This window comes from Sphaerisporangium sp. NPDC088356 (assembly GCF_040685555.1).
Taxonomy (GTDB): domain Bacteria; phylum Actinomycetota; class Actinomycetes; order Streptosporangiales; family Streptosporangiaceae; genus Sphaerisporangium.
On the sequence record NZ_JBFBIK010000011.1, the window covers coordinates 1 to 55,533 of the forward strand.

The following is a 55,533-nucleotide window of genomic DNA, read 5'->3' on the forward strand; positions in this document are numbered from 1 at the left end:
ATCTGATCAACGATCACTAATCCGGACAGATCTCATGAACGCCGGGGCCGTGGCCTGGGGGCCGGTCCCGGCCGTCGGCAGCTCGGGCCGCCCGCCACACACCACCAGGACGGAACCAACGCCACAGGCAATCGCGGGGGCCCGCCTACAACGCCCGACCAACGACTGCTGACCTCTTAGCCGTCGGTGTCTTCCCCGCTTTCGGATTTCCCGTCCACCGCCCGGACCAGCCAGCGCAAGAGCAGCGCACCCACGAGCCAGAAAACTGCGGCAACGACAACACGGGCAACGACATGCACCGCCGTGATCTTCTGCGGGCCGTCAACGACAAGGCCCGAAAGCACATCCCACACGCACCAACACGTTAAGAAGAATGTCCAGCCGAGCAGGACCAGGCGAGCCTCACGATTCCACTTCCACTTCCTGCCTGCCATGCGACCCACCTCAGAGACCCCACGCACGACAGAGCGATCGCCGTCATGCGCATACTGTGCCTCCGGCGGGGGCGCTCCGGCTCCGGGATGCCGCCCGGCTGGAGAACGCGGGCCGCAGGTGGCTGATGCAGAGCCCGCGCATCCCTCCTGCCATCGACCCGGGCAAGCCCAGCAGACCAGCTCCTACGGCTCAAGCCCGTCTATGACCCTTGGCGTCCAATTGCCGAGGAACGGCGACCGGCTGACGTACACGCGAAGACGGGCTTGCGCCTCCGTCGCCGGTCTGCTGCTGCTCCGCAGCGGGTCGACGGCGATACGGGATGCGCGGACGGGGGAGGAGCGTGCGAGGCCGCACGAGCTCAAGGGGGCTTGATCGCGCATCGCAGGGACGGAAGCCCTACCCGGGAAGCAGGGTGAACGCGGGCACGTGTACGGGGCGGACCGCGGCGAAGTGGCGTACGTCGAGCGTGAACACCTCGTTGACCTTCAGGCGCTCGGCCACCGGGACGACCGAGGCGTCTACGGCGCCAAGGGGGAAGTCCGCGTAGCGTTCGACCAGCGCGGCGACTCTGGAGAGGTCAGGCTTGGTCAGCTCGACGAGCGTGAACACGTCCGATTCGAGAGCGCGGAGAAACGCGGCCTCCGGTGCGGCACCGCCAAACCTGGAGATCATGTAGCACACTTCGGCCGCGACGAAGCTGGGGATGAGGAGTTCTCGGCGCGCATCGTGGAGGCGCTTAAACTCGCCGACACAGCGCTCATGATCGACGTCGTCGGAAATCGTGGCGGCCACGAGCGGGCCCGTGTCGACGACGATCACTCGCCGTGTCCGAAGCCCTCGGCAAGAATCTCCTCGGTACGGGCAGCCACATCCGAGCGGCCGGCACGGACGGAGCCGAAGAACGCCGGAGGCCACGAGTCGCTCTCGGCGTGCTCGGAGGAGTGGACCAGTCGCAGCGTGTGCGCGCGGATCTCCCGGAGTTGGTCTCCGCTGAGCTGGTCGACCAGCCGATGCATGTCCTCGTACTCTTCAGGGGCAGCAGCCGTCATGGCACCGAGTCTACGTGCTGGAACTGATCGTTTCCGAGCCGTGCAATATTCGTGCAATGATCTTGACGATCGGGGCCGGGCGAGTGGGCTCCGGTGCAGGTCAAGAGCGTCAAGGGACCTGAAATGGTCACGCGCTGTAAAACCGTCGGCTCAGCCTACGCAAGTTCGAGCCTTGCACCTGCCCCACCAGCCTAAGAGGCCCTCGACCAGCATGTACGTGGTCAAGGGCCTCTTTCTGTGTCTCCGGTTGTTCATGGTCGTCAACGGTGTTCTACGGGCGCTCGCCGTCGTATGCGCGTCGGTGTCGGTCGGTCTCTTGAGGCGGATTCAGGGCCTCGCTGATGAGCTCCGGGCGGTGGCGTCCTGACCCACGACGCAGGCGTGCGGCGTGCACAGGCGGATTACCAGGGGGGCGAGCAGGACCATGGCGAACAGTCGCACGCTTTGCACGCTGGAGATGAGGGAGATGTCGGCGTGGGTGGCGACGGCTGTGCTCAGGACGGCGTTGATTCCGCCGGGGGTGGTGGCGAGGTAGGCGTCAGCGAGGGGTATCCGCACCATCGTGGACAGCAGCCAGGCCAGAGCGGCACAGGCGGCGCTGACCGCCACGGTGCAGGCAAGGGCAAGGGGCAGCAGGCGGCGTATGCCTGCCATGACGGGGCGGGTGAAGCGTAGGCCGATGTCAAGGCCGACGATGGTGAACAGCCATGCGCATAGGAGGCCGGTGGGGGCGAAGCCGTCCGAGGCGCCGCTGGCGGTGATGGAGGCGGTCAAGAGCATCGGCCCGAGCAGTGCGGGGCTGGGCAGGCGGATGGCGCGGCCGATGACAGCACCGGTGAGTGCGACGCCGGCCAGTAGCAGCAGCCCGATGCCCTGGTGGTCGCTGGTGACGAGGCGCCAGGCTTCCGTATGGGGCGCGGCTGTGGCCGGCGTGGCCGAGTGCGAGGTGAGTAGCCAGTGCACCACGAGCGGGGCGGTGGCGGCGACCAGTGCGACGCGCAGGCACTGCAAGAAGGCGACGGTGGGGGAGTCGGCCTTGGAGTCCTGGGCGGTGGAGATCACTGCGGCCGAACCGCCGGCGACCATGCCCAGGGTTGCGCTGGCTCGGTCGATACGGCCGGTGCGTGCCATTACTGCGGCGGCGCCAAGGCTGAGCCCGATGGTGGCCGCGGTAACGGCGGTCAGGGGAAGCACGGCGGTGGCAGCCTGTCCCAGGGTCTGCGGATTGAGGTAGCTGCCTATCAACACCCCGAGAGCGGCTTGGCACATCCGGTTGAGGCGGGCCGGGACCTGATCGGCGGTGAGTCCCATGGCAGCGAAGGCCAGCCCTGCCAGTAGCGGAGCGAGCAGGTGGGCTGCGGGCAGGACCGATTCGGCGAGCTCACCGGCGACGTACGCGGTCGCGATGAGGGCCGGCCAACCAGCTCGGCGATGCCGAGGAAGAAAGTTGGACGGAGACAGTGAGTGCTTGAAGCGCGTACCCCGGAAATTTCCGTTCATGCCTACCCTCATTACCTATAGTTACGAATAGCTACTAAGGGTAACAAACGCGGATCTCCCGGGTTCCGCGTGTTGAGCGAAAGGAGAGTCCAGCGAAGCCGCTGACATGGGCGTACTCCAGATCAGCGGTCGTCATCGGCGAGGCCCCTCGCGGCACCGGTTGGGCACACAACGATCAGGCTCGGCCCGCTCCACCAGGGTTCGCGTCGAAGGGGTCAGGGCTGGGCACGCCAGCTGGTGTCGGCGACGGGGAAGGGCCCGCGCCGTGAGCACTCGGGGTCGCCGTCGCGGACCTTCGCGACGCGATTCTTAGGGGCACGCTCTTCGCCCACGCGGATCTGCCCACGCGGATCTGCCCACGCGGACCTCAGTGGCGCGATCCTCGCTGGCGCACTTGGGTTGCCGACCGGAGGACAGTCCGCGGCAAGCTAAGGGGGGCGTTGCGCCTCGTCTCAGTCGGCAACTCCCACGTGATCACCGGATGCTTCGTCGTGGTTCCTTCGCGGATGGCATGCTGGGATCTGGCGATCATAAAGGAGATCAACGATGACCCACCCTCTCGGCACGCAGCCCGCGCACCGGCACACCCCTCTCAGCGCGGAGGAGAAGGCCCGGAGCGAGGCGAACTTCGCCCCCTTCGTCGCCCAGCAGCTCGTCGCCAACGGACGGTTCAGGGTGAGCGCTGACACCCCGGAGATGGTGGAGCTGTTCCAGGCGGTCGCCCGCAGGGTGGGCGAGATGCTCGGTCGGCCTGTGGTCAGCTACGCCAACGGCAGGTACATGGTGATCACCTTCGGCCAGGAGGAGGCTTCGGACTCACCGGCCGAGGCGTCCGCTCAGCACAGGAGTGACCGCCAGGCGTCGTCCATGTAGTCGAGTGCTCCCGAACCGATGGTCGGCTCGGTGAGCAGCACGCCGACGATCCGATTATAACGGGGCGATCAAGACAGCGGCTATGGCACGTCGGTCTGCGGCGCACGTGCGGACCTCAGCGAATACGTTCTGTTCTCCTGGAGGTAGTAGCCGCACGCACGGCACTGTCAGGGGGGTGTTGCGAGGATCGTCGCCATGACTGAGCTCACCTCCGCGATCACCGATTACTGGGATGCCGCTGCGGCGGCGTTCGATGAAGAGCCCGACCATGGCTTGCGGGCCGAGCAGACGCGTGCGGCGTGGGCACGTCTTCTGCGTGCCTGGGTGCCACCGGCCCCGGCTGACGTACTCGATGTCGGCTGCGGCACCGGCTCTCTGTCCGTGCTGCTGGCCACGGCCGGGCACCGGGTGACCGGCGTGGACCTCGCGCCGCAGATGATCGAGCTGGCCCGGGCCAAGCTGGCGGTTTCCGGGCTGGCCGGACGTTTTCTGGTCGGTGACGCCGCTGTTCCGCCCACCGGCGGGGAGCAGTTCGACGTGCTGCTATGTCGGCACTTGGTGTGGACACTGCCTGATCCCCAGGCGGCGCTGCGCGAGTGGGTCGCCCGGCTTCGCCCGAGCGGGCGGCTGGTGCTCATCGAGGGACACTGGCGTGGGGCCGGGCAAGCCGGACTGCCTTATGTGGCGGGAGCCGAATCGCTGCCGTGGAGCGGCGGCGTCAGGGCCGACGATCTGGCTTCCGCTGTGAGGCCGCTCGTCGCCGGCCTGCGTATCGAACCACTCAGCGGCGATGCCGACCTGTGGGGCGGCCCGGTGGACGACGAGCGCTATGCGCTTATCGCTTATATCTAGTGGGCTGAGCTTCTATGTCTAGACGCCCGGGGTGATGACGATGAGGATGTCGGCGTCTTCTCCCGGCACCGGATGGTGGTCGGAGCCTGGCCGATCACTTCGGCCTCTGCGGAGCGTACGACAACGGACTCATTGAAGTTCGGCAGGATCAGCGACATCTGTGTGACTCCTTGTTTGAGGATGATCGGTTCTGTGCGGGGCGGGCTCTGGCTTTCAGATGGCGAAAAGCAGGGCGGCGTTGATGAGGACGACCACGGCGGTGGCGAAGTGGATGCCGAAGGCGGTCGCCTTGGTGCCGCCGTGGCGCAGAACGATGAGGGTGTCGCCGAGGGGGGCGAGGGCGACGACCAGCATGAACCAGGCCTCGGCGTGGGCGCCCGCGAAGGCGAGCAGGGCGAGGCCGAGGATGCCGTAGCTGGAGTCACGCAAGCCCTTGATGGTCAGGTAGGCGGCGTCTCCGTCCTTTTTGGCGGGGACGCCGTAGCCGGCGGCCGCGGCCCGGGGCACCAGGAGAAACCGGACGCCGATGAAGATGATGAAGACGTTGAGCAGGATGGCCAGTCCGTAAGCGGTGGTGGTGAGCATGAGCTTCTCCTTTTGCTAGCAGCGCTAGGTGCGAGAGCGAAACTAGCATAGCCTCGACAGGAACGCTAGCGGTGCTAGAGTGCAGTCATGTCCATCCAGACGCGCCGGGAGCGCGAGCGAGCAGAGCGTGAACGGCTGATCATCACGGCGGCCCGGGAGCTGGCCGAATCGGAAGGCTGGGAGGCGGTGACCACGCGGCGGCTCGCCGAGGAGATCGAGTACAGCCAGCCGGTCCTCTACAGCCACTTCAAGGGGAAGGACGCCATCATGGCCGCGGTCGCGGTGGAAGGCTTCGCTGACCTCGCCGCCGAGCTGCGCGCGGCCCGTACGTCGGCCAGTGACCCGCGGCGGGCCCTGGCCGATGTCGGCGCCGCGTACGCTGCGTTCGCCGAGCAGCGACCCGCGCTGTACGACTCGATGTTCACGCACATCGTCGACCTGCCGTTCGCCACCCCGGAGGCACCGCCCGCCCTGCAGGAGGCCTTCGGCGAGCTACGCGAGGCTGTGCGGCCTCTGGTGCGAGACGACAACCTGGAGACGCTCACCGAGACCTTCTGGAGCGGGCTGCACGGGCTCCTCACCCTCATGCGCAACGGCAGGCTCCGGCGCGAGGACCACGAGCGGCGGCTGGCGCTGCTGCTCAGCCGCTTCTCGAGCTGACCCGCTGATCACACGCCGTATCGGCAACAGTCGGACGCTCATTGGGCGACATCGGGCGGGAGGTGGGCCCGCCACTTTGGATTGCTCACTCGGCGCGCCTGTCCGCCCTTCGAAGGCGCAGACGAGGTTGGATCAAGCAGGAGCCGAACGGAAATGTCACTACCGTCACCGGTTTTACTGTCCTAAGAGATTGGCCCCGCAGTGGCGGAAATAGACACCACGCGGCCCAACGTCGCACGTATGTAAGACTATTATCTGGGCGGCAAAGACAATTACCCCGTGGATCGGGAATAACCCGAGGTACCCCTCGGCGGGCTGTGCGCTCTCGGCCAGAAGCTGTGATCGATCACAACGGCATGGCCAAGCACCACAGCCGGAAGCGATCCGCAGGGAAGCGCCCAAAGCGGTGGATCGAACGAGAGATGCAGAAAATTCAACCCGAATGCCTGTATCTCCGGACAGGTACGTCATGGAATTCAAGGGAGAGGAGCGGAAGCAACGGCAGTCGGACGTCCCAGAACGTGACGCCCCTGTGCATGACCGCGCATCGGTTGGGCTGGTGGACGGCTTATCGTCAGGCGCTTGGGGCGGGTTCGAGGGCCAGCACCTTGCGGAACTCGGCGACGGAGGGGCGGTTTTGCTGGTGCCGGGGTACGGCGCGGAGCACCATCCGACCAGTCGCGGCCACCATATTGTCGTTATAGACCTGCGGCAGAGCATCGATCACGGACGCTGCCTGGCGCATCCCCTGATCGATGCCCCCGTTGACGACCTTGCAAAGAGCTTCGTGCAGGCGAACGCGGGCGGCCGTCTGGTAATCGTGGCTGAAGGTGAGCAGGCGATCTCCGGCGTTGTGGGCTTCAACCTCGTTGCCCACGCCCGCATAGATCATGTTCTCGGCATTGGGCAGTTGGCCGCCGTTCCAGTAGCCGGGCATGATGCTCGCCGATGGTGGGTCGGCGGCGACAAGGTCACGGAAGGTGTTCAATGCCTGCTGGGCCTCGGTATGCCTGCCGAGGAGGGTGAGCGCCTTCGCTTGGGAGCAGATGACCAGAGCCAGGCCCAGGGATGGCCGGCCTCCAGCGATCTGCTGGGCATTTTGCGTAAGCCTCAGAACGGTCCCGGGATCGCGTTGTCCGTAGAGCCCATGCCCGGCCTCGGTGGCGCTGACTCCAAGCCGTAGTTCGAGGTCCCCGGAGGCGTCGGCCGCTTGGCGTGCGGTCCGCCACCAGCGGACGGCGGCGCCGTGATCACCCAGGCGGGTCAGCACGTTGGCGTGGAGGGTCGAGAGCGCCGCCATGATCCGCTGTAGTTCGGTCGCGTCGGCGGGGGCGGCGGTGTCGAGCTGGCGCCGTACCGAGAGCAGGTCGATCAGCAGGTCGGTGGCGACCTGCGCGGGGGGCCGGGTGCGCAGGGCGTGCAGGTGGTCGGCGCAGGCCAGTTCCCACTCTTCGATGGCGAGGTGGGCGTGGCCCAGGGATAGGTCGAGAAGCTGGCGGAGAGGTTCCCCGGAGATACCAAGGTTGCCGAGCGTGCCGAGGGTACCGAGTCCGGCGAGGAACTGGAGGGCGGCCCGGCGTTCCATATCGTCATCTCCATTGCGATATGCGGGGTTTTCCAAACACATACCCGCGCGCAGCCGATCTGATTCGGCAGCGGCGTTGAAGCGCATCAATGTGCCGTACAAGGCGGTCAGAATCCCGCGCGCGCCATACACCTCGTCCAGACGAGAAACCACCTCAGCCGGCGGCGTGCGCTCGCCGCGTTCCCATTTGGCCAGGTTGGAATAGTCGATGTAGAGGTCGGCGGCCGCGCGGCGCAGGGCGATCTTGGGCTCCGCCTCCCGGCAGCGGCGCATGACCGCGCCGAACAGATGCCATGCGGAGGCGTGCGGGTCGATCGGGTCTGCGGCCATGACACCCCTCGTGATCGTGGTCCGGCGCGGCCACTCATGACCACGCCGTTGCCCTTCTACCACCTTTGATCACTGTCCATGATGGCACTGCTACAGGCCGTAGCAAACCCTGAATGTGGAACCCGCAGGCGATCAGAACGCCGTACGGGCCCCTTGATCAGGAAGGTGATCCTGACCCGTGACGCAGCTCAAACGCCGGTGGCGCCTGATCGGGCGCCGTAGCGCCAAGCGGACCGGCCGCCACACCACCGGACACCCCTATGTACGGGTCGAGCATCGTCACCCCGATCCGCGCGCCCGCGCCACCGCCGTACTGCTCGACCGGCTCGAACCGGCCTGGATGATCTTGTACGGGCCGTGGAGCCGCCGCTTCTACGCCCTGGCGCTGTTCGCCACCCCGGGCCCGCTGATCGTTGAGGCCTTCACCGCGCAGGAACTCACCGACCAGATGCGCCAGGCCGAGCAGGACACCCTGATCGCCCCCTGGCCACCCACCGCAGCCGCGCCGGCCGCGTGACCTGCCCGCCCGCGGCCGCCCCGCCGGGTATCACCCGCAGTGGATGCCAGTACCGAAACCACCCTCGGTGACGCCCCAGTCGGCAACCCCGCTGGGCACTGCCGGGCTGGATGCGGATGCCGAAGTCACCCATGGGTGACGCCACGGCCTGCGGCTCCGCTGGGCCGTATGCCATGACCTCGACTTCCCCACACGAAGGACGACCGACCCAATGAGCACCCGTACCCGGCGAACGGAGACCGCCGCCTTCCCCGCCACCGAGGCATCTGTGGGCGAGGCCCGGCGCTGGCTGAGCAAGATCCTCGACGGTCATCCCCGCTGTGACGACGCGGCGTTGCTGCTGTCAGAGGCGGCCACCAACGCCCTCGTGCACACCGATTCCCCGGTGATCGGCGTCACGGTGGCGATCGGCGAGGGCCACGACGTGCGAATCGACGTCGCCGACGAGGGCGCGGAGACCGTACCGAGCATGCCCTCGAACCACGACGGCGACCTGGCCTCTTCCGGACGCGGAATCCGGCTGATCCGCGCGCTGTCCTCCCGCTGGGGGTTCACCGAGGAGAGACCCCAGTGCGTCCTCTGGTTCGTCCTGTCCGCGCCCCGCGAGGCGGAGGGATCTGGCGCGACCTCCTCCACGGCGCCGCCACCGATCACCCGCGCACCATGAATCTCGGACGGTCGTGCGCTCGCTCCCGGCCTACGCCAGGGACGGTCAGGAGAAGCCGAGCCGGGCGAGCGGCTCCACCAGCTCCCGCCCCTCGTACGACAGATGGGGCAGCGGCGAGTCGGTGAGCAGGTCCACGGCGGCCCGGAGCGACTTCAGGGCCGCCAGGACAACACTCGGCCGGTGATGCGTGGTGCCGGGGTCATTACCCCTTCCGCTTGAAGTAGTGCGTGACCATGTAGGCGGTGACCTGTGCGCCGATCTTCGCGCCCTGCACGTCGGCCGTGCGGGTGTGGATGCCGCCCCAGACGCGGGCGTTGATGACCTCGGCGAGGGCCTGTGAAAAGCCGCGGAAGTACCTGGTGGTACCGGAGGCGGCGCTGTACCCGCTGAAGGAGATGTCGTCCCGGCCGAAGAAGTACGCCAACGCCGACATGCTCGCCGCGGTGAAGCAGGTATGTCCGGACGTGAAGTCGGGGTGCGGCGGCGTAACGAGCAACGGCGTCCAGTTGGGGTCGGCCACCGTCTTCGGGTTGCCGTCGGTGTCGGCCAGCTGGATCGCCGTGATCGGCCGCCAGAAGCTCCACGCCGCCTTCTCGTTGTAGCAGGCGGTCGTGGCATCGGCTTCGGCCAGATCGACCATCGCGAACATCCGCGCCGTCTGGAGCGTGTTCAGTCGCTGCGTCGTCGCGAGCTGGCGCTTGATCTCCCATTCGGCCAGATGCCGGTCGTGCCACCAGATCGCGGCTTGCGTCTGGTCGGTCGTCCTGACCGTGCTGGTTGCCGAACCGATCGTCTTGACCTCGTTGAAGTCCCGGGTGTACTTGGAACTGGTGAGCGATGGCGGGCCAGACGTGCGGAACATGGACGCGCTGGGGATGAGGAACGGTTTGAGGTACCCGACCCATGCCCCGTCGAAGGTGAAAGTCGGAGGCGTCGGCCGCCACTGACCAGGCTGGGTGCCGATGGTCCAGGTCTGGCTTCCGAACGCCCCGTCGTTCTGCCGCGCGGCGATCATCGCATCGGCCGCCTGAGTGCCCACGGTGATTCCGCGCTGCTTGGCGGTACTGGCGGGAATCGCGGCCAGCGACTCGTCGTACTGCGTTTGCAACCTCGCCTGCTGATCGGGGAACAGCGCGTTCAGCACACGGAAGCCCGCGGTCGCGACGGCCGCGTTCGTCGACTCGGTTCCATTGGCGGCCGGTGCGCTCAGGTACGGCTGGTAGGGAGTGCCGGCGATCGCGTTCACCGCGTCGTAGATGGCTCCGTGCATCATCGCGAAGCTGCGCGCCTGGACCTGCGGCTGCTGACCAGCGATGTCCCAGATCGCTGTCTGGGCGTTGCTGTCCCAGACAATGACGGCATTGGTGGGCGTGCCCGAATCCGACGCGTACGCGAATGACGAGCCGAGTGCGACCGGCGACCCGGCGGCGATGACTCCGGCGAGGGCTAACCAAACGGCCTTGCGTCGCAGGACAGCTGACCAGCCCGTATCACATGATTTAAGCATTGAAGCAAACTACTATGCTGGCCGCAGCCGATACAGTGGGCCGAACCGTCGAAACGTTGATAATGACGTAGCCGAAAATGAGTGCCCCGCCGATACGAGGACCGGTCGCATCTTCCGGCCTCGTGGATGGCGTTCGACGGTTACCTAAAGGTCATCTCGAATTGGCTCGGACAGACCGGTCACCGGTACGCGGACGCTGCTGGGACACGATCAGGAAAGTTATCCGGCCACCAGCCAGGAACTCGATGGCGGGCAACCCGGAACCGATGTCCATCAGCCTCGACTTTCTGTCCGCTAATCAGGAGCTTTCCATGGCCGCTAGCAAATTAGCCCCGCCCCGATCGGGCGCGATGACACTGGCTTCTTCGTTTTCCGGCCGTGGGTGACCGCGATTCCCCGCTGTTTCCCGTGGGATCTGGCATGCGTGTGGTCCGCGATCAACCCACGTCGGTCGCGTCGCAGAAGGGCGTCGTTGTCCGTCCGTTCGAAGTGGCGCGGGGGAGGAGATCCGCTTCGCGCGTCACCGGACGGGGGCGGTCCGGGGTTCGTTCCGGCCCGCTGTCGGTGGCTAGGTCTACCGTGGGCGGACACAGGAGCCCAGCGTGAGTAAGGGGAGACCATGACCACACTCGAGAACCGGCCGAACACCGCACTCCTGGTCGTCGATGTGCAGAACGGCGCCGTCGAGGGGGCTCACGAGCGCGACACGGTCGTTGCGAACATCGGCAGCCTTGTCGAGAAGGCGCGGGGGGAACGGGTTCCCGTTGTCTGGGTCCAGCACTCCGACGAGCAGCTTGCGAGGGGGAGCGACGACTGGCGGATCGTCCCCGAGCTGACTCCGGGCGACGCCGAGAAGCTCGTCGAGAAGAACTACGGCGACTCTTTCGAGGACACCACCCTCGAGACCGTACTGTCGGGCCTCGGAGTCGGGCGGCTCGTCGTCGTCGGCGCACAGACCGATGTGTGCATCCGCTCGACACTCCACGGCGCGTTCGTCAGGGGGTACGACGCGACCCTTGTCAGCGACGCTCACACGACGGAGGACCAGACGGCATGGGGGGCGCCGTCGCCGGACCAGGTGATCGCACACACGAACCTGTACTGGACCTACCAGACGGCGCCGGGGCGGACTGCCGGGACGGTCGAAACCAAGGATGTCGACTTCGGCGGCACGTCCTGAAGCCTGTGCGACGCGGACGGGAACGCCTCGGGACGGCAGATCGTGCAGCTCCTTAAGTTGCGTGGCAGGGAACCGGCACTCCTGCGGCGCGCATGGATTGGTGGAACCGCACGGCACGCTCCACGACACCGCTGCGCGCGACCGGCTCGCCCAGCATCGCGCCGAAAGATCTCTCGGGTTTGATGACGTTCACCTGCCAGTGCAGAGCGAGAACAGCGGCAGTCCGCGGATCGTAGGTCATAGTCACGATCGTGCCGTTCTTGCTTGGAACCATGCCGAAATATCCGGCCATTTGGGAGAAAGGCGCGGGTTGGCGGGAAACGTCATGTCATGCCCCCGTTGCGTTTCCCGGGTGAAGTTCGCTTAGCGGTGTGGTGGGCAGTGCGATCCACCCTTCGGTGCGCGCGCAGTCGGCATGCTCTCGAGCAGGGACGGTTGCCAGGCCCTGGAACGACGCACGGGCGGTGAGCGCGGCGATAACGGCGTCTGCAGCGTCGTCGCAGACTCGGCAAATCTGCTCGTATGCACCGAGATCGAGCCACGGTGCCGCTGCCCGCAGCTCATCGACCAGATGCCCGAGCCCGTCGAGATTCGAGGAGCGTTTGTAGCTGCGGTAGGGAAGTTTCCACAGTTTGAGCGACGCTGAGGGATAGACCTCCACAACGACGCCCGTTCCACGGCGATCAACTGGCCGGCCTTCCCGTGCAAGTGCGGCCAGTAGGCCCGCGCAGCGCATGGCGGTATGGCCGATGCGATCGGCGGAGACGCTTAGGGGTGTGAGGCCGGTCATGTCGTAGACCACTTGGTCGGTGACCCGGAGCGCGAGATCCCTGCGCCAGCCCCGTCCGGCAATGTCGCTGGGCACGTCGACGTGCCCAGCGCGGTGGGCCGTGACGAAGTCGACGAATTTATCGGGCCAGCCGAAGGGACAGTCGATACCGGCCTTGTCCGCACCCATGACCGCCTCAACGATCAGGTCGTCATCCGCCCGAATCTGGATTTCGCTGACACGGGCACCATCCGTGGACCAGTCGAGCCACGCTACCGCCGTCCTGGCCGCCTCCGCTGCCAGATCGACTCCAACTGCGCGCATCTCCTCACGATACGACGGCGGTTGATCAGCCGCTGGTCGTTGCACGGACCGGGGGCCGTCGGGTCGCAACCTCCCCCATTGAGCTCGTGTAAGGGTTCCCTATCGCTGTCGTAGAACGACCGCTGGCCGCAGCGGCCGTCGGGTTGTCCCAGCAGCGCCGCCGTCGTCCAAGCCTGACAGAGCGGATGCCCGCGTGCTAGGCAGGCCGGGGTACGGAGGCCCAATCGTGGAGTGTGCACCACCGGGGCACGGCGCGGCGTAGCGCTTCGGGACCCCGCACCTCGACCGCGTGGGCGCGCAGCGCGTCCGACCAGCTCAGGTCGCCGCGCCAGACCTCGACCAGGCTGCGCACGTCGGCGGTCACCGTCACGGCCACGGCGTGGCCGGGGTCTGTGTCGCAGACGTCGACCTCGTCACGTGTGATCACGATCCACCGAGTCGATCCTCATCGAGGCGTCCCGGTCGGCCGGCGCGGAACACCGCTTCAACACATCTCCGTTGTGGTTTGATCTCTCGCTGTAACGACGGAGAGAGGAGTCACAGGAGGCGCGGCTGAAGCCGTGCGAGGTCAGTGACGAGTCATGGGTGGTGATCCAGCCGTTGCTGCCCAAGTCCTCCATGGGTGCGTGGGCGTCCATGACTCGGGTACATCAGGCTTACGGACGCCCCGCCTGTCGATCCCGGACCGGTCGGCGGCATACGGCCATGCTTGGGGGAATGCACCATGGCCTTCGTGACCACCCGGGCCCGCGAGTTCCTGAAGTCCAGACGCTGGCCCATCCCGCTACTGTGCGTGTTCCTCGCGGTGGGCCTGTCCTATGCCACCAGCGCGACCGACCGCCACTTCGGCTACACGCTGATCGGCCAGAGCCTCACGGGCACCCCCGCCAGCGTCCAGACGATCCTCAGCACCATCGCCACCGCGATGGTCACACTCGTGGCCATCGTGCTGACCGTGACTCTGGTGGCGATCCAGCTGGCCATGGGCCAGTTCTCCCCGCGTATCGTCAGTGCCCTTCTCCATGACTATCCGAGCAAGTTCGCCAGCGGGGTGTTCGTGGCGACCTTCACGTTCGCGGTGCTCGCGCTGCGCGAGGTACGCAGCCGGAACGGCGACGGCACAGTCCCAGGCCTGACGGTTCTCACCGCCTACGTCCTTGTGCTGGTGAGCTTGATCACCCTGATCCTCTACATCGACCACGCCGGCCGGTCGTTGCGAGCCGCCGGATTGATCAACTTGGTCGGCACGAGGACCCGCGCACAGCTGGACCGGATGTGCCCCGCCTATACGGCCGTCCCGCCCGCGGACCGGCGCGAAGAGTCGTTGATCTTCGCCCCCAGATCGGGGGTGGTCACGAAGTTCGACATCGCGAGCCTCGTGACCCAGGCCAGGCGCGCCGGCTGCCTGCTCGAGATGCTCCCCGCCATGGGGGAGTTCGTCATCAAAGGCACGCCGCTGTTTCGTGTTCACGGGTCTCCGGCCGGGCTGGCGACCTCCAAGATCGTCCGATACGTGATCCTCGCAACCGAGCGCACGCACGAGGACGACCCCGCCTACGGTTTCCGCAAACTCGTCGACATAGCGGAACGGGGCGTCTCCACCACCTTCTACGACCCCACGACCACCGTCCAGGCCATCGACCGCCTCCACGACGTCCTGCGCCAGGTGGCACCGCATGACTTGCCCACCGGCCGCTACCGAGACCGGGACAACGACGTCCGCCTCGTCGTGCCGGTCCTCGGGTGGGACGGTTACGTCCGGCTCGCCTTCGACGAGATCCGTCTCGCGGGCAGCGGCTCACCCCAGGTCACCCGGCGGATGCGCGCCGCCCTCGACGACCTCAAGGCCGTCGCACGGCCTGACCGGCAATCCGCGCTGGACCGCCAGATCAGGCTCCTCGAGGCCGCGGTACGCCGCGCGTTCGAAGACGAGGAGGACGTCATCGCCGCACTCATCCCCGACCGGCAGGGCATCGGCTCGGGGCGGGACGTGGTGGCCCGCACACGCGACGCGGACCTGCGAGCCGACACCACCGGACCCGACGGGCAGCCGGGCTCGCGCCCCACCTAGAACGAGCCATGAGTCTCGGACAGTCGTGCGCTCGCTCCCGGCCTACGCCAGGGACGTCAGGAGAAGCCGAGCCGGGCGAGCGGTTCCACCAGCTCCCGCTCCTCGTACGACAGGTGGGACAACAGTGAGTCGGTGAGCAGGTCCACGGCGGCCCGGAGGGACTTCAGCCCGTCGGGTTCGGTCACCAGGGCGACCAGCGCCTGGTCGACGCCTTCGAGAACGTCATGGATGACGTGATGTTCCTGCTCAAGGCGGTCGACGACCGGCGCCAGCTCGGGCATCGCGTGGCGTAGATGGGGGAAGACGCTGATGTCCTCAAGGGTGTGGTGGGTGGTGACCACCCGGCAGTACTGCTGGCAGTAGACGCCGAGCGTCCAGTTGTTCTGCCGCATGGTCATCTCGTTGATCTGGGATCGCGCGGTGCCGGGGTCCATCGTTCCGGCCGCGACCTGCTCGACGAGCCGGCGGACGGTGTGCAGCTCCTGCCGGAGATGATCGTGTACCTCGATGAGGTGCCCGCCCGCGGCCTGTTCGTGTGCGGTGTAGCGGCGGTTCGGGTCGGGCGCCGGGCCGGTCGGGCGGGTCGTCTCGTCCCAGACCCGCACGTCGCTGAGCCGGGTGCCGTCGTCGGGTGTCGGTACGGCGGACAGCGCCGACGTGCGGATGGCGGGCCGGGCGGACGTGCCAGAAGTCGGCGAGGCGGTGGTCAGCGGGGCACGCTCGCGATCACGGGGAGCGCCGTCCAGCGTGGCGTGCTCGTGATCACCGTGAGCGCTCCCCGGCGGGACATACTCCCGATTGTCATCGGTGACGCTCGGCTGCGGGTCGGTCGACGACGGCGGGTTCGTCCGTCCGTCCCTCTCGATCGCCACCAACTCGTGTACGGCCGGTGCGACCTCCGCCGCGAAGCGACGGATCACGTCCGGGTCGTCGCCCATCACGATGTAGCCGCTCATGCCCTGCGTGAGGGTGAGCTCGGCGAGCTGCTCGGCCCACATGTGCGCCGGCCCGTTGAGGAAGCCGGTGCCGCGGTCGGCGAACGAGCCGGTGATGTTGTACAGCCGCCGCACGTCGGACGGCTGACGCCCGGCCTCCACCGCGGCCTCGTCGATCGCCGCGTTCATCGCGGGCAGCGCGTCGGGGCCGGCGTACGGGCTGCTGGGCAGCCAGCCGTCGGCGAGCCGTCCGGTCAGCGCGAGCATCCGCTTTTTGTACGACCCCACCCAGATGCCGACATCGTGGGAAGGCGCGGGCCCGGGGTGGGCGCCCCACACGCGGTAGTGCGTGCCATCCACCTTGACTGTTCCGCCGTCGGTCGACCACATTGCCCGGATGATCCGGATGGCCTCCTCTAGGGCCTCGACACCCTGTGCCGGTTCGAGCCGCCGTCCGCCCATCGCGGCGACGCCGTCCCAGAACGCTCCGGCGCCGAGGCCGAGCTCGACCCTTCCACCGCTGAGGATGTCGAGTGTGGCGACGCTGCGGGCGAGTACGGCCGGTGGCCGCAACGGCAGGTTGGCCACGTTCGGCGAGACGCGCAGGGTGGAGGTGCTGGCGGCGATGACCGACAGCAGTGTCCAGGTGTCCAGGAACCGGGCCTGGTAGGGATGGTCCTGGACGGTGACCAGGTCCAGACCCACCTGCTCGGTGAGCTGGGCGAGGGCGACGACCCGGTCGGCCTGGTCCGCCTGTGGGGTGATGAACGTTCCGAACAGCAGCTCATGCCCGTAATCGGCCATGTCACGTCCCGCGGTCTCGATCCAAGTGGTTCCGATGCAGAGCAGATAGTATGTCAAACAGAAAGCTAGTCAAACAGAAGGTCTATTCCACACATTGATCGGTTATGCTGGCGTCATGTCCGAGACCCCGTCCGCTGAGCGTGCGCCGTCGCCGGCGGCTGCGCCCGAGCCGCCGGACGCCCTCGACACCGACCTGGGCTGGACCCTCGGGGTGGTCTTCCGGGCGTACGTCAAGTCCGCCAACGCCCTGTTCCGCGACCTGCCGGGTGGCCCGCGGGGCTACCAGGTGCTCGCCGCCGCCGCTCAGGAGCTGCCCGGCGGTCAGGGCGCCCTTGCTCAGCGGCTCGGCATCGACAAGACCGTGATGACGTACCTCGTCGACGACCTCGAAAAAGCGGGGCTGGTCCAGCGCCGCCCCGACCCCGCCGACCGCCGCAACAAGCGCATCGTCGCCACCGACCGCGGCCGTACGGCCTGGCAGGCCACCCAGGTCAGCCTCGATCACGCCGAGGAACACATCTTGGCCCCACTGGACCCCGCCGACCGCGCGATGTTCCGTGAGCTGCTACAACGCCTGGCCGTCCGCGCCCAGACCCTCGACCCGGTCGCTGACACCTGCCAAATCGTCACCGACATCGCACCAGAGGACCCTGCCGCCCACACCGCGCCCCGCCCCCGCCGGGCTGCCCGGCACTGACCATCGGACATCTGCCGTTGGCGTCGAAGACGTGCTAACGGCCGCGGCCCCGCCTGCCACGCAATCGTTGCGGCTTCGCCATCACGCATTGGCCTGTGACCGATGCGACGGATGGGAGGATTGCGATTCCCCGGGAACATGTGGAGTTTCCGGACAGGGCGCTGTCGGAACTGCTAGGAAGTTGCGCGGCCAGGATTCAGAGCAGAGAGGTTCGGCATGGACCGCGACGGCCCCCCGGGATCCCACGAAGAGGATCCTCTCCAGCAGATCGGTCCTTTGGGTATCGAGCGGGACAACGAACCGGATCGCCCTGGCGGCGATGTGCTGTCCGACGGTTGGACGCCGGGAAAGGAACCGGCTCACACCCAGAGAGGCGAGTCATCGGACCTCGTCTGGGCTGACCACCAGCGAGCCGAGGACCACGAACAACCCGAAAGCCTCGACGGGTACGAGCATCTCTATCGCCCCGAGGTGTCCCACGACGACGAGCTGCCCGAGGGCCATGAGCGGCCGGACGACGAGAACTGGGACCCCGAGCATGAGCTCTACCGGGAAGGAGAGCCCGGCTCCCTCGGTTTGGGGTGGACCGACGAGGACGACCAGGAGGAGGAGAAGGGCAGCCAGAACAAGCGGCTCATCTTCGCCATCGTCGGGATCGTCATGCTGGCGGTCGCGGGCGGCTGGATCGTCTCCTCTTCGGTCGGCTCCAAGCAGGAGGCGGCCTGCTCAACTCCCGGCGACTGCGCCTCGGTCGGGGAGCAGAACCCCGCGCTGACGGACGGCCCGACGGCCGGCCCAAGCCTCACCGATCCGGCCACCGAGTCCTCCGCCGGGCCGGACGACACGACGGCGTCACCGAGCGAGACGCCCACACCCGCGCCGACGACCTCCCAGGTACGGGTGACCCACCAGCCCACGTCCCGGCCGTCCCCGACGCGTACCCGCGTCCACTCGCCCAAGCCGTCGCCGACGTCCAGCAGCCGTCCGCAGCAGCCGGACGACCCCGACCCCAAGCCGTCCCCGACGCCCCCGCCCACCACGCAGGCGCCCCAGCTGGCTCCGAGCCCCACGAACACCCAGAACGGCGGCCTGCTCGACTGGCTGTTCTGAGTGATCGGCCGGCTGCCTGAAGGCCGGCATCAGGTGCCGGCCAGCCCGAGGGAGAGGCGCGGCCCTTGGGGGGCGGCTCGCGTCAGCGTGGCAGGTAGCCGAGCTGTACGAGTTGCGGTGGTTGGCGGCGGGTGACGAGTGTGCCGCGGCCGGGGGGTTGGGGGGACGAGGGGACCTGGCCGAGGAGTTGGCCCTCGGAGCGGTCGCCGGATAGGACGACACCTTGGGCGAGTTCGCGTAGGCGCTGGAGTACCGGCTCGTACAGGGATCTGCCGGCTCCGGCCGTTGTGCGGGCGATGACCATTCGCAGGCCAACGTCACGGGCGACCGGGAGGTATTCCATCAGTTCGTCGAGCGGATTGCCGGACGGCGTTGCCACCAGCTCGTAATCGTCGATGACGACCAGCACGTCCGGCCCGGTCCACCAGCTTCGCTCCCGCAATTGCTGGGGTGTCACGTCCGGGCCCGGGAGGCGCTCGGCCAGGACGGCGCCGACGGCCTGGAGGGATCCGGTCAGTTCCACTGCCGAAACCGCATGGCCGATCATGTGCTCCTCGGGCAGCGTTCCGAGGTGCGAGCGGCGGTAGTCGCCCACCAGGATACGGAGCCGGTCCGGCGGATACCGTCGTGCGAAGCGGTCGTTGATCAGCCGTAGCAGGGACGTCTTGCCGGACTCTGACTCGCCGAAGACCAGGAAGAACGGATCCGTGTCGAAGTTCACGAAGACCGGCGCGAGGTTCGCCTCGTCGATTCCGATGGCGATACCGCGGTCAGCGGAGTCGGTGGCGCGGTCACCGATGGTGATACCGCGGGTGGTGCCGCGGTGATCGATAGCGGTACCGCCATCACTGGAATCGGCTCCGTGGTCACCGGAGTCCGCGTCGTGGTCACCGGGGTCGGCAGCGCGGTCGCTGAAGTCCGGTGCGGTTGGAAGGAGGTCGGCGGGAAGCAGGTTGGGAAGGGAGCGTACCTCCGGGGCGGGGGCGCCTGGCCAGGCTTTCTTGACCGCCGCGACCAGGGCTGCTGTGGCTTCGGACAGTCCCTTGAATTCCGAGGATCCGTCGATGCGGGGCAGCGCGGCGAGGAAGTGCAGTTTCCGCGGGGTCAGGCCACGCCCGGGCGAACTGAGGGGGACGTCGTCAGCGGCCCGGCGGTCGATCGCGGAGTCGTAGGGGTCCGTGAGGCGCAGCTCCAGGCGGGCGGGCAGGTGGTCCATGAGCGCGGGGCGCAGTTCGGAGTTGCGGACCGCGGAGACGACCAGGTGCACGCCGTAGTCGGGACCGCGTACGGCGATGTCGGTGACGATCGGTTCGAGCTGTTCGAACTCCTGCCGCAGCACGCTCCAGCTGTGCACGACCAGGAAGACATCGGCCCACGGATCGCCGCCGTCCGGAGCATTCGAGCCCGGGTAGGAGTCCCGGGTGGATGACGAAGCCGCCCGGTCGCTGAGGAGACGGGAGACCTCGGCCACGGTACGGCGTACCAGCTCGGGGTCGTGGCGGCCCGCCACGCCGCCGACGTGTGGAAGGCCTGCCAGCAGGGCCAGCGATCCGCGGTCCAGATCCAGGCAGTAGAACCGCGCTTCGTCAGGTGTGTGCGTGAGCGCGAACGACGTGACGAGGGTTCGCAGCAGCAGCGACTTACCGGACCGGGGAGCACCTACGACAAGCAGGTTCGCGGATGTGCCGGAGAGGTCTTGGAGGAGTGGATCCTGGCGTGCTTCGAAAGGCTTGTCAACGATGCCCAGCGGGACGGTCAACCGGTTGAACGGTGGCACGGCGGCCTGGCGGGCCATCAAGCCGCGCCGCGGATGGACGGACGGTGGGGGAAGCAACTGGTCCAGCGAGGGTGGCGCGCCGAGCGGTGGCAGCCACACCGGTCGCGCGGCCGGTCCCCGGCCCTCCAGCAGCCCGGTGAGGGCCGTCGCGCCGGGTGAGCCGACGGGAGCTGAGGTATACGCGGCACGGAAGCGGACCAGGGCGCCGGCGCCGGAGCGGAGGAGACCGGAGCCCGGTACGGACGGCAGCTGGTAGGCGTCCGGCACGCCCAGCGCGGCCCGGGACTCCGCCGCCGTGAAGGTCCGCAGGGCGACCCGGTATGTCAGATGGGTGTCCAAGCCGCGCAGGTTGCCCTCCTCCAGGCGCTGCGAGGCCAGCAACATGTGCACGCCCAGCGCGCTGCCGACCCGGCCGATCTCGACGAGGATGTCCATGAAGTCCGGTTTGACGGTGAGGAGTTCGCTGAACTCGTCGATCACGATGAGCAGCGAGGGCAGCGGTTCCAGGGAGGCGCCTTCAGCCCGCGCCTTTTCGTATTCGTGGGCGTTCGGATAGTTGCCCGCGGACCGCAGCAGTTCCTGCCGCCGCAGCAGCTCGCCGGCGATCGATTCACGCGTCCGGTCCACGATCGCCGGGGCCGACTCGGGGTTGGTGATCACGGCGGAGACGTGCGGCAGTGCGGACAGGTCGCCAAAGGAGCCTTGGACGTCAAGAAGGACGAAGTTGACCGCCTCTGACGAATGAGTCACCGCAAGAGCCAGCACCAGGGTACGCAGCAGCTCGGACTTGCCCGAGCCGACCGCGCCGACGCACAGGCCGTGCGGGCCCGTACCACCGTGCGTACCTCCCTTGAGATCAAGCAGCACGGAACGACCGTCCGTGCCGACGCCGATCGGGACGCGGAGGTGGTCATGGAAGGTGCGTTCCCGAGGATCGGGCAGTCCGTCGTCGCCCAGCTCCAGCAGATGAGTGAGGCTGACAGGGGTGAGAAGTGGGGAGGCCGCCGCCGTGACACTCTGTTCCGCCCCGGCCCACAGGTCTCGCATCTGGAGGGCGAGCGCGGCCAGCGACTGCTTGGCCGTCGCGGGATCGGAGGACTTCTCGACCTGGGGGACGGCCGAGCGGAAGCGCCTGCGCCGGCACAGGCCCCAGCCGGTCCCGACCGTGGCCGCGAGGGTCGGGTCGATCTGCGATTCCGCCGGATCCTCCATGGCCAGCTCGATGCGGGTGCCCAGCAGCCCGGGGAGTCCGGGGTCGAGGTCGCTCCATCGCCGGGCCGAGACGATCAGGTGGACTCCGTAGTTGAGCCCGGTGTTGGCCAGCCGGTGGATCTCGGCCGCGAACCCTTCCCGCTCCCACTGGAAGTCCAGCCATCCGTCGATCACGAGGAAGACGTCGCTGGCCGCCTCGCCCCGCAGCCCTTCCGCCGCACGGAGCTGGCGGAACTCCTCGACGGAGTCGATGTCGTACTTCCGGAACAGGTCGCGGCGTTCCGAGACGGCGCGCCACACCGCGGAGAGCGTTCCGTTGACGGCGTCCATCTCATGCGGAGCGGCGACCGTCTTCACATGCGGCATGTCGCGCAGCACGCCGAGCCGGTTGACCGCGCCCTCAAGGAGGTGGAACTCCGCCTCGTGCGGCGTGTGCGTCAGGGCGAGTGCCGTGACGAGCGTGCGCAGCAGGGTGGTCTTGCCGCTGCCCACCCGGCCGATGACCGCCGCGTTTCCGTCCCTGCCGGAGAAGTCAGCATGCACGGCGTCACCGCCGGCTCCCGCTTCGAGCCGGCCGATCGGGATCACGAACCGGGACGTGCCTTCCCAGGCGTCGCAGATGAAGCCGCGTTCCGGGGTGTGTACGGGCGGCGGAAGAAGCGACCCGAGGATCAGTTCGTCGACTTCGTTGGCGCGGCCGAACGATCCCCGGTGCGTGGCGTCGGGCCTCGGCGCGTACGCCAGGGGTGTGCTTCCCTCGCACTGCCCCGACTTGGTGGGTGTCTGCTCCGGGCCGCCCTGGCTGGTCACCACCTGGTGAACGTAGGTGTAGAGGTTCTCCGGGGTGATGATCCCGTCACGGTCCTCGTCCGCGAGCCCCGTGCTCAGCCCTTCGATGACGGCGGCGGTGAAGCGCGAGGCGGAGCGGCTGTTGTCGAACGCGAGCTGGTCGCCCTCGTAGGCGTACTCCAGGGCCGTGGACGCGGTGATGATGAATGTGCCCCGCCCGGCCAGCGCCTCCTCCAGATCGACCGGTGCGGCGGACATCGGCGCGCCGCCGCGATGGAAGAGCCCGCTGTAGCAGCAGTCCAGGAGCACGATCTTGGTACGCGCTTCGCACTCGTCGAGCAGGTGGTGAAGGAACGCCGCGGGGATCGCCGTCGTATGCGGACGTCGCAGCTGGGTGCCCATCGTCGCGAAGAAGAGGCGGTCCGCGTCGTTCCGGATTCCGTGGCAGGAGAGGTAGAGCAGCACGAGGTCGTCGGGCGACCGGTCGGACAGGGCCTCCTCGATCGCCTCCTCCAGCTCCTCCTTGGGGCGGTTGGACAGCTCGCGCACGAAGTCGAAGCGTCCGATGGCCGGGTCCTTGAGAAGCTGCGCGAGCTGCGCCGCGCCACGTGCCGGGACCCTGAGCTGATGCAGCCCAGGGTCCACGTAACCGTCAGTCGCGACCAGCAGTGCGATCCGGCGTCCCGCCATCGCCGCCCTCCGGCTCCTGCCCGCCCTTTTCGTCACCGGCCCCAGCGGAGCCGACGGCCCCAGCCTCTTCCAGTACGCCCTTGTCACCGGCCGCGGCGGCGATCCTGGCGGCCACCGCCTCGACGAGAAGGTGCTGGTCATCGCGGGAAAGGGCGGTGAACAATCCCTTGTGGCCGTCGAATTCCCACTCCACCGAGCGCGCCTTGGCCCGGTCGACGTACGCCGTCAGAACCTTGCCGAGTGCCCCCATCGTCGCCGCCGAGAAGATGCCGCTGAGCACCAGCGTGCCGAGCTGGTAGCCGGCTCCCGCCATCGCTCCGGTCGGCGGTGGTACCTGTTCGCGCTTGACGTTGAACAGACCGAGCACCCGAAGGTCTTTGTAGAGGCTCCCTACCGTGCGGTCGAGTTGTTCCGCGGTGCAGCCGGGCCCCGCATCGACCTGTAACCGCATCTCGTCCACCGTGTCTCCCCGGCTGCCCTGTGATTCAACGCGTTTCTCCATCCTGGCAGCACGGGAGCGGGCGCGGTACCGGTTCCGATCAGGTGTGAAGCGCGGTGCGCAGGCCTTCAAGGGCCCGGTCGGGTCAGAGTTCGGAGACCCAGTACGGGGCCACGTCCATCCAGCCGTTGGCGGCGGCGCCGTTGAGGCGGCCGTTGCTGCTGGTGGACAGCGTGTACCACGAGTCGACGTAGTCGGGGTCGTCGGTCCACCAGGAGGTCGGGATGGCGGAAAGGATGGCACTGACCAGTGGGGTGTAGACGCCGCCGTCCACGATCGTGAGCAGCGCGGCGGCGATGGCCTGCGCGAGCTGCTGGTAGTTGGTGTCGCCGTCGTCTTCCATCATCACGACATCGGCCAGGTTGTACTTGTACGCCGAGAAGTGCACGAGCAGTTGGTTCGGGTAATAGGTCGTGCCGTCATAGTCGAGGTAGGGCATCTGGACGATGTTCACGGTCGGTTTGCCGTCGAGCCCGAAGCCGCCGACGATGCTGTAGATCTCCGCGGCGCCCTTGATCCAGGGCTCCTCGTCGTCGTTCAGCCGGATGGCGTTGACCTTGGTCGCCCAGTACCCGCCGGCCGAGGTCGCCGCCAGTGGTTTGGCGGCCACGATGCCACGCGCGGACAGGGTGTCGCGCATCAGCTGCAGGCCCATGGTCAGCGACTTCGCCACATCAACGTCGACCACGAGAACGGGTCGCTGAGGCGCCTTGACCGGGTCCAGAAGGACCTTCCCGCCGAGCGGGTCGTACGCGGTCACCGCGGTGGGTGCGTCGTCGGTGGGCACCGCCGCGACCAAGGGCACCTCGCCGCGCGCCAGAGCCGCGCGCATGCCGGGGTCCGCCAGCCGGACCTGAAGTACTGAGCCGCCGTTCGCGGGTAAGCCCTTGGCCGCGAGCACGGACAGGTTGGCGGCGCGCGCGGCCGGACCGAGGCTCGTGTCGCGCTCGAGCTTCAGCAGGTCCGCGGCCCCGGACGCGGTCGCTGATGCGATGCGGTCACGGACGGTCCGATCGGCCAGGGCGCTGGCGATCTGGGCGGCGAGGCGGTCGGTGATGGCGAACACCTTGCCGAAGTCCCCGGCGCGGGGTTCTGCCGGCGGGGTGGGCCCTGTGAAGGAGTCGGTGGTCGTAGAGGAGTGCGTTGTGGTCGGGGCGGCGTGGGCGGTGCCGGTTGTCAAGGCGAGTGCGGTCACTGTGGCGAGCGTGGCCATGAGGACTCGGGTCACGACCCTTCTCCTTACTTTCCCGGGGGCTCCGGCCAGCGGGATTTCCTGGCCGTGGAGGGGGCGGCGAGATAGTTGGAGAGTGACAATTCTTGACAGATTGAGAAAGGTGGATTCTTGCCTACGTGTCAAGCGGGACTTGGCGGATCTTGCGCCGAATCCCTGGTGGCTGGGGTGACAGTCACTCGGTGGTGTAGTGCCGGGGCACGATGGAGTCGAGCGAGTCCGGTGGTGGCGCACCGGAACAGCAGTTGGGCGCCGGTTCCTGACGCGTAACCCCCCTCGGAGCTCCGGCTCTGTGATCAACCATGCGTACAGGTCCCGTACATCCTGGGAGGCGCCGACATCCAACACCGCGATGCTGTCCATCGTCATCCTCGGGCTCGTTGTCTGCGCGTTCGACGCCATAGAGCGGTGGGCTAGGGGAGGTTTCCGCGCCAGTAGGTGCCGCAGACCTGGAGTTTGGCGGTTCGCTTGAGGACCTGGCGTACCTGGCCCATCCAGATCTCGGTTCCCCAGTACTGGTGGAGGACGGCGGTGACGGTGCTGCCCTTGCCGTTCCAGATCCGGACCGGGATGACGTGGCGGCCACGGTACGAGCCGTCGTACCAGATGTCCGCCACAGGCTGACGGTTCTGTGTGCGCTTCTTCACCTGAAGCGTGTGCCGGCCGTCGCTGCTGGAGAGGGTGATCGGGCTGAGGCCGGGGATGTAGGTCGACTGGCGGCAGGCGGACCCCTCGGCCGGGAGCGTTCCAAAGAGAGGCAGCACGATGATCGCGCCCAAGGTGAGAACTGTGATCGAGGTTGCTAGTCGATGACGCATCGCGGTTCTCCTCGCGTCCACTCGGAATGTCGATCGTGGTGAGTGCAGCGTAGAGCGGTGGGTTCGCGCGGATATCAGCATTCGATGGGTTTCGACACCCCGTCATTACGTCGGCCTGCACGATCGAGGCCGCTCCACGTGCGAGGTAGTCGCGGAACTGGCCGAGGGAGTACATCACCTACACAGTCATCCTCAAGCGCGTCGAGCCCTTGCGCCAGGAAAGCTGAGCACCGCGGCTTGAAGAGGCCCCTGCGCCGGTGGAAGTCCGGGCAGGGGCCTCTTCGATGGGTTATGTCGCCGCGTCAGCCGTTGGCGAGGGCCTGGACGCGGGAGAAGTCGCCGTTGAAGTAGTCCTGGTCGCCGGGGAAGGTGCCGCTGTCGGCGTACTGCCAGATGGTCTGGTAGCCCCAGTTGTACGGCATCGGCCCAGGTGAGCCGTTGTAGTTGGCGATCATCAAGGGGTTGGTGGAGGCGTAGCCGCGGAGGTTGCCGGTGCACTGGCTCCACCAGCTTGTCGCCGTGTAGATGACCGGCCAGCGGCTGGTCCTGGCGTGGTACTGGTTGCTGAACGAGGTGATCCAGTTGACCATGGCGGAGGCCGACAGCCCGTAGCAGGCCGCGCCGTACGGGTTCCACTCCATGTCCAGCAGGCCGGGGAGCGTCTTGCCGTCACGGGACCAGCCGCCGCCGTGGTTGACGAAGTAGTCGGCCTGGGCCGCGCCGGAGGAGGTGTTCGGCGTGGCGAAGTGGTAGGCGCCGCGGATGAGACCCGCGTTGTACGAGCCCGTGTACTGCTGGCTGAAGTAGGGGTTGGTGTAGTTGGTGGACTCCGTCGCCTTGACGTAGGCGAACCTGGCGCCGTTCGCGGCGACGGATGCCCAGTTGACGTTGCCCTGCCAGCTGCTGACGTCAAGGCCGCGAGTCTGGGCGACAAGTGGGGTGATGGTCACGTTGCCGGTGGCGGGTTCGTGCTTGGCCACCTGTGAACCCATCCAGTCCCTTTCGGGGTGGGTGACGGGGCTGGTGGGGTTGGCTGCGCCAGAGACGGGGTCGGTGGGGGCCGCAGGGGCGGGGTCGGCCGAGGCTGCGGATGCGGGGAAGGCGCCCAGGGTGACCGTGACGCAGGTCAGGGCGGCGATGGCGAGTGCTTTGAAGCGCGAGGTGGGGGCGGTCAGGGAAAGTCGGTTGCTGCTTGCCACGTGGTCCTCCGAGTTGGGGGGAATGCTCGAGTACCAGTCGCGAGACCGCGGCGGACGTGCGTGGGTCTGGCCTGCGTGAGCTGCGGTGACGCATGGTCCCGCAGGAGTCGCGTTGCCGGCCAGCCCCGCGGGAGCCGCGGTGCCGGATAGCGCGAAAAGGCTCCTTTCCGTCTAAATAGGACTACTTCCGCAAGTAACTAACCTTCCGTCGATAGAACCTAAAAGGTGTAAAGTTTCCTAACTATGGCTGTCCGGTTGGTCACATCTCTCACACGGCGCTGGTCATCGAGTGCTCACGGGTCGACCACGAGCACGACGGCCAGGTGTGGCTCTACGACCCCAAGTCGGAGACGGTCACCCTCAAGACGATCTTCGGTGTGAACCCGGACCCCTCCAAGGACACCGACTACGACGGGCCCGACAACATCACCGTTTTCCCCTACGGCGGGCCCCCCGGGTACGTCTTCGCCATCACCGGCCCGTGGCGCCGCCCGAGCGACGGCGGCAAGCCCCACCACGGCTGAACAAGCCCGGCCACCACGGCTGACAGTCACGTACGACCGCAAGGCGCCGCTCCCGCTGGGAGCGGCGCCTTGTCGGTGTTGCTCCCTCAAAGCGGACATACCCCCCTGAAGGTTGCCTAGGGCAATGATATATATTTGCCTAAGGCAACTAGATGGAGGCGGTCATGGCATCGGAGAAGAGCTGCGGTGAGCTGCTTGTCCGGCTGAGTGACATGGGCTCGGTGATCAAGGCGGTCAAGCGGGATCTGCCGTTCACCGGCTCCCGTGCCGGTCTCACCCTGCTCGTGGCGCTCAGCCGATGTGGCGAGGTCCGTATGGGCGAGCTGGCCGAGATGTTCGAGGTCGATCAGTCAGTGATCAGCCGGCACGTGGCCGACCTCCAGGAACGCGGCTGGGTCGAGCGCATCCCCAACCCGCGTGACGGCCGCTCCTGGTACGTGCGACTCGCCCCGGAGGGCGAGCACGTCACCGGAGAGCTGCTCGACCACGTTCGCCACCTCCTCGCCGACACCCTCGACGACTGGACCGACGAGGAGATCACCGAGCTTGCCGGCCTTCTCGGCCGGTTCCGTACGAGCTTCGACGCACGCCGGGCCCGCGCCGCGCACCTTCCCCGCGCCGATCAGGCGGTGACCCGCACGGCTCCGGCAGTGAATCAGGCAGTGAATCGCACGGCTGAGTCCGTGAAGACAGTGAAAGGACTTTGATGGCAACCGCAGTACCGGCCGGGGTGCAGGAGGCCGCACCCGAATCGGCCGCGCCGATGTCGCACCGTGAGATTCTGGAAGCGCTATCGGGACTGCTGCTCGGCATGTTCGTGGCGATCCTGTCGTCGACCGTCGTGTCGAACGCCCTGCCCACGATCATCGCCGACCTGCACGCGGATGAGAACACCTACACCTGGGTGATCACATCGACGCTGCTGGCCACCACGATCTCCACGCCCATCTGGGGCAAGCTCGCCGACCTGATGAGCAAGAAGCTCCTGGTGCAGCTCGGCCTGATCATCTTCGTCATCGGCTCGGCCATCGCGGGCGTTTCGCAGAACCCCAGCATGCTCATCGGGGCCCGCGTGATCCAGGGCCTTGGAGCCGGCGGCCTGACCGCTCTGGCCCAGGTCATCATGGCGGCGATCATCTCGCCCCGCGAGCGCGGCCGTTACTCCGGCTACCTCGGCGCCGTCTTCGCCCTCGCGACCATCGGCGGCCCGCTCATCGGCGGCCTCATCGTGGACACCTCCTGGCTCGGCTGGCGGTGGTGCTTCTACGTCGGCGTGCCGTTCGCCGTCATCGCCCTGGTGGTCCTGCAGAAGACGCTCCACGTCCCCGTGTACAAGCGCAAGGTCAACATCGACTGGGCCGGCGCGGTGCTCATCACCGCCGCGGTCTCCCTGCTGCTGGTGTGGGTCTCGTTCGCGGGCCACAAGTACGACTGGCTGTCGTGGCAGACCGCCGCCATGGTCGGCGGCGCGCTGGTGCTGGCGCTGATCTTCCTGTTCGTGGAGTCGAGGGCGAGCGAGCCGATCGTCCCGCTGCACCTGTTCCGCAACAGCGCGATCAGCCTCGCGGTGGTCGCCAGCATGCTGGTCGGTGTCGCGATGTTCGGCGCGACGACGTTCCTGAGCCAGTACTTCCAGCTCGCCCGTGGCGAGACGCCCACCATGGCGGGTGTCATGACCCTGCCGATGATCCTCGGCCTGGCGCTCTCCTCGACCGTCGCCGGTCAGATCATCACGCGCACGGGACGCTGGAAGATCTTCCTCGTCATCGGCGGCGTGCTCCTCACCGCCGGATTCGGGCTCATGGGCTCGATGCGGTTCGACACCGCCTACTGGCTCCTGGCGGTCTACATGTTCGCCATGGGCGTCGGAGTGGGCCTGACCATGCAGAACCTCGTCCTGTCCGTCCAGAACCAGGTCAGGCCGCAGGAGCTCGGAGCTGCCAGCTCGTTGGTCGCGTTCTTCCGCACGCTCGGCGGTGCGGTCGGCGTCGGCGCGCTCGGCGCGGTGCTGGGCCACCGGGTCATCCAGTACCTGGAGGAGGGCCTGGCCAAGATCGGCGTCCACAGCAACCTGAGCAACGGCTCGATTCCCCGCCTGTCGGACCTGCCCGGCCCCGTTCGCACGGTGGTCACGGGCGCGTACGGCCACGGTGTCGGCGACGTGTTCCTTTACGCGGCGCCGAGCGCGCTGCTGGCTCTGATCGCCATCCTCTTCATCAAGGAGATCCCTCTTCGTACTGCCAGCGCCGAGCAGATGCGTACAGGCGCGGACGAGTACGAGCCGGCGCACAACGGCAACGGCAACGGCCCCGGCCGCCATGCCCAGCAGCGGGACGCCCAGGAGCTGGTGTCCGTGGGTGCCGAGGCCCCGGCCGCGTTCAACGGGTTCGCCGCCGCCCGGGCTTCCACGCAGCCCTTCGGTGAGGCGCCGGTCCAGCAGACGGTGTACGCCTCGGCGGGCGCTTCCGAGCCCGAGGGCGGCAGCGGGATCCGCGGGGTGATCCGGCGCTCAGACGGCACACCGGTGTCCCAGGCCACCCTCACCCTGATCGACGTGCGCGGCCACCAGCTCGGCCGCGCGGTCACGCAGGCGGACGGCGGGTACAGCCTGTGGACGCCGAGCAGCGGCACGTACGTCCTGATCGCCTCCGCCAGCGAGCACGACCCGCAGGTGGCGACCCTCGCGGTCGGCGACCAGCCGCTGGACTTCGACCTCGTGCTCGCCGGTTCAGGCAGGCTGGTCGGCACCGTGAGCGACCCGGAAGGCAAGCCGATCGTCCAGGCGATGGTCATCGTGACGGACGTGCGCGGCGAGGTCGTGACCACGGGCGTGACCGCCGCGGACGGCGTCTTCGGATTCGCGGGCGTCGTCGCCGGCAGCTACACCCTGGCCGTCAGCGCGGTGGGACACCGTCCGGCCGCGGTGCCGGTCGAGGTCGGGACCGGCCAGACCCGGCAGGACGTCGAGCTGCTGCCCGGCGTCCGTGTCAGGGGCACGGTCCGCGTCAAGGACGGCGGCCCGCTGGCCGACGCCCGCGTCACACTGCTCGACGGGGCGGGCAACGTCGTCGGCTCCGCCACCACGGGCGAGGACGGCGAGTACGCCTTCGCCGACCTGACGGGCGGCCAGTACACCGTCATCGCCACCGGGTACCCGCCCGTGGCGAGCGCGCTCAACCTGGCAGGCCAGGGCGAGGACGCGTACGACCTGTGGCTGGGGCACCCCGAATGAGCAGCACGCTCGCGGGAAGGTACGGCCTGCACGCCGTCGTGCGCACGAAGGACGGCTGGGCGGTGCCGCACGCCGTGGTCACGGTGACCGACATGTCCGGCCACCAGGTCGTACGCGCCGACGCGGACGCCGACGGCACGGTGCTGACCGAGCCGCTGAACCCCGGCATCTACACCGTCGTGGTGACCGCGGTGGGGTACGCCCCCATCGCGTCCACGGCGATCGTGACGGCGTCCGGCAGCGCCGAGCTGGGCGTGCTGGTCCTCGCACGTCAGGGCGGCGTCGAGCTGCCGCCGCCCGGCGTGTGGACCATCGACCCCGCCCACTCGAAGGTCGCCGCCACAGCGCAGCACCTGGGGTTGTCCAGCGTTCAGGGACGGTTCTCGGAGTTCACCGGGCGGATCGACATCGGCGCGACCGCCGAGGCGTCCGCCGTGGTCGCCGAGATCGACGCGACGTCGATCGACACCGGCAACAAGACGCGCGACGACCATCTGCGCTCGGCGGACTTCCTCGACGTGGGGCCGCACCCGGTGATCTCCTACCGGAGCACCGGGCTGTCGCCCGCGGGCCCGGACAGGTGGACGGTGCACGGCGTCCTGATGCTGAGCGGGATCACCCGCGCGGTCGATCTGGACCTGGCCTACCTCGGTACGAGCCCCGACCCGTGGGGCGGCCTGCGCGCGGCGTTCCGGGCGGTCACGGAGCTTCGCCGCGAGGACTTCGCCATGAACTACAACCAGGTGGTTCAGGCGGGGATCTCGCTCATCGGCGCCACCCTGAAGGTGGAGCTGGACATCCAGGCCGTGCAGGGGGAACCCTCGGCTCAGGCCTGATCGTTGAGGCTACGCCGAGGGGCGGGAGCCCTGATCATCGGACGAACCCCGACACTGAAGGGAGGAGGAGGCGGCACGATGCCCGAGACACGAGCGGCGGCATCCGTCCAGGAGGCGGTGCCCGTCGAGGAGTACGAAGCGTACTGCGCGGTCGAGCACCAGCTCGGCGTCCTCTTCCGGCGTTCCCGCGCGCTGTCCGCCGAGGTGGGGCGCGAGGTGCACCCCGAGCTGGAGCCGGGGGCGTACGGGCTTCTGGTGCGCATCGGGGACGTCGCTCCCGCGCGCTCCAGCGACCTGGCCGCCTACTTCGGCGTGGGCAAGGCGACGATCAGCCGCCAGCTCAAGGTGCTGGAGGAGCTGGGGCTCATCGGGCGCCAGCCCGACCCGCTGGACGGCCGCGCCCACCTGCTCGACCTCACAGCTGAGGGGCGCCTGCGGCTCGACCGCGCGCGTTCGGCGCGGCAGCAGCGCTTCTACGCCCTGCTCGGCACCTGGCCGCAAGATGACGTGCGGCTGCTGGGCCAGATGCTCGCCCGGTTCAACGCCCTGGCCGGCACCCTGGACGAGCGTCGGCCGGACGTGGTCCCTGGCTGACCCCCGGCCTCATCAGGCGGCGTGGCTCGTCAGGCCACCTGGAAGGAGCGCTTGGCGAGGCCCATCCAGTAGCCGTCGATGGTCTGCTTCGGGGACGCCTCGGGGTCGGTGGCGGCGCCGAGCGTGACGAACATCGGTGCGAAATGCTCGATGGTCGGGTGCGCGTACGGCATGCCCGGCGCGCGGTGGCGGAAGTCCGCCAGCTCGTCGACCGCGCCCCGGGCCAGCGTCTCGGCGGCCCACGCGTCGAACTCCTGTGACCAGCACGGAGCGACGGCCTCGGGGCGGAAGTCGCGCAGGAACGGCAGCCCGTGGGTGGTGAACCCGGAGCCGATGATCAGCACCCCCTCGTCGCGCAGCGGGCGCAGCCTCCGGCCGAGCTGGAGCAGCCGGTCGGGGTCCAGGGTGGGCAGTGACATCTGCAGGACCGGGATGTCGGCCTCGGGGTACATCACCGTCAGCGGCACGTAGGCGCCGTGGTCGAGGCCGCGGTTCGGCTGGCGGCTCACGGTCTGGTTGTCCGGCATGAGCGCGGCGACCTTGGCCGCGAGCTCGGGCGCGCCCGGCGAGCCGTACCGCACCGAGTAGTAGCGAGCGGGGAAGCCGCCGAAGTCGTAGACCAGCGGCACGGTGTCAGTGGCGCCGAGCATCAGCGGCGCGGACTCCCAGTGCGCCGAGACGACGAGGATGGCGGTGGGCCGGGGCAGGTCGCCGGCCCATGCCGAGAGTTGCGACGTCCACAGCGCGTCGTCGACCAGCGGCGGGGCGCCGTGGCTGAGATAGAGGGCCGGCATCGGGCCCGTGCCGCCGCTGGACGTGTCGTCGCTCATCGCGGACTCCTTAGTTGAACATTCAAGCATCAACAGGAAAGCAGAAGATACTTGACGCGTCAATCGATTGGGGAGACCAACCCGGACCTACCTTTTCCCCGGTTCGCTTCAGGCTGGAATCCCCCGGAGTGCGTGATCAGACGGTGGCGAGGGAGCCGAAGATCAGGCGCTGGCGGCGGCGGTGCGGCCCCCGCGTCAGCGCGAGCATCACCGACAGGACCGGGCCCGCGATCTTGCGGAGTCGCGCGAGCTCTTCGGGCCTCGCGTACTGGCCGATGCGCGGCAGGTCGAAGGCGGCGTCCCCGCCCTTGCGGACCGCGGTCTCCACGGCGAGCCAGTCGGATGCCGAGACGTACTTCTCGATGATCGGGAAGATGGTCAGCTCCTCCTCCTCGATGTGCTCGTCGAGGAGGTCGGCGAGGGTCCCGAGCAGGGCGGCGAGCCGCCCGGCCGCCGTGCGGCCGGTCACGAACGCGGTGGCGGAGGAGCGCACCTCGTCCAGCAGCGGATCGAGCTCCGAGTGGTCGTCGGACAGGTCGGAGAGGTCCACGGCGGCACCGGCGGAGCGCTCCAGCACCGGCCAGAGGACCTTGTCCTCCATCGAGTGATGGTGGTGGATGCCTTCGCAGAGCTTGGCGATGAACGTGGAGATCGCGGCTGCCCTGGCCTGGTCGCACGACTGCCGGCCCGAGGCGATCTCGGCGGTCACGGCGGCCAGGCGGCGGGTGTCGCCCCGCATGGCGCGGTGGGTGATGCGGAATCCCAGAGTGTCGGGAGTGTCGGTGCTGTGGGGCATGATGCTTCCTTGCCGGAGTCGTGTACCTGTCGTCGTCCAGCGTGCTCGGGCGCACTTAGAGCTTGCTTGGATCTGACTTAGACGATGGCCTCCGGATTCGGCGGTACGCGGGCGCGTGGCCGTGGTGCGCGAGTACGTGCGCGGTGTGAACGCACAGGTGAGGCCCCTGGTGCCATAGCGATCTCGGGCATTTAGCGAAACGGATGATGATTGGGCATACTCTGTCGCGCTATGGAGACGCGCTGGGTGGGGCCGGACGGCTACGAGATCACAGCCGCGACGCGCGGCGATCATCAGGTCCTCCGCCTGCGGCGGCACGGAGAGCTCGTCGCGGACTGCTTCTCCGTCGACGAGCTACGCCGTTTCGTGGACCTCGCCGATCTTTGCGAGGTGATCACTCTGCCGTTCGGGGGCCGTGCCTCGCGCGGGCGGCAGGAGGCTCTCCGCTAGGCCCGCCGCGGGCGTCCCTGGGGAGGCCCTGGATGGGCGTTCTGATTCGCATCGGTCGCGGGGTCCGTGTATGGTTACACCTGTCCGCAGCGCGGCGCGGTAACGCGAAACGCGAGTGAGACCGGCCCCTTTAGCTCAGTCGGCAGAGCGTCTCCATGGTAAGGAGAAGGTCTACGGTTCGATTCCGTAAAGGGGCTCGACAGCGCAAATGCCCTCTCCCGGATTCCGGGGTGGGGCTTTTCGCTTGTGGGTATCCGACCGTGCTCACCAGTCCGCCTGTAAATAGGGGAAGTGTAGGGGCCCAGCGATCAGGCATACTTGGAGCACCTAGCCCAGATCGGGCATGCCAGTGCGCGTGCGCGATCGTCTTAGAGGTCAGGTATCCTTTCGAGGCCGGTTGAGTTCGCCGGCCTGAGGCGGAGTAGCTCAGTCAGGCAGAGCAAGCGGCTCATAATCGCTGTGTCGCCGGTTCAAGTCCGGCCTCCGCTACTACCCTGCCGGGTCCCCCTGTAAAGGGTGGCCGGGTTCGGGTTGTCCATGTGTCCCAAACGTAGAAAGGCACTCCCACGTGGCTGCCACCGACGTTAGGCCGAAGATCACGCTGGCCTGCCAGGAGTGCAAGCACCGCAACTACATCACGCGGAAGAACCGGCGTAACGACCCGGACAGGCTTGAGCTGAAGAAGTACTGCCCCAACTGCAAGTGCCACCGTGCCCACCGCGAGACGCGCTAAGCGCCACCGCACGCCGAGCCGGCCCGATCGGGCAGGCTCTCGCGTCAGAGCATGATGGTCTCCGGGCATCCGGGCGCCTTCAGCAGCACTTCGGCATTTTCGCGCGACCGGCGTTCTCCCTAGAGAGCGCCGGTTTGTCGCGTCCGAAAACAGGCGTCCCCCGTCGGGGCGGCGACCGGCCTGCACGGGTTCCGTAGCGGGCCGGGCTAGCGTTCTCCCTACCGGCGGAGGGCCGAGCCGCACGAGATCCACCCACGACGGCCGAACCTTGTTCTGTTACCGTCGGGCTCCGCAGCTCTGCGTTCCGAAAGGGCACCGGCACGATGGCTTTGAACCGTGATTTCGTCGGACGGACCTACCCGGCGTCCACCTCCTACGAGGTGTGCCGCGTCAAGATCAGGGAGTTCGCCGCCGCGATCGGCGATCACAACCCGATATACCGCGACCCCGAGGCCGCGAGGGAAGCCGGTCACCCCGACGTCGTCGCCCCGCCGACCTTCCCCATCGTGTTCAGCCTCTCGGGCGCCGGTGAGGCGCTCGCCGACCCCGAGCTCGGCCTCGACTTCGCCATGGTGGTCCACGGCGAGCAGCGGTTCGAGTACGACCGCCCGATCTACGCCGGTGACGAGCTGCTGTGCACCTCCACCATCAGCGAGATCCGCAGCGTCGGCCGCAACGAGCTCCTCACGGTCACCAGCGAGGTCTCCACCGTCCAGGGCGAACCGGTCTGCAGGACCTACAACACCATCATCGAGCGCGGAGGGGCGGCGTAACCGATGACCGCGACTGTGAAGTACGACGAGGTTGAGGTCGGCCACCAGATCCCGGCCGTCGACTACTCCGTCCACCGCGTCAACCTGGTGATGTACGCCGGCGCCTCCGGTGACTTCAACCCGATCCACTGGAACGAGCGCCACGCCAAGGCCGTCGGCCTGCCGGACGTGATCGCGCACGGCATGTTCACGATGGCCGAGGCGGGCCGGTTCGTCACCGACTGGGCGGGCGACCCCGGAGCGCTGGTCGACTACGGCGTCAGGTTCTCGTCCATGGTGGTCGTCCCCGACAACGACGAAGGCGCCGTGATCACGGTGAGCGGGGTCGTCGAGGACAAGCTGGACGACAACCGCGTGGTCATCGCGCTGACGGCCAGGTCAGGGGACTCCCGGGTGCTCTCCAAGGCCCGCGCGACCGTCCGGCTCGCCTGACCCCCGGCTCACCCCGATTTCGCGGGCCCGGCGGTCCACCTGGACCGCCGGGCCTGAATGCTTGCCTCCCAGGTGGGTAGTGGGGGCTGCGTGAACGAGGCACCGAAACACACGAACGACCGCGATGATCAGCAGCTCGCGCACACGGCCGACCACGGCGTCGAGTCCGACTCCGGAACCGAGGACATGGTCGCCTCACAGGTGCTGTGGGATTCCAGCCTGGCGACGTCGAGGCTGGACGAGGCGATCAGCGCTCAGGACCACGACCAGGAGCAGTCCGTGCCCGAGGGGGATCCGCCCGCCCACCACGAGGAGCGGCAGCGCGAAGAGGTGTCCCGCCGGACCGATGAGCGCGGTCAGGAGCTACGCCGTCCCCATCGCAACCGCTGATCCCCGCCGGACCCAGGCGGGGGCCGGGGGCGGCTCGTCTAGGCTGAGTGCCGGCGTGCGGTGCTCGCGCGCCGGTTCGTACCTGCTGGGGATGGTGCATGGCTGACCGTGTGGCAGGTGTGCGGCTCGCGCCGTACACCACGTTGAGAGTGGGCGGGGCGGCCCGGGCCTTCGTGGAGGCTCATACGGGCGAGGAACTCGTCGAGCTGGTGGCGGAGGCCGACCGCGCCGGCGAGCCCGTGCTCGTCCTCGGGGGCGGCAGCAACCTGGTGGTCTCCGACGAGGGCTTCGACGGCCTGGTGGTCCGGGTCTCCTCGCGCGGCGTCGACGTCCGCGACGAGGGAAGCCGGGTCGTGGTGACCGCGCAGGCGGGGGAGGACTGGGACGCCCTGGTGGCCCGCGCCGTGGCCGAGGGCTGGTCCGGGGTCGAGTGCCTGTCGGGCGTTCCGGGCCTGGTCGGGTCGACCCCGATCCAGAACGTCGGCGCCTACGGGCAGGACGTCTCGCAGACCGTCGTCGGCGTCCGGGCCTACGACCGGCGTGCGGGGGAGGTGCTCGACCTCGACGCCGAGCAGTGCGGGTTCGCCTACCGGCACAGCGCCTTCAAGGATGATCTCGCCCGTTACGTCGTGGTCTCCGTGACCTACGCGCTGGAGAAGTCCGAGAAGTCCGGGCCTGTCGCCTACAAGGAGCTGGCGGCGAAGCTGGGCGTGGAGATCGGCGGCAGGGTCGCCCTGCACGAGGCCCGTACGGCCGTGCTGCACCTGCGCCGCGGCAAGGGCATGGTCCTCGACGCCTCCGATCCCGACACGTGCAGCGCCGGCTCCTTCTTCACCAATCCGGTGCTGGACGGGCCGGAGGCGGCCGAGCTGGAGCGCCGGGCTCCGGGGTTCCCCCGCTGGGACACGCCCGCGGGCGCCGTCAAGGTGCCCGCCGCCTGGCTCATCGAGCACGCCGGCTTCCCCAAGGGTTACCGGCGCGGCCCGGCGCGCATCTCCACCAAGCACACGCTCGCGCTGACCAACCCGGGCGGGCTCGGGGTCACCGGCTTCCCTGGTGACCCCGAAGCACTCGGCTCCATGTCGATGCCTGCCCCGTTCGACGGTCCGGCGACGGCGGCCGATCTGCTGGCACTGGCCAGGGAGGTCAAGGAGGGCGTCGAGGCGAAGTTCGGGGTCACCCTGGTGAACGAGCCCGTGATGGTCGGCCTCCGGCTCTGAGCCGCCGGCTTGCCTCAGAGGAGTGCCTCGGCGATGAGGAGGACGCCGAAGACGGCGAAGGCGGCGGCGGCGCCGTACCGGATGACCTTCTCGGGCAGGTGCTTCCCGAGCATCCGGCCGACGACGATGGCGAGCGCGTCGGCGGCGACCATGCCCACCGTCGAGCCGATCCAGGTGCCGAACCAGCCGTGCTGGGTGGCGAGGGTGATCGTGGCGAGCATGGTCTTGTCGCCCAGCTCGCTGAGGAAGAACGCCACGGTCACCGCGATGAGGGCGCTGCGCGTGGTGCGCTCGGCCTTCTGCGACTCCTCGTCGCTCAGCTCGTCGCCGCGAAGCGTCCACAGCGCGAAGAACAGGAAAGCGATGCCCGCGACGATGGCGATGGCCGTCTTCGGGAGCGCGTCGCCGATGAGGCCGCCGAGCCCGACGCTGAAGAGGTGCACCACCGCCGTGGCGATGGTGATGCCGGCGAGCACCGGCCACGGCTTGAATCTCGTGGCGAAGGTCATGGCCATGAGCTGGCTCTTGTCGCCCAGCTCGGCCACGAAGATGACGCCGAGACTGATCCAGAACGCTTCCACAGGGGGGTCGCCCTTTCTTGTAGCGCGACCGGGCTGGGAGCGAGCACCACGGGGAGTTTCGGGGTACGTCGACCTCGGCCCGGCAGCGTGTTCGTGCATGGCTGCCAAGCCGAAGGTCTCGTCCGCCTCGATGAGAGGCCCGCGCGACCGGGCTTACGCCAGCATGTCGATCACGCGATTGGGACTACTCCCCTTCGGTGTTTCCATCCAACCTTAACGGATGCCCCCGGGGCCGCATTACGGCAAGGCCCCGCAAAGCGCGCTCTTCCACGAGCGAGGCCGGGAAACCCCGTACCCGGCGGGCGAATCGTCCGGGTAAAGATTCGGAGCCCCAGCTCGCGGCCTCAGGGACGGAGCAGGGAGCTGATCCGAGACGTGGGTCAGGCGAGGAGGGAGAGGCGGTGGGCCGCGGCGGCGGCCTCGCCGCGCGTGGAGACGCCGAGCTTGCCCAGGATGTTGGAGACGTGCACGCTCACCGTCTTGGCGGAGATGAAGAGCTCGCCGGCGATGTCCCGGTTCGAGCGCCCCAGCGCCACCAACCGGAGCACTTCGAGCTCTCGCGGCGTCAGGTCGGGCCCCGAGGCCGCGCCGTTCTGCACGGAGGCCCCGGGGGCGAACAGGGCCCCGACGCGACGCCCCAGCGCCTCGATCTCCGTGAGGAGCGGGCGCGCGCCGAGCGAGCCCGCGATGGGGTGCGCCGCGCGCAGCCGTACGGACGCGCCGTCGCGGTCGCCGGCCTTCGCCGCCGCGGCGGCGGCGTGCGTGAGGGACCTGGCCTTGTGGAACGGGCGCCGGAGGTGCTCCCAGGCGGCCGCGGCCGCGTCGAAGTCGCCGCGGCACATGAGCCCGAAAGCGTCGGCGACGGGGCTGTGCGACGTCATGGTCGGCACCAGCGCCTCTGCCTTGGCCCAGACGGCCTCGGCCGGTTCGGGAGCGGTGACCGCGGCGGCTTCGCAGGCCAGCCGGATCTGGGCCAGCCCCCGCCATCCGAGCATGGCCTTGCTGGAGTGCGGCGTGCCGGAGATCGTCAAGCTGTTCTTGGACGCCCTCAGCGCGTCGAGCGGATTGCCGCGTAGCAGGTGGAAGTCGACGAGGAGCCGGGTGTTGGCCATGGACTCCTGGGCGAACTCGCTGAGCTCGCCGCCGTGCAGGGCGCCGACCTCGACGAGGACGCGCTCCAGGAGATCGACCTCGCCCCTGCCCGCGGCGACGTCGCCCCGGACGCGCAGCAGGTGCCCGCGGATCCTCGGGATGGGGCCGCTGGCGAGGGCCTGGTCGATCGCCTCGACCGCTTCGTCCCAGCGGCCGAGTGCTTCCAGCGCCTCCGCCCGGTTGTTGGCCATGAACGCTCCGCTGACGCGGTACCGGCCGTACTTACGGGCCTTCGCCTCGCCTTCCAGCGCGAGCTCCACGGCCTGCTCGGAACGGCCGAGGTTGTTGAGGGCGTCGACGTTGTTCGCCATGGCACGCAGCACGATGCGGCCCGAGGCGACGCTCTTGCCGATCTCCATGGCCCGCTCGTTGGTGAGCAGCGTCGCCTCCAGGTCGCCCGCCAGGGACTGCCCGAGGGCGAGGTTGGTCAGCAGCTCGGCCTCCTGGCACTGGTCACCGACCTCGCGGGCGATGCGCAGCGCCTCCCGGATGAGGGTGGTGCCTTCGACCGTCTCGTTGGTGAACATGAGCCACGAGCTGAGTCGTGTGAGCACCTGCACTCGGGCGCTCCCGGGTTCGGGGACCAGCCGCAGGGCGTAGCGGAGGTCGTCCAGACCGCCCCGCTTGCCCTTGTCGCTCTTGAGCTGGGCCCGGCGGACGAGGAGCTGGGCGACGCGTTCCGGCTGGGCGGTCTCGTCCAGCTCGGCCAGGGCGCCCTTGACGAACTTCAGGCCACGGTCGGTGTCGCCGCTGATGACGGCGGCCTCCGACGCCAGCTCCAGGACCGTGGTGTGGTCCACGCCGATCCGTTCCGAGGCGTCCGGCACCCTGTCCCAGAGCGAGAGCACGCGTTCGAGGAGCTGCATCTGCTCGGTGTAGGCGAACGCGTTGGCGGCCTTGGCCGAGGCCTCCCACGCGGAGATGAGCGCCCAGAGGTGGTCGCGCGCGGAGAACCAGTGGTGGGCGATCTCGATGGCGGCCCGCCCGTGCGGCACGAGCCTGCGGTCGCGGTCGATCTCCTCGGCGAACCGCGCGTGGATGCGGTTGTGCTCGCCGGGGAGCATCTCCTCGTGCACGGCCTCGCGGATCAGTGAGTGCCGGAAGACGTACGCCCGCCCGTCGGCCACCTGGATGACGTTGCCGGCGATGGCCGGGCGCAGCGCGTTCTCCAGGTCCACGTCGGACAGGTCGGTGACCGCGGCGAGGAGCTCGTGACCGACCCGGTTGCCGCCGGCCGCCGCGATGCGGAGCACGCGCTGGGTCTCCTCGGGCAGCCGCTCGACCGACCCGATGATCAGGTCCTGGAGGGACTCGGGGACGCTGCAGTCGTCGTCGCGCTCCATGAGCGCCTCGACGAACAGGGGGATGCCCTCGCTTCGCTGGTAGACCTTCTGCACCAGCGCGAACTCGGGGACGTCACCCCTTATACCGGCGATCTGGGCGGCGACCTCGTTCTCGCTGAGCCGCGGCAGGTCGAGCCGTACCACTCCGTCGACCCGGCTCAGCTCGGCGAGCACCGGGCGCAGCGGATGCTGGCGGTGCAGCTCGTCCGAGCGGTACGTCATGATCATGAGGACCGGCGCGGTCCTGAGGTTGCGGCTGAGGAAGGCGATCAGGTCGCGGCTGGAGCGGTCGGCCCAGTGGATGTCCTCGATGACGAGGATCACCGAGCGACGCTCGGCCAGGCGTTCGAGCAGCGTGAGGAACTGCTCGAAGAGACGGGCCCTGCCCGTCTCGGTCTCCCTGTCGCCGCTCGGCTCGCCGAACTCGGGCAGCAGTCGCGCGAGGTCGCGGGCGGCGCCGTCGGGGAGCAGCGCGGCGACCTCGGTGGCGCCCATCTCCTTGACGAGCTGGCGGAGGGCGGCGGTGAAGGGGGCGTAGGCGAGGCCTTCGGTGGAGAGCTCCACGCATCCGCCGACGAGGATGTGCGCCCCCGTACAAGCGGCATCCTCGGCGAACCGGGTGACCAGGCGGGTCTTGCCGCCACCGGCCTCACCTCCGAGCAGCACGGCGGACGCGGCCTGCTTGCGTGCCTGCTCGAAAGCCTCGGACAGTGTTCCCAGCTCGGCTTCCCGTCCCACGAAAACGGGACTCACCATCCGACCGACCATGTCTGCAAGCATGTCACGACCTATGGCGACGTTCTCCCTATTTATCCGTGGGCTTAAGGGGGCTGTGAGGCCTGCTCGGCAGGCAGGACAAGGCGCTGAACAGGGCTTGGTGGTGGTGACCGTTGTGGCGCGGAACCGGGGGTCCACAACTGGCTAGGGGGGCTGAGTCGCCCGGCCGGGAGGGAGGTTCCGGCCGGGCATCACCACCCTGGGTTTCTCGCGCCCGAGATGGGCGTGACCTGGACTCCCCGGCCTGGCGTGCGAGTGACCGGTGATCGGGGAACTCGCACGCCAGGACCTGGGTCGTCCGGGGCTCCAGAGGTTCGCGCTTTCCGTCCCTCGGTGGCGGCGGGCGGCGCGAGCCCGGCTGAAGGCGATCACGAGGTGCGGAGCTTGCCGAAGGCCGCACGCAGGCGACGCTGCGGAGCGAGCTCCCGGGCCTTCCTTCCGGCTACGGCCTCGCGGGCCAGGCGGTGGTTGCTGGCTTCGTCATGCAGTTCGGCCACTCGGTTGGTGATGAGCTGGTAGTGAATCTCGGGTCCCATTTGGGTGTCTCCTTGAGGTTGTTTTTTCTGATACCTCAAGAATCCGGCTAAGGCGCCCACCCCCACATCGGGCGGATGCCCTATCTCCTGGGCACCCTTCGTCCTAGGACTGCCTAGGACCCCCGCATTGTGCCCTAGACGGTGCGGCCCGCCGCCTCAGGCCGGTGTCGGGGGGCAGGGGGTGGGCCGCGGCCGGGCGCAGCGCGTCGAGCAGCAGCGACAGGTAGCGGGGCCAGCCGACGGCGGGCCGCTCGGCCATCCGCAACGTGCTGACCAGCATGAACACCAGCCGAGGGAGATCGTCACGATGCAGGTCCGCGCGTACGAGCCCGGCGTCCTGGGCGCGCTCGACCAGGGCGGCGAGGGCGGCGAAGAACCGGGACTCCAGGCCGGAGGTGAGCGCCGCCGGGTCACGGGCGGCCTGCAGGATGCCGAACTCCTCGGCGGCGAGCCCTAGGGCGGCTTCCAGCACGGTCACCATGCCGCGCCAGGGGTCCTCGTCGGCGAGGGCCCTGCTGATCGCGGGCTCGACCCGCTCGGCGTAGCAGGACTCCAGCACGGCCTGGATGAGATCTTCCTTGCTGGAGAAGCGCCGGTAGAGGGTGGCGACGCCCACGCCCGCCTGTCTGGCCACCTCGTCGAGCGGGACGTCGATGCCCGACTCGGCGAAGGCTGTGCGGGCCGCGCGCACGAGCCGCTCGGCGTTGCGTGCCGCGTCGGCTCGAAGGGGCGGCCTGCTGGTGCTCATCCTGGAAAGCCTAACAGGTGATAGTCAACTATCACTTATGGTAGAGTCACGCTCACGGTTACCCAGAGTGAAACACGCGTTCAGGCACGGCTGCCAGCACCCACTCTCATGGAAGGAACCGGGCGATGACCGAGACTCCGCTCGCGCCGACCCATATCAGGCGAGACCGCTTCGATCCCGTTCCCGAGCTGGCCCGGCTGCGCGCCGACGAGCCGGTCAGCCGCGTGGAGCTCTTCGGGCGCAGTGCCTGGCTCCTCACCCGGTACGAAGACGTGCGCGAGGTGCTGGGCGACGCCACGCGGTTCAGCAACAGGATGCGGTCCCCCTTCGGCATCCCCTCGCGGGACGCCGACGGAGACACCGCGGAGACCCCGAGGGTGGTGTCGGGGGTGCTGATCGGCTACGACCCACCCGACCACACCCGGCTGCGCCGCCTTCTCACGCCCGAGTTCACCATGCGGCGCATGCGCAGGCTGCAGCCGCGCATCGAGGCCATCGTGGCCGAGCACCTCCAGGCGATGGAGGACGCCGGCTCGCCGGCCGACCTCGTGAAGTCGTTCGCGCTGCCCATCCCCTCGCTGGTCATCTGCGAGCTGCTCGGCGTGCCGTACGCCGACCGCGAGGGCTTCCAGCGCCGCAGCAACGCCCGGTTGAACGTCTTCCTCGATCTGGAGGCCAGGGCCGCCGCGCTCAAGGAGTCCCATGCGTACATGGGCGAGCTGGTGACGCGCCAGCGGGCGAACCCGGGCGACGACATGATCGGCATGCTGGTGCGCGAGCACGGCGACGCGATCGACGACGCCGAGCTGGTCGGCGTGGCCGACCTGCTGCTGCTGGCCGGGCACGAGACCACCTCCAACATGCTCGGGCTGGGCACCCTGCTGCTGCTCCAGAACCCCGACCAGCTCGCCGCGATGCGCGACGGCGAAGAGATCGACCAGATGGTCGAGGAGCTGCTGCGCTACCTGTCGATCGTGCACACCGTGGTCCCGCGCACCGCCAAGGAAGACGTCGTGCTGGCCGGTCGGCCGATCAAGGCGGGGGAGACGCTGATCCTCTCCATCCCCTCGGCCAACCGCGACTCCTCGCTCGGGGACGATCTCGACCGGTTCGACCCGTCCCGTGACGCGGGCCCCCACCTCGCCTTCGGGCACGGCATCCACCACTGCCTGGGCGCGCCCCTCGCGCGTATGGAGATGCGCATCGCCTTCCCCGCGCTGCTTCGCCGGTTCCCCGGGCTGCGGCTGGCCGTGCCGATCGAAGAGGTTCCCTTCCGGTCGTTCTCGGTGGTCCACGGCGTGGAGTCCCTGCCCGTGGCCTGGTGAAGCGCGCTCCAGCGGATGAGCCACCTCCCGGCGCCGGACCGGGCTGGTGGCTGTGGGCGACATTTGCCGAAATGTCGTAAGCACTCTGTGCGGTGGCCCGGTTTGGAACAATCACGCTGGTCGGCGATGCTGGTTAGGTGTCAACACTGACGACTTCGCTCGTGGAGATCGCGTCATCGAACGCGACCCTGCGGGCATTTCTGCATGGTCTGCCCGGCGTCGATCGGGTGGGCGCTGATCAGCGTGCCGCGATGCTGGCCACCCGTTCCATCAAGACGACCGCCAAGGCGCAGGCCATTGACCTGGCCATTTCCATGGTCGACCTCACCACTTTGGAAGGGGCGGACACCCCGGGCAAGGTGCGGGCGATGTGCGCCAAGGCGGTGCGGCCCGATCCTGGTGACCCTTCGGTTCCGAAGGTGGCGGCCGTGTGCGTGTACCCCGACCTGGTCGCCGAGGCCGTACGGGCGCTCGGGCGTTCGGGGGTGCGGGTGGCGAGCGTCGCCACCGCCTTTCCCAGCGGCAGATCCTCCCTCGCGGTCAAGGTGGAGGACACCGCGCTCGCGGTCGAGGCGGGCGCCGACGAGATCGACATGGTGATCGACCGGGGCGCCTTCCTGTCCGGCGACTACCGGAAGATCTTCGAGGAGATCGTCGCGATCAAGGCGGCCTGCGCCCGTGGCGAGAGCGCGGCGGGCAAGGGCGACGCCCATCTGAAGGTGATCCTGGAGACCGGTGAGCTCGCGACGTATGACAACGTGCGGCGGGCGTCCTGGCTGGCGATGCTGGCGGGGGCCGACTTCATCAAGACCTCCACTGGCAAGGTGTCCCCGGCGGCGACCTTGCCGGTGACGCTGGTGATGCTGGAGGCGGTGCGGGACTTCCGCACCCAGACCGGGCGGATGGTGGGTGTCAAGCCCGCTGGTGGCATCCGCACCACCAGGGACGCGATCAAGTATCTGGTGCTGGTCAACGAGACCGCCGGGCCTGACTGGCTGGATCCTGACTGGTTCCGGCTGGGTGCCTCCAGCGTGCTGAACGATCTGCTGATGCAGCGTCAGAAGATGGCGACCGGGCGTTATGCCGGTCCTGACTACTTCACCCTTGACTGAGGCGGGCCCCATGTTCGAATACGCACCGGCGCCGGAGTCGCGCGACGTCGTCGACATCCGGCCCTCTTATGGTCTGTTCGTCAACGGCGAATGGGTCGACTCTTTGGGCGATGAGCGTGACAAGACCATCAACCCGGCCAGCGAAGAAGTGCTGTCGGAGTTCTCCATCGCGAGCCAGGCCGACGTCGACAGGGCCGTCGCGGCGGCGCGTAAGGCGTATGAGGGGGTGTGGGGGCAGCTCCCCGGCCGTGAGCGCGCCAAGTACCTGTTCCGCATCGCCCGCATCATCCAGGAGCGGTCACGCGAGCTGGCCGTGCTGGAGTCCCTGGACAACGGCAAGCCGATCCGCGAGTCCCGCGACGTCGACCTTCCCCTGGTCGCGGCGCATTTCTTCTACTACGCGGGGTGGGCCGACAAGCTCGGTCACGCCGGTCTTGGGGCCGATCCGCGGCCGCTTGGGGTGGCGGCGCAGGTCATCCCGTGGAACTTCCCGCTTTTGATGCTGGCGTGGAAGATCGCGCCCGCGTTGGCGTGTGGGAACACCGTGGTGCTCAAGCCGGCCGAGACCACGCCGTTGACGGCGCTGGCGTTCGCGGAGATCTGCCGTCAGGCCGATCTGCCGGCGGGGGTGGTGAACATCGTGACGGGCGCCGGGGCCACCGGGCAGGCGCTGGTGAACCACCCGGATGTGAACAAGGTGGCCTTCACCGGCTCCACCGAGGTCGGGCGGATGATCGCCCGTTCGGTGGCCGGGTCGGGCAAGAAGCTGACGCTGGAGCTGGGTGGCAAGGCCGCGAACATCGTGTTCGACGACGCGGCGATCGACCAGGCCGTCGAGGGCATCGTCACCGGCATCTTCTTCAACCAGGGTCATGTGTGTTGCGCGGGTTCGCGGCTGCTGGTGCAGGAGTCGATCCAGGACGAGTTGCTGGAGGCGCTCAAGCGGCGCCTGTCCACGTTGCGGCTGGGTGATCCGCTGGACAAGAACACCGATATCGGGGCGATCAACTCGGCCGCGCAGCTCGCGAAGATCATCTCGTTGAGTGAGGCGGGGGAGCAGGAGGGCGCGCAGCGGTGGTCTGCTTCGTGTGCGATCCCGGACAAGGGGTTCTGGTTCCCGCCGACGTTGTTCACCGGTGTGGCCCAGTCGCACCGGATCGCCCGTGAGGAGATCTTCGGCCCGGTGCTGTCGGTGCTGACCTTCCGTACCCCGGACGAGGCCGTGGAGAAGGCCAACAACAGCCCGTATGGGCTGTCGGCGGGTGTGTGGACCGAGAAGGGGTCCAGGATCTTGTGGATGGCGGACAAGCTCCGCGCGGGCGTGGTCTGGGCCAACACCTTCAACCGCTTCGACCCCACGTCGCCGTTCGGCGGCTACAAGGAGTCCGGATACGGCCGCGAAGGCGGACGGCATGGACTGGAGGCGTATCTCGATGTCTGAACCCTGTGAGCACCGCCTGAGGCCCCGCCGGTCCCGGCGCGCGCAGATGACCCGCGGGCACGCCTACGGGCGGGCCGGCCGTACGAACTCGACCGCCCGCCAGGGCTGGTTCGCCCACCGCTGCGGGGTGAGCCGTTGCCGCCAGGTGTTCGTGCCGGTACGGCTCTCGCCCGAAGAAATGACCTGGAGAGGCGATGACTGAGCCCAGCAGGCTCGCCGTACGCAAGACGTACAAGCTGTACATCGGCGGGGCGTTCCCCCGTTCGGAGAGCGGAAGGTCCTACGTCGTGACCTCCTCCAAGGGCGACTTCCTGGCCAACGCCTCCAAGGCCTCGCGCAAGGACGCCCGTGACGCGGTGTCGGCCGCCCGCAAGGCGTTCCCCGGCTGGTCGGGGGCCACGGCCTACAACCGGGGGCAGATCCTCTACCGCGTCGCCGAGATGCTGGAGGGGCGCCGGGCCCAGTTCGTGTCCGAACTGGTCGACGCCGACGGGGTGTCGGCGCGCAAGGCCGGCGAGCTGGCCGACGCGACCGTCGACCGGCTGGTCTGGTACGCGGGCTGGTCGGACAAGATCGGAGCGGTGCGAGGGGCGGCGAACCCCGTCGCCGGGCCCTACTTCAACCTGTCGACCTCGGAGCCGACCGGCGTCGTGGCCGTCGTGGCTCCCCAGGAGGCGCCGCTCCTCGGCCTGATCTCGGTGATCGCCCCGGTGATCGTCACGGGCAACACCTGCGTGGTGGTGGCCTCGGAGCGGGCGCCGCTCCCGTCGATCACCCTGGCCGAGGTGCTCGCCACCTCCGACCTGCCGGGTGGCGTCGTGAACCTGCTCACGGGCAGGGCCGCCGAGCTCGCGCCGTGGCTGTCGTCCCACATGGACGTCAACGCGGTCGACCTGACGGGCTGCCCCGAGGAACTGGCCGTGTCCTGCGAGCAGGACGCCGCCGAGAACCTCAAGCGCGTCCTGCGCCCGTCCGGGAAGACCGACTGGCTCGCCGACCCGGGCACCGGGCGGATGACCGCCTTCCTGGAGACCAAGACCGTCTGGCACCCCATCGGCATCTGACCCCACCGGCTCGCGGGATCAACCTGGCTTGCGGCGGTTGGTTCCGCGGGTCGGTGCGGCGGCCAGGGGGTCCTCGGGCCAGGGGTGCTTCGGGTAGCGACCGCGCAGTTCGGCACGCACCGCGCGGTAGCCCTCACGCCAGAAGGACGCCAGATCGGCGGTGACGGCCGCGGGCCGTCTCGCCGGGGACAGCAGGTGGATCACCAGCGGCACCCCGGCGATCCGGGGCGTCGCCTCCCAGCCGAACAGCTCCTGGAGCTTGGCGGCCAGCACCGGCTGGTCGCCGGAGTAGTCGACCCGGATGCGGGAGCCGGTGGGCACCGTGACCCGCTCAGGGGCCACCTCGTCCAGCCTGAGCTGCCAGCTCAGAAGCCGCTTGAGTGCCGAGGCGACGTCCACCCGCGCCAGGTCGGAACGGCGGCGCAGGCGGGGCAGGTCAAGCCACGTGCCGGCGGCGGCCAGCAGGCCCTCGTCCGAGACGTCCGGCCAGGGCTCGCCCAGCACCCGGTGGCAGAACGCCATGCGCTCGCGCACCGCCACCGCCTCCGGCGTCCAGCGGAGCAGGGACAGCCCCTCCTTGCGCAGGCCCGACAGGATCGCGTCCCGGACGTCGGCGTCCCGCAGCGGGACCGAGGACAGCTCGACCGCGCCGAGGCGTTCCACCCGCCTGGCGACGACGTCACCCTCCCAGCCGATCTCGTCCTCCACCTTGAGGAACTGCCCGGCGGCCTCCCTCGCGACATCCTCGTCGATCACCACCGCCTGCCGTACGCGGGCGGACGCCGCGCCGGCCGGCCGGTCGGCGACCGCGATGGCCAGCCACTCGGCCGAGGCCAGGCGTGAGTCGCGGGACAGGGTCGCGGCCGTACCGGAGACCATGAGATGGCCGCCGGAACGGCGGCGTGCCACCCGCTCGGGATAGGCCAGCGCCACGACCAGCCCGGCCACCGCGTCGTCGGGCCCGCCGTGGTGATCCGCTGAAGAGGCCGTGCCGGGGGCGTTCGCGCGTACGGCCTGGGTCAGGCGGCGGGTCTCCCTTCGCCAGTCGCGCGAGCCACTGCGGCGGGCCTCGCGCCAGACCGCCACGAGGTCGTCGGGTGCGGAGCGGGGGAGCTCTTCCGACAGCAGGGCGACCACCTCGGCGGCCTGCGGCGGGCCGTCGAGCAGCGCCCGGGCGAGCCGGGGATGGACGCCGATGCCGGCCATGCGGTGTCCCCGCTCGGTCACGCGCCCGTCCTCCAGCGCGCCGAGCGCGTGCAGCGTACGGCTCGCGACGGCCATGGAGGCGGCGGGAGGCTGGTCGAGCAGCGAGAGCGCGGAGGCGTCGGGGGTGCCCCAGCAGGCGGCCTGGAGGGCGAAGCCCGTCAGGTCGGCCAGGGCGATCTCCGGCTGGGCGTGGTCGGGCAGCCTTCCGTGCTCGGCGGCCGTCCAGCACCGGTAGACGGTGCCGGGGGCCTCGCGCCCGGCACGTCCGGCGCGCTGGTCGGCGGACGCCCTTGACACCCGCACGGTCGTGAGCGAGCCGAGACCCCGGCCCTGGTCGGTGCGCGGCTCGCGCGCCAGCCCGGCGTCGACCACCACCCGCACCCCGGGAACGGTGAGGCTCGACTCGGCCACCGAGGTCGCGAGGATCACCCGCCTGCGCGGGCCGGAGGACAGCACCGCGTCGAGCGTGTCCGCCCTGCCGTGGACCTGCAGGACGTCGGTCTCCGGCAGGCCCGCCAGCGCGCCTGCCACTCTGGCGATCTCGCCCACGCCCGGCAGGAAGCAGAGCACGTCACCGTCCCGCTCGGCCAGGGCCCGGCGTACGACCCCGGCGACGTGAGTGAGCAGCGCGGGGTCGACGCGCATGCCGTGGGGCGGGGCGACGGGCTTGGCGGGGGGCGCCCAGACGATCTCGACCGGGTGCGTCGTGCCCGAGGCGTGCACCACGGGGGCGTCTCCCAGGAGGCGGGCCCAGGGGGCGGCGTCCGCGGTGGCCGAGGTGGCGACGAGCCGCAGGTCGGGCCGGAGGGTCGCGCGGACGTCCAGCAGGAACGCGAGAGCGGTGTCGGCGTCCAGGTGCCGCTCGTGGCACTCGTCGAGCAGCACGGCGTCGATCCCCTCCAGCTCCGGATCGCGCTGGAGCCGCTGGAGCAGCACGCCGGTCGTCATCACCTGCACGTGGCGTCCAGGCCTGTGCTCGCCGCGCATGGTGAAGCCGACCTCCTCGCCGACCTCGGACCGGAGCATCCACGCCATGCGCCGGGCTGCCGCGCGGGTCGCGATGCGCCGGGGCTCGGCCACGATCACGCGCCGCGGGGGGCCGTCCGCGTCCAGACCGGCCAGGACGAGCGGGACGAGGGTCGTCTTGCCGGTGCCGGGAGGCGCGGTGAGGACGGCGGCGCCGCCCTTCTCCAGCGCTTCGCGAAGCTCCGGCAGGGCGTGCCGCACGGGAAGGGCGCTCGCCCGCGCGTCATCCACAGGCATGGTCATCGCCTGTGGAGTTGGGGTCTACGGTCGCGGATCGCACCTGCGCACCTGCTCCTTCCGATCGCCTCCCATTCAACCAACGAGCCGGTCGCATCGCGCCAAACGGCAGCCGCTAGCATCTGATAGCTGCTGTCGAATTGACCGCACCTTTCCCGGACCAACCGGCCGACCCCCGGGCCGTTGCGGGAAACCGGAAACATCGGGCCGGGTATCTATCGCGATCTGGCAATCGCCCGGCCCGCTGATCAACGTCATGATCCTCACGAGGAGGCGATGATGGCGTGTCAGAGTACGGTGGCACCGGTCCAGACCCCGGTGGTGCCAACCCCATCTCGTAACCCCGGCGCGGCGCGCCGCGCGATCGTCCGATTGTTCGTCGTCGCGGCCGTGGTCTGCGTGATCTTCCTGTTCCGAGACCGGCTGCCGAGCCCTTCGGAGGTCTGGGAGCTCATCGCCGCCGCGCATCCCGGCTGGCTGATCGTCGCCGTCATGGCCGAGACGTCCTCCATGCGGGCCTTCGCCCGGCTGATCCGGCACCTGCTGGTGGCGGGCGGCGCCCAGCTCACGCTGCCGCGCGCCGTGGCGGTCACCTACGCGCGCAACGCCGTTTCGAACTCGCTGCCCGGCGGCCAGGTGCTCAGCGTGGCCTACACGACCAGGCAGCTTCGCCTCCTCGGGGCCACGACCCCGCTGATCGCCGCGACCCTGCTGCTCAGCGCCGTCTTCTCGACGATGACCTTCGTCGCGCTCGGCGCCGTGGCGCTGCTCGCGGAGCCCGCGACCCGGGTCACCGCCCTGTGGGTCTTCCTGGGGGCCGGGGTCGCCCTCGCCGTCCTGCTGAGGTTCCGGCCGCGGGTGCCGGCCCGGTGGCTCTCGGGCCGCGGAGCCCGTACGCAGGCCGTGCTCGCCCAACTGCGGGGGGCGCGGGCGGCCATCACGCTCACCCGGCGCGACCGCCTGGTCCTGCCCGGCCTCGCACTGCTGAACTGGCTGCTCGATCTGGCCTGCCTGGCGGCCGTGTGCGCCGCCACCGGCGTCTCCGTGGGCCCGCACACGGTGCTGCTCGGCTACGTCGCGGCCAAGGCCGCGGGAGTGCTGGCGCTCGTGCCCGGCGGGCTCGGCATCGCCGAGATCGGCATGGCCGCGACCTTCGTCAGCGCGGGGATGACGGGGGTGGCTGCGGCCGCCGTCGTGGCGATCTACCGCCTGATCTCCTACTGGGCGGTGCTCATCGCCGGATGGAGCGCCTGGTTGCTGCTGAACGTCATCGCGCCTGGAGGGCGTCGAGAGCCACCGCCATCGCGATGATCAGGCGCCGGTCGAGCCGCGGGTCCTGGATGTCCACGATGTACCGGTCGCGCAGGCCCCACTTGCGGTCGACCGAGAAGGCGATCTGGGCGCCCACGCCGAAGTCGAAGTGGTAGGGCAGCCACGACAGCGAGTCGACGAACCGGCGTAGCAGGCTGACGAAGACGTTGCGCTCCTGGCCAGTGAAGGTCGGCATGCCGGGCTGCTGGAAGTGCCACGTCGACCGGATCAGCGACGCGGCGAACTCCTTCTTGAAGAAGCCGATCGGCTGGCCCGCGTGGTCCAAGACGTCGTACCCACTGCCCAGGTCGATCACCTTGCGCGCCTTGAACCCGGCGAGCACGAACTGCTTCGACTCGTCGGTATAGAGCGTGACCTGCTCCTTGAACGCCATCCGCTTCTGCTCGGCGAAGGCGACCATCGGACCTTCCGACCCGTCGGGCTGCTCCAGATGGACCACATAACGGTTCACCATCATGGTGATCTTCTGGCGAACGAGCAGGCGCTGTTGTACCTGGAGGGTCGGGAGGTCCACTTTGCTCTCCATCGTCAGGGGATTGCCACCCTAAGGGTTTGCGCACCGGTTCAACGCGTGCGTCGCACTCTGGAATGGGTGACGAATGACTTTCCAGGAACGGGGCAGGGGACTAGATCGTTGAGCAGAGTGAATCGAATCGGGGAGGAGTCGCTGTGTACAGGTCCAGAGAGCACAAGATGATCGCGGGTGTCTGTGGTGGCATCGCGGAGAAGTGGGGCTGGGCGCCCACCATGGTGCGCCTGCTGTTCGTTCTCTCCTGCGTCCTTCCCGGACCGCAGTTCATCATTTACCTGATCATGTGGGCCTTCATCCCGAAGGCTCCAGCCCGCGTCGGCCAGTGGTGATCCGCTCCGCCTCTGCCCTAAACGTCTATTCGTAGGACGTATGCTCGGTGATGTGAGCGAGCGAACCGTACGTGCACGGCCACTGGCCCTGATCCAGGACGACCTGGTCGACTACGAGAAGGCCATGGAACGCATGACCGAGCTGGTCGGCGCGCGGCAGCGCGACGACCGGCCGGACACATTGTGGCTGCTCAGCCACCCGCAGGTGTTCACGGTCGGGAAGAGGACCGCCGCCGAGCACCTTCCCGACCCCTCATACGGCATCCCCGTCGTCCCGACCGGCCGAGGGGGTCAGCTGACCTACCACGGGCCGGGGCAGCTCGTTGGCTACCTGATCGTCAAGCTCCGCGCCGACGAGGGCGTCGTCGACTACGTGCGTGAGGTGGAGCTCCGGCTGGTCGAGGCGCTGGACAAGCTCGGCCTTCCGGCGGAGCGCCGCGAGACCCCGCAGGGCTCGGAGCTGCTCACGGGCGTCTGGACGCGCGAGACGGGACGCAAGATCGTCTCCATTGGCATGCGGGCCGGCCGGGGCGTCACCAGCCACGGCTTCGCGCTGAACGTCGACGGCGACCTCGACCCCTGGCACCACGCCGTGCCGTGTGGCATGCCCAACGTCGACATGACCTCGCTGGCGCGCGAGCTGGCCGAGCCGCCGTCCTCCGAGCACGTCCGCCGGGTGGTCTCCGAGGTCTTCGAGGCCTCCGCCTGAGGTCTCGTACGGCTCGCGCCCGTGAGGCGCGAGCCGTACGAGGAGAACTCAGGTGACGGGCTCGGAGTCGCCCAGCGGCACGTCCTCGATGTTGCGGCGAGGCCCGGTGAACCAGTGCCGGGCCGACAGGACCCACCACACGGCGATGCCGATCAGCACGGCCCCGACCGCGAGCGGCGCGTAGTTCACCGAGGTCCAGGCGAAGTCCTCGCTGCCCGGCACACCGGCGGGGACCACCGGCAGGATGAAGTAGATCGAGATGATGACGATCTCGACCACCGCGATCCAGCACATGACCTTGTACTTGCCGCCCAGCGTCCACGGCCCCGGCTTGAAGGCGGCGCCCATGCGCAGGCGCAGCCAGATCGGGATGAGGAACGCCAGGTAGAGGCCGATCACCGCGATCGACACGACGGCCAGGAAAGCGACGGGCGTCGTGGTGCCCTCCGGCGCGTACAGGGCGGGGATCGTGATCAGCAGGGCCACGACGCAGCCGGCGATGATCGCGTTGACCGGCGTCCTGTTCTTGTCGACGCGCGACCAGAGCCGCCAGCCGGGGACGGCCCCGTCACGCGAGAACGCGTAGGTCATGCGGGACATCGACGTCACACAGCTCATCCCGCAGAAGAACTGCCCGATCGTCGAGATGCCGAAGATCACGGTGGCGAGACCGGGCGTCAGTGACGAGGTGAAGATGGCGCCGACGAAACCGGCCTCCTTGTTGACGGCGTCGACGTCGGTCGCCGCGAACAGGAAGGCCAGGAGCAGTACCCAGCCGCCGATCGCCGAGTAGAAGATCGACTTCCAGAGCCCCTTGGCCGCGCTCATGGCCGCGCCCTGCGTCTCCTCCGACACGTGCGCGCAGGCGTCGAAGCCGGTGATCGTGTACTGCGTGAGCAGGAAGCCGAGCGGCAGCACGTACAGCCAGAACGTCGGCCCCGAGGAGCTGGACCCGAAGCCCGAGTTGTTGAACTGCTCGAACAGGAAGCCCACGTTCTGGTGCTTCGACGGGCCGAAGATCAGGATCAGGACGACCGCGGCCGCGCCGAACACGTGCCACCACACCGAGATGTTCTGCAGGATCGAGATCAGCCGGTGGCTGAAGATGTTGATCAGCGCGTGGAGCACGAGCACGATCGCGAACAGCAGGAACGTCTGCCGCAGCGGGTCGCCGTTCGCCCAGCCGTCGCTGAACCGGCCGATGGTGATGTTGAGGAAGGTCGCGCAGCCGTAGTCCACCGAGGCGGTGACCGCGATAAGGCCGATCAGGTTGAGCCAGCCGGTGAACCATCCGTGGATGGGCTTGCCCAGCTTGGCGGCCCACCAGTAGATGCCGCCCGCCGTCGGGTAGGCGGACACCAGCTCGGACATGCACAGGCCGATGATGAGGATGAAGATCGAGATCAGCGGCCAGCCGATGGAGATGGCGATCGGTCCGCCGTTGTTCCATGCCTGGCCGAACGTCGTGAAGCAGCCGGCGAGGATCGAGATGATCGAGAACGAGATCGCGAAGTTGGAGAAGCCGCTCCAGCTTCGCGAGAGCTCTTGTTTGTATCCGAGCTCGGCCAGGCGTTCGGCATCGTCGTCGAGGTAGGACTGCTGGGCCATCAGGCCTCCTTGGGTGGCGCGGGTGGTGCGGTGCCGCGGGTGGTGCCGGGGGGTGGCGACGCGTCAGGCCGGTGGGGCCGGCGGAGACGGCGCGGTCGGAGGGGAGGGGGTGCGCGGGTCGGGGTCGCGGGGCCGTCGCCGGCCACGGACGTCGTCGATGAGCGGGCCGAGCCCGGGATCGTTGAGGTCCCGTACGGCCTGCGCGAACTTGTCGGCCGCTTCGGCGTCGTAGTCGAAGTCGGCGGCAGCGGCCTGCTCGGCGAGCAGGCCGTGGTGGACGCTGAACCACAACGTCCAGGTGAAGTTGGACATGATCAGATAAAGCTGGACCCTTGCCGCGGGATCTTCGTCCCCGAAGTAGGCGCGCGTCAACCGCCTGACCATTTCCCGGTCATAATCGGCCTCGGCCGCGATGTCGCCCAGCTCGAAGGCCGGGTCGTTGTTGCCCGAGAGCTGGTAGTCGACGATGCGCACCGCCGAGCCGTCGAAGATGAAGTTCTCCGGCAGCAGGTCGTTGTGGCACGGCACGGCCGGCGCCGGGTGTACGGCCAGGGCCGCCTCGATCTCGGCCACGGCCGGCAGCCAGTCCTCGTAGCCCTCGGGGATCTTCAGCGTGTGGGCGCGGCAGAGCGCCAGCAGCTCGTCCAGCTTGCGGAAGATCGAGAAGTCGGTCGCGAAGCGCGGCCCCGCGTGCAGGCGCCGGCAGGCCTCGGCGATGCCCTCGGTCATCGCGGGGTCCCGCACGGCCGCCGCGTCGAGCGTGGGGCCGTCGATGTACTCCAGCAGCACCGCGCCGGGGAGGCGGAGCAGCACCTCGGCGCCGACCCCGGCCTGGGCGGCCCTGGCCGTGTTGACGATCTCCAGGTCGAGGGGGACGCCCAGCCCGGCGGCCGAGACGCCGGGGTCGAGGATCCGCAGCAGCCAGCGATCGCCCGCTTCGGTGTCGACCCGGACGATGCGGTGGCTCAGACCACCCTTGATCTGGGTATGGGTGACCGGT

The 55,533-nt window shown here is 68.8% G+C and carries 53 protein-coding genes, 3 tRNA genes and 1 pseudogene (1 of these 57 only partly in view); 32 read left to right on the forward strand and 25 right to left on the reverse strand.

The window, feature by feature from the left end:
* Window positions 1-176: 176 nt before the first annotated feature.
* From AB0O34_RS06705 to AB0O34_RS06715, 3 genes are all read right to left on the reverse strand, one after another.
* Window positions 177-434: a hypothetical protein gene (locus AB0O34_RS06705; protein WP_363913395.1), complete on the reverse strand. Its 258-nt coding sequence runs from the start codon at window positions 432-434 to the stop codon at window positions 177-179.
* 397 nt (window positions 435-831) lie between these two features.
* Entirely contained in the window at window positions 832-1,254 is a 423-nt protein-coding gene (locus tag AB0O34_RS06710) for a PIN domain-containing protein (protein WP_363913397.1), read from the reverse strand.
* Entirely contained in the window at window positions 1,251-1,451 is a 201-nt protein-coding gene (locus tag AB0O34_RS06715; RefSeq protein ID WP_363913399.1) for a hypothetical protein, read from the reverse strand. The genes AB0O34_RS06710 and AB0O34_RS06715 overlap by 4 nt, the downstream gene beginning before the upstream one ends.
* Window positions 1,452-1,579: 128 nt before the next feature.
* Between AB0O34_RS06715 and AB0O34_RS06720 the strand changes: the two genes are divergently transcribed.
* A tRNA-OTHER gene (locus tag AB0O34_RS06720) sits at window positions 1,580-1,670 on the forward strand.
* A 141-nt stretch (window positions 1,671-1,811) separates the two neighbouring features.
* Here AB0O34_RS06720 and AB0O34_RS06725 read toward each other — a convergent pair.
* Entirely contained in the window at window positions 1,812-2,984 is a 1,173-nt protein-coding gene (locus AB0O34_RS06725) for an AbrB family transcriptional regulator (RefSeq protein WP_363913401.1), read from the reverse strand.
* A 546-nt stretch (window positions 2,985-3,530) separates the two neighbouring features.
* Between AB0O34_RS06725 and AB0O34_RS06730 the strand changes: the two genes are divergently transcribed.
* Window positions 3,531-3,857 (forward strand): hypothetical protein, encoded by a 327-nt coding sequence (locus tag AB0O34_RS06730; RefSeq protein WP_363913403.1) that lies wholly within the window; start codon window positions 3,531-3,533, stop codon window positions 3,855-3,857.
* A 195-nt stretch (window positions 3,858-4,052) separates the two neighbouring features.
* Window positions 4,053-4,709, forward strand: a complete 657-nt coding sequence (locus AB0O34_RS06735; protein ID WP_363913405.1) for a methyltransferase domain-containing protein — start codon at window positions 4,053-4,055, stop codon at window positions 4,707-4,709.
* A gap of 213 nt (window positions 4,710-4,922) precedes the next feature.
* On the opposite strand, the gene AB0O34_RS06740 is transcribed toward AB0O34_RS06735, so the two are convergent.
* Entirely contained in the window at window positions 4,923-5,294 is a 372-nt protein-coding gene (locus AB0O34_RS06740; protein WP_363913407.1) for a DUF4267 domain-containing protein, read from the reverse strand.
* Window positions 5,295-5,381: 87 nt separating this feature from the next.
* On the opposite strand from AB0O34_RS06740, the gene AB0O34_RS06745 reads away from it, so the two are divergent.
* Window positions 5,382-5,954 (forward strand): TetR/AcrR family transcriptional regulator, encoded by a 573-nt coding sequence (locus tag AB0O34_RS06745; protein WP_363913409.1) that lies wholly within the window; start codon window positions 5,382-5,384, stop codon window positions 5,952-5,954.
* A 189-nt stretch (window positions 5,955-6,143) separates the two neighbouring features.
* A pseudogene (locus AB0O34_RS06750) lies at window positions 6,144-6,245 on the forward strand (SAM-dependent methyltransferase); the annotation flags it as partial.
* Between the two features lie 283 nt (window positions 6,246-6,528).
* Here the strand turns inward: AB0O34_RS06750 and AB0O34_RS06755 are convergent.
* Entirely contained in the window at window positions 6,529-7,869 is a 1,341-nt protein-coding gene (locus tag AB0O34_RS06755) for a helix-turn-helix transcriptional regulator (protein ID WP_363913411.1), read from the reverse strand.
* A 178-nt stretch (window positions 7,870-8,047) separates the two neighbouring features.
* Between AB0O34_RS06755 and AB0O34_RS06760 the strand changes: the two genes are divergently transcribed.
* Both AB0O34_RS06760 and AB0O34_RS06765 read left to right on the forward strand, forming a co-directional pair.
* Entirely contained in the window at window positions 8,048-8,386 is a 339-nt protein-coding gene (locus AB0O34_RS06760; protein WP_363913413.1) for a hypothetical protein, read from the forward strand.
* A 211-nt stretch (window positions 8,387-8,597) separates the two neighbouring features.
* Window positions 8,598-9,053: an ATP-binding protein gene (locus AB0O34_RS06765; protein WP_363913415.1), complete on the forward strand. Its 456-nt coding sequence runs from the start codon at window positions 8,598-8,600 to the stop codon at window positions 9,051-9,053.
* Between the two features lie 202 nt (window positions 9,054-9,255).
* Here AB0O34_RS06765 and AB0O34_RS06770 read toward each other — a convergent pair whose 3' ends face one another.
* Window positions 9,256-10,560, reverse strand: coding sequence for a phosphatase PAP2 family protein (locus tag AB0O34_RS06770; protein WP_363913417.1), 1,305 nt, complete (start codon window positions 10,558-10,560; stop codon window positions 9,256-9,258).
* A 619-nt stretch (window positions 10,561-11,179) separates the two neighbouring features.
* Here AB0O34_RS06770 and AB0O34_RS06775 point away from each other — a divergent pair.
* Window positions 11,180-11,740, forward strand: a complete 561-nt coding sequence (locus AB0O34_RS06775) for an isochorismatase family protein (RefSeq protein ID WP_363913419.1) — start codon at window positions 11,180-11,182, stop codon at window positions 11,738-11,740.
* Between the two features lie 328 nt (window positions 11,741-12,068).
* Here AB0O34_RS06775 and AB0O34_RS06780 read toward each other — a convergent pair whose 3' ends face one another.
* Complete coding sequence (locus AB0O34_RS06780) at window positions 12,069-12,833, reverse strand: DUF429 domain-containing protein (protein ID WP_363913421.1); 765 nt, start codon at window positions 12,831-12,833, stop codon at window positions 12,069-12,071.
* 196 nt (window positions 12,834-13,029) lie between these two features.
* Window positions 13,030-13,260, reverse strand: a complete 231-nt coding sequence (locus tag AB0O34_RS06785; RefSeq protein ID WP_363913422.1) for a hypothetical protein — start codon at window positions 13,258-13,260, stop codon at window positions 13,030-13,032.
* Between the two features lie 297 nt (window positions 13,261-13,557).
* On the opposite strand from AB0O34_RS06785, the gene AB0O34_RS06790 reads away from it, so the two are divergent.
* Window positions 13,558-14,904: a DUF2254 domain-containing protein gene (locus tag AB0O34_RS06790; RefSeq protein WP_363913424.1), complete on the forward strand. Its 1,347-nt coding sequence runs from the start codon at window positions 13,558-13,560 to the stop codon at window positions 14,902-14,904.
* A 56-nt stretch (window positions 14,905-14,960) separates the two neighbouring features.
* On the opposite strand, the gene AB0O34_RS06795 is transcribed toward AB0O34_RS06790, so the two are convergent.
* Entirely contained in the window at window positions 14,961-16,643 is a 1,683-nt protein-coding gene (locus AB0O34_RS06795) for an LLM class flavin-dependent oxidoreductase (protein ID WP_363913426.1), read from the reverse strand.
* Between the two features lie 115 nt (window positions 16,644-16,758).
* On the opposite strand from AB0O34_RS06795, the gene AB0O34_RS06800 reads away from it, so the two are divergent.
* Window positions 16,759-17,340, forward strand: a complete 582-nt coding sequence (locus AB0O34_RS06800) for a MarR family winged helix-turn-helix transcriptional regulator (RefSeq protein WP_363913428.1) — start codon at window positions 16,759-16,761, stop codon at window positions 17,338-17,340.
* A gap of 321 nt (window positions 17,341-17,661) precedes the next feature.
* Window positions 17,662-18,450, forward strand: coding sequence for a hypothetical protein (locus AB0O34_RS06805; RefSeq protein WP_363913430.1), 789 nt, complete (start codon window positions 17,662-17,664; stop codon window positions 18,448-18,450).
* 82 nt (window positions 18,451-18,532) lie between these two features.
* Here AB0O34_RS06805 and eccCb read toward each other — a convergent pair whose 3' ends face one another.
* From eccCb to AB0O34_RS06830, 5 genes are all read right to left on the reverse strand, one after another.
* Window positions 18,533-22,918, reverse strand: coding sequence for a type VII secretion protein EccCb (gene eccCb, locus AB0O34_RS06810; protein ID WP_363913432.1), 4,386 nt, complete (start codon window positions 22,916-22,918; stop codon window positions 18,533-18,535).
* A complete protein-coding gene (locus AB0O34_RS06815) occupies window positions 22,881-23,378 on the reverse strand; it encodes a hypothetical protein (RefSeq protein ID WP_363913434.1) in 498 nt (165 codons plus the stop codon). The genes eccCb and AB0O34_RS06815 overlap by 38 nt, the downstream gene beginning before the upstream one ends.
* 124 nt (window positions 23,379-23,502) lie before the next feature.
* Window positions 23,503-24,645 (reverse strand): DUF3103 family protein, encoded by a 1,143-nt coding sequence (locus AB0O34_RS06820; RefSeq protein ID WP_363913436.1) that lies wholly within the window; start codon window positions 24,643-24,645, stop codon window positions 23,503-23,505.
* A gap of 416 nt (window positions 24,646-25,061) precedes the next feature.
* Window positions 25,062-25,466 carry a hypothetical protein gene (locus AB0O34_RS06825; RefSeq protein WP_363913438.1) on the reverse strand — a complete coding sequence of 135 codons (405 nt, stop codon included), beginning with the start codon at window positions 25,464-25,466 and terminating at the stop codon, window positions 25,062-25,064.
* A 302-nt stretch (window positions 25,467-25,768) separates the two neighbouring features.
* Entirely contained in the window at window positions 25,769-26,665 is an 897-nt protein-coding gene (locus tag AB0O34_RS06830) for a lysozyme (protein ID WP_363913440.1), read from the reverse strand.
* Between the two features lie 323 nt (window positions 26,666-26,988).
* Here AB0O34_RS06830 and AB0O34_RS06835 point away from each other — a divergent pair, with 323 nt between their 5' ends.
* From AB0O34_RS06835 to AB0O34_RS06855, 5 genes are all read left to right on the forward strand, one after another.
* Entirely contained in the window at window positions 26,989-27,189 is a 201-nt protein-coding gene (locus AB0O34_RS06835) for a hypothetical protein (protein WP_363913442.1), read from the forward strand.
* A gap of 164 nt (window positions 27,190-27,353) precedes the next feature.
* Window positions 27,354-27,896, forward strand: coding sequence for a MarR family transcriptional regulator (locus tag AB0O34_RS06840; protein ID WP_363913444.1), 543 nt, complete (start codon window positions 27,354-27,356; stop codon window positions 27,894-27,896).
* Window positions 27,896-30,421: an MFS transporter gene (locus AB0O34_RS06845; protein WP_363913446.1), complete on the forward strand. Its 2,526-nt coding sequence runs from the start codon at window positions 27,896-27,898 to the stop codon at window positions 30,419-30,421. The genes AB0O34_RS06840 and AB0O34_RS06845 overlap by 1 nt, the downstream gene beginning before the upstream one ends.
* Complete coding sequence (locus tag AB0O34_RS06850; RefSeq protein WP_363913448.1) at window positions 30,418-31,257, forward strand: YceI family protein; 840 nt, start codon at window positions 30,418-30,420, stop codon at window positions 31,255-31,257. Before AB0O34_RS06845 ends, AB0O34_RS06850 begins: the two co-directional genes overlap by 4 nt.
* Before the next feature lie 78 nt (window positions 31,258-31,335).
* Window positions 31,336-31,851, forward strand: coding sequence for a MarR family winged helix-turn-helix transcriptional regulator (locus AB0O34_RS06855; protein WP_363913450.1), 516 nt, complete (start codon window positions 31,336-31,338; stop codon window positions 31,849-31,851).
* A gap of 29 nt (window positions 31,852-31,880) precedes the next feature.
* Here the strand turns inward: AB0O34_RS06855 and AB0O34_RS06860 are convergent, their stop codons facing one another.
* Window positions 31,881-32,681, reverse strand: a complete 801-nt coding sequence (locus tag AB0O34_RS06860; RefSeq protein ID WP_363913452.1) for a class III extradiol ring-cleavage dioxygenase — start codon at window positions 32,679-32,681, stop codon at window positions 31,881-31,883.
* A 136-nt stretch (window positions 32,682-32,817) separates the two neighbouring features.
* Window positions 32,818-33,477 (reverse strand): hemerythrin domain-containing protein, encoded by a 660-nt coding sequence (locus AB0O34_RS06865; RefSeq protein WP_363913454.1) that lies wholly within the window; start codon window positions 33,475-33,477, stop codon window positions 32,818-32,820.
* A 210-nt stretch (window positions 33,478-33,687) separates the two neighbouring features.
* On the opposite strand from AB0O34_RS06865, the gene AB0O34_RS06870 reads away from it, so the two are divergent.
* The 8 genes from AB0O34_RS06870 (at window position 33,688) to AB0O34_RS06905 (ending at window position 37,475) form a co-directional block, all read left to right on the forward strand.
* Window positions 33,688-33,927: a transposase gene (locus AB0O34_RS06870; protein WP_363913456.1), complete on the forward strand. Its 240-nt coding sequence runs from the start codon at window positions 33,688-33,690 to the stop codon at window positions 33,925-33,927.
* A gap of 124 nt (window positions 33,928-34,051) precedes the next feature.
* Window positions 34,052-34,124: transfer RNA gene (locus tag AB0O34_RS06875), tRNA-Thr, on the forward strand.
* Between the two features lie 218 nt (window positions 34,125-34,342).
* Window positions 34,343-34,416, forward strand: a tRNA-Met gene (locus tag AB0O34_RS06880).
* A 79-nt stretch (window positions 34,417-34,495) separates the two neighbouring features.
* Window positions 34,496-34,660 (forward strand): 50S ribosomal protein L33, encoded by a 165-nt coding sequence (gene rpmG, locus AB0O34_RS06885; RefSeq protein ID WP_184608557.1) that lies wholly within the window; start codon window positions 34,496-34,498, stop codon window positions 34,658-34,660.
* A 323-nt stretch (window positions 34,661-34,983) separates the two neighbouring features.
* The gene (locus tag AB0O34_RS06890) at window positions 34,984-35,433 is read left to right on the forward strand and encodes a MaoC family dehydratase N-terminal domain-containing protein (RefSeq protein WP_363913458.1); all 450 of its coding nucleotides are present in this window, start codon (window positions 34,984-34,986) and stop codon (window positions 35,431-35,433) included.
* Window positions 35,434-35,436: 3 nt separating this feature from the next.
* Window positions 35,437-35,865, forward strand: coding sequence for a MaoC family dehydratase (locus tag AB0O34_RS06895; RefSeq protein WP_363913460.1), 429 nt, complete (start codon window positions 35,437-35,439; stop codon window positions 35,863-35,865).
* 90 nt (window positions 35,866-35,955) lie between these two features.
* The gene (locus AB0O34_RS06900) at window positions 35,956-36,255 is read left to right on the forward strand and encodes a hypothetical protein (RefSeq protein ID WP_363913462.1); all 300 of its coding nucleotides are present in this window, start codon (window positions 35,956-35,958) and stop codon (window positions 36,253-36,255) included.
* 98 nt (window positions 36,256-36,353) lie between these two features.
* A complete protein-coding gene (locus AB0O34_RS06905) occupies window positions 36,354-37,475 on the forward strand; it encodes a UDP-N-acetylmuramate dehydrogenase (RefSeq protein WP_363913464.1) in 1,122 nt (373 codons plus the stop codon).
* Between the two features lie 14 nt (window positions 37,476-37,489).
* Here the strand turns inward: AB0O34_RS06905 and AB0O34_RS06910 are convergent, their stop codons facing one another.
* The 4 genes from AB0O34_RS06910 to AB0O34_RS06925 all read right to left on the reverse strand — a co-directional run bounded on the left by AB0O34_RS06910 (window position 37,490) and on the right by AB0O34_RS06925 (window position 42,612).
* Window positions 37,490-38,056 (reverse strand): TMEM165/GDT1 family protein, encoded by a 567-nt coding sequence (locus tag AB0O34_RS06910; RefSeq protein WP_363913466.1) that lies wholly within the window; start codon window positions 38,054-38,056, stop codon window positions 37,490-37,492.
* A gap of 380 nt (window positions 38,057-38,436) precedes the next feature.
* Window positions 38,437-41,307: an AAA family ATPase gene (locus tag AB0O34_RS06915; protein WP_363913468.1), complete on the reverse strand. Its 2,871-nt coding sequence runs from the start codon at window positions 41,305-41,307 to the stop codon at window positions 38,437-38,439.
* Window positions 41,308-41,696: 389 nt separating this feature from the next.
* Window positions 41,697-41,864, reverse strand: a complete 168-nt coding sequence (locus AB0O34_RS06920; protein ID WP_363913470.1) for a hypothetical protein — start codon at window positions 41,862-41,864, stop codon at window positions 41,697-41,699.
* A 103-nt stretch (window positions 41,865-41,967) separates the two neighbouring features.
* Window positions 41,968-42,612 carry a helix-turn-helix domain-containing protein gene (locus AB0O34_RS06925; RefSeq protein ID WP_363913472.1) on the reverse strand — a complete coding sequence of 215 codons (645 nt, stop codon included), beginning with the start codon at window positions 42,610-42,612 and terminating at the stop codon, window positions 41,968-41,970.
* 125 nt (window positions 42,613-42,737) lie between these two features.
* Between AB0O34_RS06925 and AB0O34_RS06930 the strand changes: the two genes are divergently transcribed.
* From AB0O34_RS06930 to AB0O34_RS06950, 5 genes are all read left to right on the forward strand, one after another.
* Window positions 42,738-43,937, forward strand: a complete 1,200-nt coding sequence (locus AB0O34_RS06930; protein ID WP_363913474.1) for a cytochrome P450 — start codon at window positions 42,738-42,740, stop codon at window positions 43,935-43,937.
* Window positions 43,938-44,083: 146 nt separating this feature from the next.
* Window positions 44,084-45,049, forward strand: coding sequence for a deoxyribose-phosphate aldolase (deoC, locus tag AB0O34_RS06935; RefSeq protein WP_363913566.1), 966 nt, complete (start codon window positions 44,084-44,086; stop codon window positions 45,047-45,049).
* Between the two features lie 10 nt (window positions 45,050-45,059).
* Entirely contained in the window at window positions 45,060-46,490 is a 1,431-nt protein-coding gene (locus AB0O34_RS06940; RefSeq protein WP_363913476.1) for an aldehyde dehydrogenase family protein, read from the forward strand.
* Window positions 46,483-46,692 (forward strand): hypothetical protein, encoded by a 210-nt coding sequence (locus AB0O34_RS06945; protein ID WP_363913478.1) that lies wholly within the window; start codon window positions 46,483-46,485, stop codon window positions 46,690-46,692. Before AB0O34_RS06940 ends, AB0O34_RS06945 begins: the two co-directional genes overlap by 8 nt.
* Window positions 46,685-47,554 (forward strand): aldehyde dehydrogenase family protein, encoded by an 870-nt coding sequence (locus AB0O34_RS06950; protein WP_363913480.1) that lies wholly within the window; start codon window positions 46,685-46,687, stop codon window positions 47,552-47,554. The genes AB0O34_RS06945 and AB0O34_RS06950 overlap by 8 nt, the downstream gene beginning before the upstream one ends.
* Before the next feature lie 18 nt (window positions 47,555-47,572).
* Here AB0O34_RS06950 and hrpB read toward each other — a convergent pair whose 3' ends face one another.
* The gene (gene hrpB, locus AB0O34_RS06955; protein WP_363913482.1) at window positions 47,573-50,023 is read right to left on the reverse strand and encodes an ATP-dependent helicase HrpB; all 2,451 of its coding nucleotides are present in this window, start codon (window positions 50,021-50,023) and stop codon (window positions 47,573-47,575) included.
* Between the two features lie 279 nt (window positions 50,024-50,302).
* Between hrpB and AB0O34_RS06960 the strand changes: the two genes are divergently transcribed.
* Window positions 50,303-51,334 carry a lysylphosphatidylglycerol synthase transmembrane domain-containing protein gene (locus AB0O34_RS06960; RefSeq protein WP_363913484.1) on the forward strand — a complete coding sequence of 344 codons (1,032 nt, stop codon included), beginning with the start codon at window positions 50,303-50,305 and terminating at the stop codon, window positions 51,332-51,334.
* Here AB0O34_RS06960 and AB0O34_RS06965 read toward each other — a convergent pair.
* Window positions 51,291-51,869 (reverse strand): hypothetical protein, encoded by a 579-nt coding sequence (locus tag AB0O34_RS06965; protein ID WP_363913486.1) that lies wholly within the window; start codon window positions 51,867-51,869, stop codon window positions 51,291-51,293. The genes AB0O34_RS06960 and AB0O34_RS06965 overlap by 44 nt on opposite strands.
* Before the next feature lie 155 nt (window positions 51,870-52,024).
* On the opposite strand from AB0O34_RS06965, the gene AB0O34_RS06970 reads away from it, so the two are divergent.
* Together AB0O34_RS06970 and lipB are read left to right on the forward strand one after the other, a co-directional pair.
* Complete coding sequence (locus tag AB0O34_RS06970) at window positions 52,025-52,216, forward strand: PspC domain-containing protein (protein WP_363913488.1); 192 nt, start codon at window positions 52,025-52,027, stop codon at window positions 52,214-52,216.
* A 52-nt stretch (window positions 52,217-52,268) separates the two neighbouring features.
* Entirely contained in the window at window positions 52,269-52,925 is a 657-nt protein-coding gene (gene lipB, locus AB0O34_RS06975) for a lipoyl(octanoyl) transferase LipB (RefSeq protein WP_363913490.1), read from the forward strand.
* Between the two features lie 48 nt (window positions 52,926-52,973).
* On the opposite strand, the gene AB0O34_RS06980 is transcribed toward lipB, so the two are convergent.
* The gene (locus AB0O34_RS06980) at window positions 52,974-54,533 is read right to left on the reverse strand and encodes an amino acid permease (RefSeq protein ID WP_363913492.1); all 1,560 of its coding nucleotides are present in this window, start codon (window positions 54,531-54,533) and stop codon (window positions 52,974-52,976) included.
* Window positions 54,534-54,596: 63 nt separating this feature from the next.
* Window positions 54,597-55,533: the 3' portion of a phosphotransferase gene (locus AB0O34_RS06985; RefSeq protein WP_363913494.1), read on the reverse strand. The gene runs 53 nt beyond the window's last position; only the last 937 of its 990 coding nucleotides appear in the window; its start codon lies beyond the right edge, outside the window; it ends in the stop codon at window positions 54,597-54,599.

What these genes read in the sequence shown, in the direction of transcription:
- AB0O34_RS06960 (WP_363913484.1), top strand. Translation starts at nt 50,303, where the DNA reads ATGGCGTGTCAGAGTACGGTGGCACCGGTCCAGACCCCGGTGGTGCCA.
- AB0O34_RS06740 (WP_363913407.1), bottom strand. Translation starts at nt 5,294, where the DNA reads ATGCTCACCACCACCGCTTACGGACTGGCCATCCTGCTCAACGTCTTC.
- AB0O34_RS06980 (WP_363913492.1), bottom strand. Translation starts at nt 54,533, where the DNA reads ATGGCCCAGCAGTCCTACCTCGACGACGATGCCGAACGCCTGGCCGAG.
- AB0O34_RS06895 (WP_363913460.1), top strand. Translation starts at nt 35,437, where the DNA reads ATGACCGCGACTGTGAAGTACGACGAGGTTGAGGTCGGCCACCAGATC.
- AB0O34_RS06925 (WP_363913472.1), bottom strand. Translation starts at nt 42,612, where the DNA reads ATGAGCACCAGCAGGCCGCCCCTTCGAGCCGACGCGGCACGCAACGCC.
- AB0O34_RS06855 (WP_363913450.1), top strand. Translation starts at nt 31,336, where the DNA reads ATGCCCGAGACACGAGCGGCGGCATCCGTCCAGGAGGCGGTGCCCGTC.
- AB0O34_RS06780 (WP_363913421.1), bottom strand. Translation starts at nt 12,833, where the DNA reads ATGCGCGCAGTTGGAGTCGATCTGGCAGCGGAGGCGGCCAGGACGGCG.
- AB0O34_RS06825 (WP_363913438.1), bottom strand. Translation starts at nt 25,466, where the DNA reads ATGCGTCATCGACTAGCAACCTCGATCACAGTTCTCACCTTGGGCGCG.
- hrpB (WP_363913482.1), bottom strand. Translation starts at nt 50,023, where the DNA reads ATGCCTGTGGATGACGCGCGGGCGAGCGCCCTTCCCGTGCGGCACGCC.
- AB0O34_RS06860 (WP_363913452.1), bottom strand. Translation starts at nt 32,681, where the DNA reads ATGAGCGACGACACGTCCAGCGGCGGCACGGGCCCGATGCCGGCCCTC.
- AB0O34_RS06950 (WP_363913480.1), top strand. Translation starts at nt 46,685, where the DNA reads ATGACTGAGCCCAGCAGGCTCGCCGTACGCAAGACGTACAAGCTGTAC.
- AB0O34_RS06705 (WP_363913395.1), bottom strand. Translation starts at nt 434, where the DNA reads ATGGCAGGCAGGAAGTGGAAGTGGAATCGTGAGGCTCGCCTGGTCCTG.
- AB0O34_RS06715 (WP_363913399.1), bottom strand. Translation starts at nt 1,451, where the DNA reads ATGCATCGGCTGGTCGACCAGCTCAGCGGAGACCAACTCCGGGAGATC.
- AB0O34_RS06940 (WP_363913476.1), top strand. Translation starts at nt 45,060, where the DNA reads ATGTTCGAATACGCACCGGCGCCGGAGTCGCGCGACGTCGTCGACATC.
- AB0O34_RS06845 (WP_363913446.1), top strand. Translation starts at nt 27,896, where the DNA reads ATGGCAACCGCAGTACCGGCCGGGGTGCAGGAGGCCGCACCCGAATCG.
- AB0O34_RS06905 (WP_363913464.1), top strand. Translation starts at nt 36,354, where the DNA reads ATGGCTGACCGTGTGGCAGGTGTGCGGCTCGCGCCGTACACCACGTTG.
- AB0O34_RS06795 (WP_363913426.1), bottom strand. Translation starts at nt 16,643, where the DNA reads ATGGCCGATTACGGGCATGAGCTGCTGTTCGGAACGTTCATCACCCCA.
- AB0O34_RS06725 (WP_363913401.1), bottom strand. Translation starts at nt 2,984, where the DNA reads ATGAACGGAAATTTCCGGGGTACGCGCTTCAAGCACTCACTGTCTCCG.
- AB0O34_RS06920 (WP_363913470.1), bottom strand. Translation starts at nt 41,864, where the DNA reads ATGGGACCCGAGATTCACTACCAGCTCATCACCAACCGAGTGGCCGAA.
- AB0O34_RS06865 (WP_363913454.1), bottom strand. Translation starts at nt 33,477, where the DNA reads ATGCCCCACAGCACCGACACTCCCGACACTCTGGGATTCCGCATCACC.
- AB0O34_RS06840 (WP_363913444.1), top strand. Translation starts at nt 27,354, where the DNA reads ATGGCATCGGAGAAGAGCTGCGGTGAGCTGCTTGTCCGGCTGAGTGAC.
- AB0O34_RS06850 (WP_363913448.1), top strand. Translation starts at nt 30,418, where the DNA reads ATGAGCAGCACGCTCGCGGGAAGGTACGGCCTGCACGCCGTCGTGCGC.
- AB0O34_RS06790 (WP_363913424.1), top strand. Translation starts at nt 13,558, where the DNA reads ATGGCCTTCGTGACCACCCGGGCCCGCGAGTTCCTGAAGTCCAGACGC.
- AB0O34_RS06930 (WP_363913474.1), top strand. Translation starts at nt 42,738, where the DNA reads ATGACCGAGACTCCGCTCGCGCCGACCCATATCAGGCGAGACCGCTTC.
- AB0O34_RS06730 (WP_363913403.1), top strand. Translation starts at nt 3,531, where the DNA reads ATGACCCACCCTCTCGGCACGCAGCCCGCGCACCGGCACACCCCTCTC.
- AB0O34_RS06775 (WP_363913419.1), top strand. Translation starts at nt 11,180, where the DNA reads ATGACCACACTCGAGAACCGGCCGAACACCGCACTCCTGGTCGTCGAT.
- eccCb (WP_363913432.1), bottom strand. Translation starts at nt 22,918, where the DNA reads ATGGCGGGACGCCGGATCGCACTGCTGGTCGCGACTGACGGTTACGTG.
- AB0O34_RS06915 (WP_363913468.1), bottom strand. Translation starts at nt 41,307, where the DNA reads ATGGTGAGTCCCGTTTTCGTGGGACGGGAAGCCGAGCTGGGAACACTG.
- AB0O34_RS06890 (WP_363913458.1), top strand. Translation starts at nt 34,984, where the DNA reads ATGGCTTTGAACCGTGATTTCGTCGGACGGACCTACCCGGCGTCCACC.
- AB0O34_RS06765 (WP_363913415.1), top strand. Translation starts at nt 8,598, where the DNA reads ATGAGCACCCGTACCCGGCGAACGGAGACCGCCGCCTTCCCCGCCACC.
- AB0O34_RS06770 (WP_363913417.1), bottom strand. Translation starts at nt 10,560, where the DNA reads ATGCTTAAATCATGTGATACGGGCTGGTCAGCTGTCCTGCGACGCAAG.
- AB0O34_RS06745 (WP_363913409.1), top strand. Translation starts at nt 5,382, where the DNA reads ATGTCCATCCAGACGCGCCGGGAGCGCGAGCGAGCAGAGCGTGAACGG.
- AB0O34_RS06945 (WP_363913478.1), top strand. Translation starts at nt 46,483, where the DNA reads ATGTCTGAACCCTGTGAGCACCGCCTGAGGCCCCGCCGGTCCCGGCGC.
- AB0O34_RS06800 (WP_363913428.1), top strand. Translation starts at nt 16,759, where the DNA reads ATGTCCGAGACCCCGTCCGCTGAGCGTGCGCCGTCGCCGGCGGCTGCG.
- AB0O34_RS06755 (WP_363913411.1), bottom strand. Translation starts at nt 7,869, where the DNA reads ATGGCCGCAGACCCGATCGACCCGCACGCCTCCGCATGGCATCTGTTC.
- AB0O34_RS06735 (WP_363913405.1), top strand. Translation starts at nt 4,053, where the DNA reads ATGACTGAGCTCACCTCCGCGATCACCGATTACTGGGATGCCGCTGCG.